Annotated in this window: 53 protein-coding genes and 1 other RNA gene (2 of these 54 cut by a window edge); 30 read left to right on the plus strand and 24 right to left on the minus strand. The window is 54.4% G+C overall.

All coding sequences use genetic code 11. From position 1 onward, the window contains the following. Both ispA and xseB read right to left on the minus strand, forming a co-directional pair. Positions 1-279 carry the 5' portion of a (2E,6E)-farnesyl diphosphate synthase gene (gene ispA, locus ACG0Z5_RS12035; protein ID WP_394447630.1) on the minus strand. The gene continues 621 nt to the left of window position 1, outside the view, so the window shows 279 of its 900 coding nt (coding positions 1-279); the start codon lies at positions 277-279; the stop codon falls past the left edge of the window. Between the two features lie 3 nt (positions 280-282). Further along, complete coding sequence (gene xseB / locus ACG0Z5_RS12040) at positions 283-525, minus strand: exodeoxyribonuclease VII small subunit (protein WP_319626690.1); 243 nt, start codon at positions 523-525, stop codon at positions 283-285. A 199-nt stretch (positions 526-724) separates the two neighbouring features. Here xseB and thiI point away from each other — a divergent pair, with 199 nt between their 5' ends. Both thiI and ACG0Z5_RS12050 read left to right on the plus strand, forming a co-directional pair. Further along, positions 725-2,176: a tRNA uracil 4-sulfurtransferase ThiI gene (gene thiI / locus ACG0Z5_RS12045; RefSeq protein ID WP_394447738.1), complete on the plus strand. Its 1,452-nt coding sequence runs from the start codon at positions 725-727 to the stop codon at positions 2,174-2,176. A 94-nt stretch (positions 2,177-2,270) separates the two neighbouring features. Continuing rightward, positions 2,271-3,005: a GntR family transcriptional regulator gene (locus tag ACG0Z5_RS12050; RefSeq protein WP_394447632.1), complete on the plus strand. Its 735-nt coding sequence runs from the start codon at positions 2,271-2,273 to the stop codon at positions 3,003-3,005. Positions 3,006-3,038: 33 nt separating this feature from the next. Here the strand turns inward: ACG0Z5_RS12050 and ACG0Z5_RS12055 are convergent, their stop codons facing one another. From ACG0Z5_RS12055 to panE, 5 genes are all read right to left on the minus strand, one after another. Then, positions 3,039-3,761 carry a glucosamine-6-phosphate deaminase gene (locus ACG0Z5_RS12055; RefSeq protein ID WP_394447634.1) on the minus strand — a complete coding sequence of 241 codons (723 nt, stop codon included), beginning with the start codon at positions 3,759-3,761 and terminating at the stop codon, positions 3,039-3,041. Next, positions 3,758-5,086, minus strand: coding sequence for a 6-phospho-beta-glucosidase (locus ACG0Z5_RS12060; protein ID WP_394447636.1), 1,329 nt, complete (start codon positions 5,084-5,086; stop codon positions 3,758-3,760). The genes ACG0Z5_RS12055 and ACG0Z5_RS12060 overlap by 4 nt, the downstream gene beginning before the upstream one ends. Before the next feature lie 12 nt (positions 5,087-5,098). Beyond that, positions 5,099-6,367, minus strand: coding sequence for a PTS sugar transporter subunit IIC (locus tag ACG0Z5_RS12065; RefSeq protein ID WP_394447638.1), 1,269 nt, complete (start codon positions 6,365-6,367; stop codon positions 5,099-5,101). Positions 6,368-6,574: 207 nt separating this feature from the next. Then, positions 6,575-7,165, minus strand: coding sequence for a protein deglycase YajL (yajL, locus tag ACG0Z5_RS12070; RefSeq protein ID WP_394447640.1), 591 nt, complete (start codon positions 7,163-7,165; stop codon positions 6,575-6,577). Next, positions 7,125-8,039, minus strand: a complete 915-nt coding sequence (gene panE, locus ACG0Z5_RS12075; protein ID WP_394447642.1) for a 2-dehydropantoate 2-reductase — start codon at positions 8,037-8,039, stop codon at positions 7,125-7,127. Before panE ends, yajL begins: the two co-directional genes overlap by 41 nt. 144 nt (positions 8,040-8,183) lie before the next feature. Here panE and ACG0Z5_RS12080 point away from each other — a divergent pair, with 144 nt between their 5' ends. Next, complete coding sequence (locus ACG0Z5_RS12080) at positions 8,184-8,675, plus strand: YajQ family cyclic di-GMP-binding protein (protein ID WP_319626697.1); 492 nt, start codon at positions 8,184-8,186, stop codon at positions 8,673-8,675. 65 nt (positions 8,676-8,740) lie between these two features. Here the strand turns inward: ACG0Z5_RS12080 and ACG0Z5_RS12085 are convergent, their stop codons facing one another. The 8 genes from ACG0Z5_RS12085 to ACG0Z5_RS12120 form a co-directional block, all read right to left on the minus strand. After that, positions 8,741-10,105, minus strand: coding sequence for an MFS transporter (locus ACG0Z5_RS12085; protein WP_394447644.1), 1,365 nt, complete (start codon positions 10,103-10,105; stop codon positions 8,741-8,743). Between the two features lie 147 nt (positions 10,106-10,252). After that, complete coding sequence (gene cyoE, locus ACG0Z5_RS12090; RefSeq protein ID WP_319626699.1) at positions 10,253-11,140, minus strand: heme o synthase; 888 nt, start codon at positions 11,138-11,140, stop codon at positions 10,253-10,255. Positions 11,141-11,151: 11 nt separating this feature from the next. Then, complete coding sequence (locus ACG0Z5_RS12095) at positions 11,152-11,478, minus strand: cytochrome o ubiquinol oxidase subunit IV (RefSeq protein ID WP_319785416.1); 327 nt, start codon at positions 11,476-11,478, stop codon at positions 11,152-11,154. Beyond that, a complete protein-coding gene (locus ACG0Z5_RS12100; protein ID WP_394447647.1) occupies positions 11,478-12,092 on the minus strand; it encodes a cytochrome o ubiquinol oxidase subunit III in 615 nt (204 codons plus the stop codon). The genes ACG0Z5_RS12095 and ACG0Z5_RS12100 overlap by 1 nt, the downstream gene beginning before the upstream one ends. Continuing rightward, complete coding sequence (gene cyoB / locus ACG0Z5_RS12105; RefSeq protein WP_394447649.1) at positions 12,082-14,073, minus strand: cytochrome o ubiquinol oxidase subunit I; 1,992 nt, start codon at positions 14,071-14,073, stop codon at positions 12,082-12,084. The genes ACG0Z5_RS12100 and cyoB overlap by 11 nt, the downstream gene beginning before the upstream one ends. A gap of 19 nt (positions 14,074-14,092) precedes the next feature. Further along, positions 14,093-15,037, minus strand: coding sequence for a cytochrome o ubiquinol oxidase subunit II (cyoA, locus tag ACG0Z5_RS12110; protein ID WP_319626703.1), 945 nt, complete (start codon positions 15,035-15,037; stop codon positions 14,093-14,095). Positions 15,038-15,507: 470 nt separating this feature from the next. Then, positions 15,508-16,983: a muropeptide MFS transporter AmpG gene (gene ampG / locus ACG0Z5_RS12115; RefSeq protein ID WP_394447651.1), complete on the minus strand. Its 1,476-nt coding sequence runs from the start codon at positions 16,981-16,983 to the stop codon at positions 15,508-15,510. A gap of 45 nt (positions 16,984-17,028) precedes the next feature. Next, positions 17,029-17,607, minus strand: a complete 579-nt coding sequence (locus tag ACG0Z5_RS12120) for a lipoprotein (RefSeq protein WP_319626705.1) — start codon at positions 17,605-17,607, stop codon at positions 17,029-17,031. A gap of 305 nt (positions 17,608-17,912) precedes the next feature. On the opposite strand from ACG0Z5_RS12120, the gene bolA reads away from it, so the two are divergent. The 9 genes from bolA to ACG0Z5_RS12165 all read left to right on the plus strand — a co-directional run bounded on the left by bolA (position 17,913) and on the right by ACG0Z5_RS12165 (position 28,268). Next, a complete protein-coding gene (gene bolA / locus ACG0Z5_RS12125) occupies positions 17,913-18,230 on the plus strand; it encodes a transcriptional regulator BolA (RefSeq protein WP_319626706.1) in 318 nt (105 codons plus the stop codon). A 348-nt stretch (positions 18,231-18,578) separates the two neighbouring features. Next, entirely contained in the window at positions 18,579-19,877 is a 1,299-nt protein-coding gene (gene tig, locus ACG0Z5_RS12130) for a trigger factor (protein WP_394447654.1), read from the plus strand. A gap of 258 nt (positions 19,878-20,135) precedes the next feature. After that, complete coding sequence (gene clpP, locus ACG0Z5_RS12135; RefSeq protein ID WP_110511663.1) at positions 20,136-20,759, plus strand: ATP-dependent Clp endopeptidase proteolytic subunit ClpP; 624 nt, start codon at positions 20,136-20,138, stop codon at positions 20,757-20,759. Between the two features lie 105 nt (positions 20,760-20,864). Continuing rightward, positions 20,865-22,139 (plus strand): ATP-dependent protease ATP-binding subunit ClpX, encoded by a 1,275-nt coding sequence (gene clpX / locus ACG0Z5_RS12140; RefSeq protein WP_319626708.1) that lies wholly within the window; start codon positions 20,865-20,867, stop codon positions 22,137-22,139. A 183-nt stretch (positions 22,140-22,322) separates the two neighbouring features. Next, a complete protein-coding gene (gene lon / locus ACG0Z5_RS12145; protein WP_319626709.1) occupies positions 22,323-24,677 on the plus strand; it encodes an endopeptidase La in 2,355 nt (784 codons plus the stop codon). Positions 24,678-24,887: 210 nt separating this feature from the next. Next, positions 24,888-25,160, plus strand: coding sequence for a nucleoid-associated protein HU-beta (gene hupB, locus ACG0Z5_RS12150; protein ID WP_002444653.1), 273 nt, complete (start codon positions 24,888-24,890; stop codon positions 25,158-25,160). A 212-nt stretch (positions 25,161-25,372) separates the two neighbouring features. Continuing rightward, positions 25,373-27,247: a peptidylprolyl isomerase gene (gene ppiD / locus ACG0Z5_RS12155; RefSeq protein WP_394447658.1), complete on the plus strand. Its 1,875-nt coding sequence runs from the start codon at positions 25,373-25,375 to the stop codon at positions 27,245-27,247. A gap of 148 nt (positions 27,248-27,395) precedes the next feature. Continuing rightward, positions 27,396-27,770: a helix-hairpin-helix domain-containing protein gene (locus ACG0Z5_RS12160; protein ID WP_394447660.1), complete on the plus strand. Its 375-nt coding sequence runs from the start codon at positions 27,396-27,398 to the stop codon at positions 27,768-27,770. 99 nt (positions 27,771-27,869) lie between these two features. Then, positions 27,870-28,268: a YbgC/FadM family acyl-CoA thioesterase gene (locus ACG0Z5_RS12165; RefSeq protein WP_394447662.1), complete on the plus strand. Its 399-nt coding sequence runs from the start codon at positions 27,870-27,872 to the stop codon at positions 28,266-28,268. Positions 28,269-28,314: 46 nt separating this feature from the next. Here ACG0Z5_RS12165 and queC read toward each other — a convergent pair whose 3' ends face one another. Further along, positions 28,315-29,010: a 7-cyano-7-deazaguanine synthase QueC gene (queC, locus tag ACG0Z5_RS12170; RefSeq protein WP_319626713.1), complete on the minus strand. Its 696-nt coding sequence runs from the start codon at positions 29,008-29,010 to the stop codon at positions 28,315-28,317. A gap of 75 nt (positions 29,011-29,085) precedes the next feature. After that, entirely contained in the window at positions 29,086-30,789 is a 1,704-nt protein-coding gene (locus tag ACG0Z5_RS12175) for an SgrR family transcriptional regulator (protein ID WP_394447665.1), read from the minus strand. Between the two features lie 114 nt (positions 30,790-30,903). Here ACG0Z5_RS12175 and cof point away from each other — a divergent pair, with 114 nt between their 5' ends. Next, the gene (gene cof / locus ACG0Z5_RS12180; RefSeq protein ID WP_394447667.1) at positions 30,904-31,722 is read left to right on the plus strand and encodes an HMP-PP phosphatase; all 819 of its coding nucleotides are present in this window, start codon (positions 30,904-30,906) and stop codon (positions 31,720-31,722) included. Between the two features lie 160 nt (positions 31,723-31,882). Beyond that, positions 31,883-33,100 carry a flagellin lysine-N-methylase gene (gene fliB / locus ACG0Z5_RS12185; protein WP_394447669.1) on the plus strand — a complete coding sequence of 406 codons (1,218 nt, stop codon included), beginning with the start codon at positions 31,883-31,885 and terminating at the stop codon, positions 33,098-33,100. A gap of 38 nt (positions 33,101-33,138) precedes the next feature. On the opposite strand, the gene ACG0Z5_RS12190 is transcribed toward fliB, so the two are convergent. Further along, on the minus strand, positions 33,139-34,191 hold the full coding sequence (locus ACG0Z5_RS12190; protein WP_394447671.1) for a PLP-dependent cysteine synthase family protein: 1,053 nt from the start codon (positions 34,189-34,191) through the stop codon (positions 33,139-33,141). A gap of 112 nt (positions 34,192-34,303) precedes the next feature. On the opposite strand from ACG0Z5_RS12190, the gene ACG0Z5_RS12195 reads away from it, so the two are divergent. The 5 genes from ACG0Z5_RS12195 to amtB all read left to right on the plus strand — a co-directional run bounded on the left by ACG0Z5_RS12195 (position 34,304) and on the right by amtB (position 40,238). Beyond that, complete coding sequence (locus ACG0Z5_RS12195; protein ID WP_394447673.1) at positions 34,304-34,762, plus strand: Lrp/AsnC family transcriptional regulator; 459 nt, start codon at positions 34,304-34,306, stop codon at positions 34,760-34,762. Positions 34,763-34,780: 18 nt separating this feature from the next. Next, positions 34,781-36,556, plus strand: a complete 1,776-nt coding sequence (locus ACG0Z5_RS12200) for a SmdA family multidrug ABC transporter permease/ATP-binding protein (protein WP_394447675.1) — start codon at positions 34,781-34,783, stop codon at positions 36,554-36,556. After that, the gene (locus ACG0Z5_RS12205; protein ID WP_394447677.1) at positions 36,549-38,327 is read left to right on the plus strand and encodes a SmdB family multidrug efflux ABC transporter permease/ATP-binding protein; all 1,779 of its coding nucleotides are present in this window, start codon (positions 36,549-36,551) and stop codon (positions 38,325-38,327) included. Before ACG0Z5_RS12200 ends, ACG0Z5_RS12205 begins: the two co-directional genes overlap by 8 nt. A gap of 254 nt (positions 38,328-38,581) precedes the next feature. Then, the gene (gene glnK / locus ACG0Z5_RS12210; protein WP_002891893.1) at positions 38,582-38,920 is read left to right on the plus strand and encodes a P-II family nitrogen regulator; all 339 of its coding nucleotides are present in this window, start codon (positions 38,582-38,584) and stop codon (positions 38,918-38,920) included. 31 nt (positions 38,921-38,951) lie between these two features. After that, on the plus strand, positions 38,952-40,238 hold the full coding sequence (amtB, locus tag ACG0Z5_RS12215) for an ammonium transporter AmtB (protein ID WP_394447683.1): 1,287 nt from the start codon (positions 38,952-38,954) through the stop codon (positions 40,236-40,238). Between the two features lie 96 nt (positions 40,239-40,334). Here amtB and tesB read toward each other — a convergent pair whose 3' ends face one another. After that, positions 40,335-41,195, minus strand: a complete 861-nt coding sequence (tesB, locus tag ACG0Z5_RS12220) for an acyl-CoA thioesterase II (RefSeq protein ID WP_394447685.1) — start codon at positions 41,193-41,195, stop codon at positions 40,335-40,337. Between the two features lie 219 nt (positions 41,196-41,414). On the opposite strand from tesB, the gene ACG0Z5_RS12225 reads away from it, so the two are divergent. Beyond that, complete coding sequence (locus tag ACG0Z5_RS12225; RefSeq protein ID WP_394447687.1) at positions 41,415-41,984, plus strand: YbaY family lipoprotein; 570 nt, start codon at positions 41,415-41,417, stop codon at positions 41,982-41,984. Between the two features lie 34 nt (positions 41,985-42,018). On the opposite strand, the gene ACG0Z5_RS12230 is transcribed toward ACG0Z5_RS12225, so the two are convergent. Together ACG0Z5_RS12230 and ACG0Z5_RS12235 are read right to left on the minus strand one after the other, a co-directional pair. Beyond that, positions 42,019-42,330 (minus strand): MGMT family protein, encoded by a 312-nt coding sequence (locus ACG0Z5_RS12230; protein ID WP_394447689.1) that lies wholly within the window; start codon positions 42,328-42,330, stop codon positions 42,019-42,021. A gap of 62 nt (positions 42,331-42,392) precedes the next feature. Further along, positions 42,393-42,800 carry a dTDP-glucose pyrophosphorylase gene (locus ACG0Z5_RS12235; protein WP_394447691.1) on the minus strand — a complete coding sequence of 136 codons (408 nt, stop codon included), beginning with the start codon at positions 42,798-42,800 and terminating at the stop codon, positions 42,393-42,395. Positions 42,801-43,035: 235 nt separating this feature from the next. Between ACG0Z5_RS12235 and ffs the strand changes: the two genes are divergently transcribed. The 4 genes from ffs to ACG0Z5_RS12255 all read left to right on the plus strand — a co-directional run bounded on the left by ffs (position 43,036) and on the right by ACG0Z5_RS12255 (position 44,794). Then, positions 43,036-43,132, plus strand: an RNA gene (gene ffs / locus ACG0Z5_RS12240) — signal recognition particle sRNA small type. A 316-nt stretch (positions 43,133-43,448) separates the two neighbouring features. Continuing rightward, a complete protein-coding gene (locus tag ACG0Z5_RS12245; RefSeq protein ID WP_394447693.1) occupies positions 43,449-44,072 on the plus strand; it encodes a helix-turn-helix domain-containing protein in 624 nt (207 codons plus the stop codon). 261 nt (positions 44,073-44,333) lie between these two features. After that, complete coding sequence (locus ACG0Z5_RS12250; RefSeq protein WP_394447695.1) at positions 44,334-44,582, plus strand: hypothetical protein; 249 nt, start codon at positions 44,334-44,336, stop codon at positions 44,580-44,582. After that, positions 44,579-44,794: a hypothetical protein gene (locus ACG0Z5_RS12255; protein ID WP_319626727.1), complete on the plus strand. Its 216-nt coding sequence runs from the start codon at positions 44,579-44,581 to the stop codon at positions 44,792-44,794. Before ACG0Z5_RS12250 ends, ACG0Z5_RS12255 begins: the two co-directional genes overlap by 4 nt. A gap of 97 nt (positions 44,795-44,891) precedes the next feature. Here ACG0Z5_RS12255 and ACG0Z5_RS12260 read toward each other — a convergent pair whose 3' ends face one another. Beyond that, complete coding sequence (locus tag ACG0Z5_RS12260; RefSeq protein ID WP_394447697.1) at positions 44,892-46,319, minus strand: PLP-dependent aminotransferase family protein; 1,428 nt, start codon at positions 46,317-46,319, stop codon at positions 44,892-44,894. An 87-nt stretch (positions 46,320-46,406) separates the two neighbouring features. Here ACG0Z5_RS12260 and ACG0Z5_RS12265 point away from each other — a divergent pair, with 87 nt between their 5' ends. The 3 genes from ACG0Z5_RS12265 to ACG0Z5_RS12275 all read left to right on the plus strand — a co-directional run bounded on the left by ACG0Z5_RS12265 (position 46,407) and on the right by ACG0Z5_RS12275 (position 50,643). Next, the gene (locus ACG0Z5_RS12265; protein ID WP_394447699.1) at positions 46,407-47,021 is read left to right on the plus strand and encodes a YczE/YyaS/YitT family protein; all 615 of its coding nucleotides are present in this window, start codon (positions 46,407-46,409) and stop codon (positions 47,019-47,021) included. A gap of 122 nt (positions 47,022-47,143) precedes the next feature. Continuing rightward, the gene (locus ACG0Z5_RS12270; RefSeq protein ID WP_394447701.1) at positions 47,144-50,227 is read left to right on the plus strand and encodes a beta-galactosidase; all 3,084 of its coding nucleotides are present in this window, start codon (positions 47,144-47,146) and stop codon (positions 50,225-50,227) included. Positions 50,228-50,289: 62 nt separating this feature from the next. After that, the gene (locus ACG0Z5_RS12275; protein WP_319626731.1) at positions 50,290-50,643 is read left to right on the plus strand and encodes a DUF1428 domain-containing protein; all 354 of its coding nucleotides are present in this window, start codon (positions 50,290-50,292) and stop codon (positions 50,641-50,643) included. A gap of 34 nt (positions 50,644-50,677) precedes the next feature. Here ACG0Z5_RS12275 and ACG0Z5_RS12280 read toward each other — a convergent pair whose 3' ends face one another. Continuing rightward, complete coding sequence (locus tag ACG0Z5_RS12280; protein ID WP_394447703.1) at positions 50,678-52,246, minus strand: EAL domain-containing protein; 1,569 nt, start codon at positions 52,244-52,246, stop codon at positions 50,678-50,680. Positions 52,247-52,349: 103 nt separating this feature from the next. Between ACG0Z5_RS12280 and ACG0Z5_RS12285 the strand changes: the two genes are divergently transcribed. Then, the gene (locus tag ACG0Z5_RS12285) at positions 52,350-53,066 is read left to right on the plus strand and encodes a GntR family transcriptional regulator (protein ID WP_394447705.1); all 717 of its coding nucleotides are present in this window, start codon (positions 52,350-52,352) and stop codon (positions 53,064-53,066) included. Here ACG0Z5_RS12285 and ACG0Z5_RS12290 read toward each other — a convergent pair whose 3' ends face one another. Beyond that, a complete protein-coding gene (locus tag ACG0Z5_RS12290; RefSeq protein ID WP_394447707.1) occupies positions 53,067-54,266 on the minus strand; it encodes an enolase C-terminal domain-like protein in 1,200 nt (399 codons plus the stop codon). Between the two features lie 278 nt (positions 54,267-54,544). Here ACG0Z5_RS12290 and ACG0Z5_RS12295 point away from each other — a divergent pair, with 278 nt between their 5' ends. Together ACG0Z5_RS12295 and ACG0Z5_RS12300 are read left to right on the plus strand one after the other, a co-directional pair. Continuing rightward, positions 54,545-55,912, plus strand: a complete 1,368-nt coding sequence (locus ACG0Z5_RS12295; RefSeq protein ID WP_319785398.1) for a PTS transporter subunit EIIC — start codon at positions 54,545-54,547, stop codon at positions 55,910-55,912. A gap of 398 nt (positions 55,913-56,310) precedes the next feature. Further along, positions 56,311-56,547, plus strand: the start of a protein-coding gene (locus tag ACG0Z5_RS12300) for a 6-phosphofructokinase (RefSeq protein WP_394447709.1). 744 nt of this gene lie beyond the right edge of the window; only the first 237 of its 981 coding nucleotides appear in the window; its start codon is at positions 56,311-56,313; its stop codon lies off the right edge, out of view.

Here is a 56,547-nt window from a genome sequence, read left to right on the forward strand (position 1 = left end):
ATCGTCATCATCCATTGCGGGCAGATCGTCGTGGATTAATGAGTAAGCGTGAATGCATTCTACTGCGGCGGCGGGCGCATCCAGCGTAGAAAGGCTGACGTTGAACATGCCCCCTGTGGCGTACACCAGGAACGGGCGCAGACGCTTACCGCCTAAGAGTGCACCATAATGCATGGCTTCAACCAGCGGAGTGTTCTGAAAGGGCTGCGGGGCGATGAACTGACGCAGCGCTTCATTGGCCCGCTCAACGCAGGCCTGTAACTGTTGCGAGAAATCCATTTTTTACTCGGCGTCCGGCGTGAAGGGAGTCAGCGGGGCATCTTCGTTATCGGCCAGCAGGATCTGTACCCGCTGTTCGGCCTGTTGCAGCTTCACCTGGCCCTGACGCGCCAGCTGCACGCCGCGCTCAAATTCATTCAGCGCGTCTTCCAGCGGCAAGTCACCGTTTTCGAGACGGGAAACAATCTGCTCAAGTTCAGTCAGTGCGCTTTCGAAACTGGCTGGCGCTTCATTTTTCTTTGGCATAGTGAATGTTTGACTCTTGTTATGTCGCGACTTGCCTATGGTAGCGAAGTCCTGCTCGGGTTTAAATAACGCATAATGGTAACGCGCAGGTTCACCGTGATGGTGGTATACTTCCGCGCCTGGATGCAGCCGGGAAGTCATGGCTGCTGTATTTTTTGTCTACAGACCCGAATGGGTTTGCCAACGAACCATTGCCGCCATGAAGTTTATCATTAAATTGTTCCCGGAAATCACCATCAAAAGCCAATCTGTGCGTTTGCGCTTTATAAAAATTCTGACCGGGAATATTCGTAACGTTCTAAAGCAGTACGACGAGACGCTTGCCGTCGTTCGTCATTGGGATCACATTGAAGTCCGTGCCAAAGACGAAAATCAGCGTCCGATTATTCGCGATGCGCTGACCCGTATTCCCGGTATCCACCATATTCTGGAAGTGGAAGACGTCCCGTTCACGTCTATGCACGACATTTTCGAGCAGACGTTGCCGCTGTGGCGCGAAACGCTGGAAGGTAAATCGTTCTGCGTGCGTGTGAAGCGTCGCGGTAAGCACGATTTTTCCTCCATTGAAGTTGAGCGCTACGTGGGCGGCGGGCTGAATCAGCACATCGAAACCGCGCGCGTGAAGCTGACCAAGCCAGACGTTACGGTGAATCTGGAAATCGATAACGACCGTCTGCTGCTGGTCAAAGGTCGCTATGAAGGGATTGGCGGTTTCCCAATCGGTACTCAGGAAGATGTGCTGTCGCTGATCTCCGGTGGTTTTGACTCCGGCGTCTCCAGCTACATGCTTATCCGTCGTGGCTGCCGCGTGCATTATTGCTTCTTCAACCTTGGCGGTGCCGCACATGAAATCGGTGTTCGTCAGGTGGCGCATTATCTGTGGAACCGCTTCGGCAGTTCGCACCGGGTACGTTTTGTGGCGATCAACTTCGAGCCTGTTGTCGGCGAAATCCTTGAGAAAGTCGACGACGGTCAGATGGGCGTGGTGCTCAAGCGCATGATGATGCGTGCGGCGTCTCAGGTAGCAGAACGCTACGGCGTGCAGGCGCTGGTGACCGGCGAGGCTCTGGGCCAGGTGTCCAGCCAGACCCTGACCAACCTGCGTCTGATCGACAACGTCTCCGATACGCTGATCCTGCGTCCGCTGATTTCTCACGATAAAGAGCACATCATCGACCTGGCGCGTGAAATCGGTACTGAAGATTTTGCTCGCACCATGCCGGAATACTGCGGCGTGATTTCGAAGAGCCCAACCGTCAAAGCGGTGAAGGCGAAAATCGAAGCCGAAGAGCAGAACTTTGATTTTGCGATCCTCGACAAAGTGGTGGCGGAAGCCAACAATGTCGATATCCGCGAAATTGCTCAGCAGACCCAGCAGGAAGTGGTTGAAGTCGAAACCGTCACTGAGTTTGCCGCCACTGACGTGGTGCTCGATATTCGTTCCATCGACGAGCAGGATGACAAACCGCTGAAGCTGGACGGTGTGGAAGTGGCATCGCTGCCGTTCTATAAACTCAGCACCCAGTTTGGCGATCTCGACCAGAGCAAAACCTATCTGCTGTGGTGTGAGCGTGGCGTGATGAGCCGCCTGCAGGCGCTGTATCTGCGCGAGCAGGGCTTCGCCAACGTGAAGGTCTACCGCCCGGAATAATCCCCTCAGCCTAACCCTCTCCCTAAAAAGGAGAGGGGATCAGACATGCTGGCCGGGTAAGCGTCGTGCCACCCGGCATTTGTCCGAGGTCATCATGCAAAAAATACACAAGTACATTGAGATAAAGGAACGCATCAAGAGCGATATCCTCAATCACGTCTACAAAAAAGGTGAAAGCATTCCCTCCGAACGCGAGCTGGCGAGCCTGTATGGTGTCACCCGGGTGACGGTGCAGAAAGCGATGGATAACCTGGTGCAGGAAGGGTTTATCGAGCGCATTCACGGCAAAGGGATGTTCGTGCTGAAAAACAGCGCCACCAACGTGTACCTTTTGAATAATGAAACCAGCGACAGCATTCTTGGTTTTTCCCGCGAATTTCAGGGGCGCGTCAACGTCAGCAGCCAGCTTTTGGCCTTCAACGTCATTCAGGCTGATGCCACCTTAGCGCAGCACCTGGAAATCGCTGCAGGGGAGGACATCTGGTTTATCCGCCGTATTCGTTTACTGGACGGTAATCCGGTGCTGGTGGAAGACAGCAATATTCCGCAGCGCGTTATTGCGACTATCCCGGAAACTATCCTCAAAGAAGGCTCGCTGTACGGCTATATCGAAGAGTATACCGGCACGAAAATCAAAGACGCCGACTCGATTATTGAAGCGGCGCTGTTTGATGATGAGCTTGCGCCGTTACTGAATATCACACCCGGTCAGCCGATGCTGAAAATTACTGAAGTGACCCGCCTGGCTGATAAAACGGCGTTTAACTACTCCATCAGCTACAACCGGGCCGATATTTTCCGGGTCAAAAACCTGCGTATCGAACGCTAGCAGGCGCAACACGCACCTGCCAGCCGACGCGCCCTACAGCGCGCTTGCCGCCGCGTTATCCACGTACAAACTCGCCTGTGCCACGGTTTTCACCAGTGTTGACGGAATATCGCGACTCGCTGGATGATTCACCGTCTGCGCGACAATCGCCGCCTTGCTCTCACCGCTCGCCATGACCACGATGTTCTTCGCCGCCAGAATAGTTTTCAGCCCCAGTGAAATACCCTGTTTCACCGCGCGTGGGGTATCGAAATACTTCACCGACACTGCCTGAGTGACCGCGTCGAGGTCAATCACATGGCAGGTGTTATCCAGCGACGCGCCAGGTTCGTTAAACCCGATATGACCGTTCATGCCGATACCCAGCACGATGCAGTCAATAGGCCCATGCTGCGCAATATAAGCATCGACGCGCTGGCATTCGGCGTGTGGGTCAGCGGTAAGCCCATCAAAGAAGCAGATTTGTTCCTCCCGCAGCGTCAGCTTATCGAAGAAATGATGCCAGACCATTTCACGACAGCTGCCTTTATCGGCTCGGCCGAGACCTAACCATTCATCCAGACCGAGGAATTGGGTGCGCGAGAAATCCACGTGGCCTTGTGTTTGCGCCTCGACCAGGGCGGCAAAGACGCCAAGCGGTGTATCACCGCCAGCGATGCAGATCAGCGCCTGCGGTTTGGCCTTCACACAGTCAATGACGTTTTGCGCCACTGCCTGACACAGCTGCGGGTAATCTGCGGAGATATGCGTTTTCATGCATGTTCCTTAGCATTAGGAGAATATTGCGGTAAATAGCGTTGATTCACTTCCAGATATTCATCCAGAATTTTTTCCACCAGCGTAGCGGATGGCACCAGTGGGTTAATGGTCAGCGCCATCAGGGCGGTGCTGTAATCGCCGGTTATTGCCGCTTCCACCGCCAGTTCTTCATAGGCCTTCACGCTCTGGATCAGACCGCGAATTTTGACCGGTAACCGCCCGTAGGCCAGCGGATGCGCGCCCTGACGGTCGATAACCGCGTTGGTTTCCAGTGTGACATGATCTGGCAGATCCGGCGTTGCCCCGTTGTTCGGGGTGTTGACCACATGGATCTCTTTCTTGTCGTTATAAATCGAGCTGATGATTGAGCAGGCGGTATCGGAGTACCAGGCTCCGCCGCGCTTTTCCAGTTCTTTCGGCTTATGGGCAAGATGTTCATCCTGATAAAGCTCAAACAGGCGGTGTTCAATCTCGCGGGTTTGTTCCCCACGGGTGCCTTTGGTGCGGGCATCGCTCTGGGCGGCCTCGACCATTTCGCGGGTCAGGAAGAAGTATTTCAGGTAGGAAATTGGGTACATATGCAGGGCTTTAGCAAAGCGCGAGGAGAAGCCGATATCCGGGATGTTTTTCAGTGAGTTGCTGGCGCTGCCCAACGCCAGTTTTTCCATGAAATCATCGGTGTAGTCTTCGCCTTTAATGAAAATCTGATCGGCAAAAATGAGGTGGTTCAGCCCCATGATGCGGGCGTAAACGTCTTTCTTCTCGACCTCGTAAGCTTTAGCGATATCCATCAACATGCTGTTAGCGCCGCTGCAAATGCCGATGCTTTTGATGTTCGAATGCCGGGTAATGGCTTCGGTGACAATTCCTGCTGGGTTAGTGAAGTTAATCAGCCAGGCATCCGGGCAATAGGTTTCCATATCGCGGCAGATATCCATCAGTACCGGAATGGTGCGCTGGGCTTTCATAAAGCCGCCGGGACCGGTGGTTTCCTGGCCGAGCACGCCATATTTCAGCGGGATTTTTTCATCGTTAATGCGTGCATCGAGGAAACCTACGCGCAGCTGAGTGGTCACAAAATCGGCGTCCTTTAAGGCTTCGGCGCGGTCGAGCGTCAGGTGAATGTTCATCGGGATCCCGGCTTCTTTCACCATTCGCTGCGCCAGCTTGCCGACAATTTCCAGCTTCTCTTTACCTTCCTCAATATCCAGCAGGTAGTAGTCGGTCACCGGCAGTTCATCGTAGCGCTTGATAAAACCGTCGATCAGTTCCGGGGTATAGCTTGAGCCACCGCCGATGGTGACAATTTTGAGCTTTTTCATCAGGTATCCTTTTTACAATGCGGAATCAGTATTCAGTACGGAATCAGGGGGGCTCTGTTCTTCGTGCTGCTCTTTTTGCAGTTGCTGACGTTCAAGCAGTTTGAAGAACGGGAAGTAGATAGCCACGGAAATGACGAGGGTACAAAGCGACCAAATCACCGCCGGAATATTGCCTCCGGTCACAAACCAGGCGGCGAGGATCGGCGGCATGGTCCACGGAATTTGCAGTACCGGGCGACCGATAATGTCGAAGTACATCAGGCTGTAGGTGGAAATACACAGCAGCATCGGCGTCAGGGTGAAGGGGATCATCAGCAGCGGGTTGAAGACAATCGGGCAGCCGAAAATGACCGGTTCGTTGATGCAAAATACCGCCGAGGGCAGGGACAGTTTCCCGACCGATTTATACAATTTGCTGCGAGAGCGCAGCATTGCCAGTACCAGACCCAGCGTGGCCCCGGTGCCGCCGATGCACATGAAGACAATGTAAAAGCCGTCGGCGGTAATATGGGGAATGGGCTGGTGGTTTAAATACGCCTGAGTGTTTTCGGCGATGTATTTGAGGAAAATCGGGCTGGTGATGCCGGAGAGGACGTTATCGCCGTGTATCCCGCAGCACCACAGCAGTGAGATCAGGAAGATAAGCACCAGCATCCCCGGGAGCGAGCCGAGGCCGCTGACCAGCGGGCTAAGGATCTGGGTAAAGAATTGGTTGATATCAAAGCCAAGCATCACTCTGACAAACCATACCAGCGTAATTGTCACCGCCGCCGGGATCAGGCTGGCAAAAGATTGCGCCACCGCGGGGGGAACGCCGTCCGGCAGCTTAATCACAATCTCATGTGTGATAAACCAGCGAATGATATACACCGTCAGCACCGCCAGAATGATGGCGGAGAACAGGCCTGCGGCCCCAAGGTTATCGACGTTCAACTGATATTTGTCGTTCAATTGCGCCAGCAGAAATACCACCAACGTGACCGCACTGCAGGTTATCGCATTCAGCTTGTACTCTTTTGCCAGGTTGTAGCTGATGCCCACGGCGGAAATTACGCCGATCGCGCCAAAGGTGACGGCCACCGGGGCGCTGATTTTGTCGGCCCACGGGCCTAACCATTCACTCCAGCCGGGGATCGGTAAGTTAGCGATGATCAGGAACAAGCTGCCGGTGATAGTAAACGGTAGCGTCAGGGCGATCCCGTTACGCACCGCGACCAAAATTTTGTTTTCGCCAATCCGGATCAGGATTGGGATGATCTTGCTCTCAATGAAGGTAACCACGGGTGACTCCTTTTATTAACTGGACTAGACCAGTTGCAAATGAGTTTTCCATGGAACATTTTGACTGTCAAGGTGAGGGATTTAAGGCGTGAAGATCTAATCCGCTGAAATAAAAGGGGTTACGGGCGAGAGGGGTTGGGGGGAGGACAATTTAATCGTAGAAGTGTGAGCGCCGCCACGGGAGTGGCGACGAAAAAAGACGAAGGGTTACTCGTAGTAGTTGTAAATTCCGGCGGCCATCACCAATTGGGAAGAGACTTCCCAGGCTTTTTCACGGCTCACCAGCAGGTCGATCAGCTTCAAACCGAAGTCGATGCTGGTGCCCGGTCCCTGGCTGGTTAACAGATTCACGCGTGGATCCCAGACCACACGCTTGTCCTGCCACTGATCGTCCGGAATGGTCTCTTTTAATCCCGGAAACCCGGTCATATTGCCGATAGGGAAGATCTCGTGAGGCACCAGCACGGTCCCGGCTGCGGCACAGATGCTGGCCACGATCCGGCCAGAGCGGTGGAACTGTTTGACCGTTTCGACCAGCAGCGGACTATCACGGAAACATTCGGCTCCTTTCAAACCACCGGGCAGAATAATCGCGTCATAATCCCCGTCGGCGACCTCTACCAGCGGCGCATCGGCCAGCAGTTTCACGCCGCGCGAACAGGTGATAACCAAATCCCCATCGCTGGCGACGCTGGCGGTAGTGACCTTGATCCCGCCGCGAACCAGCAGATCGATGGTGGTCACCGCTTCCATTTCTTCACTCCCAGGGGCGAGACAAACCAGCGCTGATGCGCTCATACGTATTCTCCTTACGTTTAATCTGTTCAAACAGACGGGCATTCTCCGGCACGGTAATGCCGTGGGCGCGGGCCCGTTTCAGCAGGTAGCCGCTGATGTAATCAATTTCCGTCTGGCGCTGGGCGCGAACGTCCTGCAACATCGATGAAATATTGTTGGCGGTGCTGTCGATGACCTGCCAGACGTACTTAATTAAATCTTCCGGGCTGGAGTGCAGCCCTTCACGCTGCATCACCGCCGCCACTTCCGTACTGATGCGCGTCACTTCTTCTGGATGCTCGCGCAGCTGGCCATTCGGGCAATCGTACAGTGCGGTCAACGGGTTGATGACGCAGTTCACCGCCAGCTTACGCCAGCTGGCGTTGTTGATATCGTTATGCCAGGCGACATCTGGCAGCGCAGCGTGCAGCGTATCCGCCAGGAAGCTGTACTCTTGCGCGAGGGTGTTTGCGGGGCCAATGTGAGTGGTGCCATTAGCGGTATGAATAATCAGGTTACCATCGCGGCGTGCGGCCTGAATGGTCATGCCGAGCAGCAGCGGCTGTTTCAGCGAGCGCAACTCTTCCAGGGTGCCCATCCCATTGTGAATGAGCAAAATCGGGCAGGTAGCGGGCAGACGCGCCGCAAGATTTTTCACCGCGGTTGAAACCTGCCAGGCTTTTAAAGTCACCAACAGTAAATCGCTGCTGGCGAGAAAATCAGGATCGTTGGCGGTCAGCAGTTCGTTGAAGACGCTACCGTCTGTCTCTTGCAGATTTACACTGCACCACGGGGCTGGCACGCGTAGCCAGCCCTGGACTTCATGGCCTTGCCGGTACAGCGCAGTCAGCCATAATTGTCCCAGGGCACCGCATCCGAGCACGGTTATCTTCATTGTTCCTCCTCACCTGCTGCGGGATCAGGCGTTATGATACTATTATAGCGCCGACGGCACGTCCGCAGTCACCGGGATAACAGGTTGTGTTCTTTGACGTTGCGGGTATTATGCATCGCAACAAAAAGAGAGGGAGAATAAAATATGCCATCTTTCGATATTGTCTCTGAAGTTGATCTTCAGGAAGCCAAGAACGCGGTCGATAATGCGGCCCGTGAAGTGGAGTCGCGTTTCGACTTCCGCGGCGTAGAGGCCAGCATTGAGCTGAACGAAAAAAACCAGACCATCAAAGTACTGAGCGAGTCTGATTTCCAGGTCAACCAGCTGCTGGATATCCTGCGCGCCAAGCTGCTCAAGCGCGGCATTGAAGGTAACTCCATCGAAGTACCGGAAGAGTTTGTCCACAGTGGCAAAACCTGGTTCGTCGAAGGAAAGCTGAAAACCGGCATTGAAAGTGCCGTTCAGAAGAAAATCGTTAAGCTGATTAAAGACAGCAAACTGAAGGTGCAGGCGCAGATCCAGGGCGAAGAAATTCGTGTCACCGGTAAAGCGCGCGATGACCTGCAGGCCGTTATGGCGCTGGTGCGCGGTGGCAACTTAGGCCAGCCGTTCCAGTTCAAAAACTTCCGCGATTAATAAAAAACCACCTCGCATGAAGGTGGTTTTTCGTGAGACACCAAGCGGGGATTGCCCCCGCTTTTTTATGCCCCGGCGATCGTCTGTTCCACCTCAAATCGGTTGGTCACTTTACTGTCAATTTTGACGTAGGCAGAGCGTTCGGTGGCGACAACCAGCACTTCTTTCACCCCGTCTTTTGCCAACAAGCGCGCTTTCAGGTTTTCATCGGCGTCGACATCATCCGGAATGCTCACCCGCAGGCTGCTGACGTAAGGTGGTTCTTGCATCGTCATGGCAATCAACAGCCAGAGGGTAGCGAGCAGTGCGCCCATCAGGAACACCGTCTGGGAATCAAAGAATCCGTCGAGCCAGCCGCCCAGTGAGCCACCGATGGCCACGCCGAGGAACTGGCTGGTGGAATAAATCCCCATCGCCGTGCCTTTATAACCCGCCGGAGATTCTTTACTGATAAGTGACGGCAGGAGGGCTTCCATCAGGTTAAAGGCGAGGAAGAACAGCTGCACACCCGCCACCAGTTCCCAGAAGTAAGCGCCGGATCCCCAGAGGACGATTTCGGCTATCAGGATAATGGCGACGCAGACCAGGAACACGCGTTTCATGCGGCGTTTTACTTCGGCGTAGATGATGAAAGGCACCACCGACACGAACGAAATAAGCATGGTCACCAGATAGAGTTTCCAGTGCTCTGCCGCCGGAAATCCAGCGGCTTCCAGCTGGCCGGGCAGAGCGACAAAGGTCGACATCAGCAGAATGTGCAGACACATAATGCCGAAGTTGAGCTTCAGCAAACGCGGCTCCATCAGCACTTTACTGAAGCAGCCTTTTACCATCCCGGATTCGCGGTTGAGAACATGGTTTTCGCTGTTAGGCACCACCCATATGGTGAGCAGAATACCGAGCGTCGCCAGGCCGGAGATCATCCAGAACAGAGCGTGCAGGCCAAGCTTATGCGTGATTATCGGGCCGAGTACCATTGCGATAGCAAAGGTGACCCCGAAACTGACGCCGATAAACGCCATCGCTTTGGTACGATTTTGTTCACGCGTCAGGTCAGAGAGCAGCGCCATAACGGCGGCGGCAATCGCCCCGGAGCCTTGTAACGCGCGGCCGAGAATAATTCCCCAGATAGAATCAGAGAGAGCAGCTATCATGCTGCCGAGCACAAAAATGAGTAATCCGCCGACAATCAGCGGCTTGCGACCAATACGGTCTGACAGCAGGCCGAATGGGATTTGGAAGACCGCCTGGGCTAGCCCGTAAATACCGATGGCGAGTCCAATCAACGCTTCGCTGGCACCCTGCAGCGCCATGCCGTAAGTAGTCAGAACGGGCAGAACCATAAACATGCCGAGCATGCGCAGAGAGAATACGGTCCCTAAACCCCAGGTCGCGCGCAATTCGCCTGGCGTCATCTTAAAATCGTTCATTTCCACCTCAGGATAAAATCAGCGCTTAGTGTAAGGCCGGGGAAGGGCAGGGTAAACAAGTGGTTGTTTAACAAATATTACATCGAGATGCATTGATTCTGGCAATAAAAAAGGGTGCCGAAGCACCCTTTTTGACCGCGTGATGACTTACCAGACGTAAGCCAGCAGAGGGTGTGAATCTGGCACCATAAAGTCGACGGACATCATCACCGACAGTGAGGTAATGGCCACGATAGAGAACACGAACAGCTTACGCGCCCAGACTCTGTCGTCAGCCACTTTGTACCCACGCAGCGCCATGCCGAGCCACCAAACGCTGACCGCAGCGGCCACCACCAGATATTTATATCCGGCGTAGCCACCCAGGGACAGCATCAGGGTCGCAACAGCAAACGCAATGATGTAGAGCGTGATGTGGTGTTTGGCAACGGAAATCCCCTTAACAACCGGCAGAACCGGGATGTTAGCCGCCTGATAATCCTTAAAGCGGAAAATCGCGATGGCGTAGGAGTGCGGCATCTGCCACAGGCTGAAAATAGCCAGCAGGATAGCCGCGCCGCTGTCAAAGTTGCCGGTTACCGCGCAGTAGCCAATCACCGGCGGCGCAGCGCCGGAGAGCGAGCCAATCAGCGTGCCGTAAACGGAATGGCGCTTCATGTAAAGGCTGTAAACGCCAACATAAACCACGAAGCCCATCACGCCCAGCCAGCACGCCAGCGGGTTTGCACCAAACCACAGGAGCATAAAGCCAGCAATACCCAACAAGGTGGCATACACCAGCGAAACGTTCGGAGAAATCAGGCCTTTAACCAGCACCCGATTTTTGGTCCGTTCCATCTTCCTGTCGATATCCCTGTCGATGTAGTTGTTAAACACACAACCGGACGCAACGACCAGCGACACGCCGACCAGGGTATAAACGAACAGCGGATAGTCGATGCTGCCTTTTGAGGCCAGCAGGAAACCGCCGATCACCGAGATCAGGTTACCGAAGATGATGCCAGGTTTTGTAACTTGCAGGTATTGCTTAAACATACTCGCCGCTCTTATCGAACCATCATGTTGTAGTTAAGGTTCCACATGATCCAGATTGAACCTATCACCACAATCGCAATGATTAGCACAGTAAAGATGAAGGCAGTCATATTCCAACCCTCATCTGACTTGGAGTTCATGTGCAGGAAGCACACCAGATGCACCACAATCTGAACTACCGCAGCCGCCAGGACACAGGCAATCATGGCCATGTGGGACGCAGATCCGTTCATCACCATCGCAAACGGGATAGCCGTCAGGATGATCGACAGGATAAATCCTGTCATGTAGGTTTTGACGCTACCGTGGGATGCGCCGTGATCGGTTGAATGACTCATTACATCGCCCCCATCAGGTAAACTACAGAGAACACACAGATCCACACCACGTCCAGGAAGTGCCAGAACAAGCTCAGGCACAGGATACGGGTACGGTTAGTACTGGTCAGGCCGCGACGGCCTATCTGGAACATCAGAACGGCCATCCAGATAAGGCCAGAGGTTACGTGCAGACCGTGAGTACCGACCAGCGCAAAGAACGCTGACAGGAAGCCACTACGATCCGGACCCATACCTTCGGCAATCAGGTGATGGAATTCATAGAGTTCCATCGCGATGAAGCCTGCACCAAACAGCCAGGTCAGCGCCAGCCAGGAGATAACCTGGCTTTTGTTGTTCTTATACATGGCGATAGCCGCCATGCCATAAGTAATGGAGCTGAACAGGAGCAGGGCGGTTTCGACCAGTACGAACGGCAGCTCAAAAATGTCCTTACCTGCCGGGCCACCCGCAGTGTTGTTAACCAACACCGCGTAGGTTGCGAACAGAATAGAGAACAGAACGCAGTCGCTCATCAGGTAGATCCAGAAGCCGAAGACTTTCATCGGCCCTGTATCGTGATGCCCATGTTCGTGCGCGTGGGCATGCGCGTTAGTCAAAGTATCAGTTGCCATTTTTCAGCCCTGCCTTGGAGATCTCATCGAAATGCTGGTTTTCCAGTTTCTCGATTTCTGCAACAGGTACGTAGTAATCCACGTCCTCGTCGAAGCTCTTCACAATCCAGCTGATAACGATGCCGAGGAAACCAACGATCGCCATCCACCAGATATGCCAGATCATGGCAAAACCGAATATCGTTGCGAAGGCAGCAATGACGATACCTGCACCGCTGTTTTTCGGCATATGGATTTCTTCATAGCCAGCCGGTTTTTGGTACGCTTCGCCTTTCTCTTTCATTTCCCAGAACGCGTCACGCTCATGAATGTGCGGTACGTGGGCAAAGTTGTAGAACGGCGGAGGAGAGGAGGTTGCCCACTCCAGCGTACGGCCACCCCATGGGTCACCGGTCAGGTCACGGTTCTGTTCGCGGTCGCGAATAGAGACGTAGTACTGAATCAGCTGACACAGGATACCGCAGGCAATCAGTGCTGCACCGCACGCAGCCACAACCAGCATTGGGTGGAACTGCGGGTCAATCTGCTGGCTCAGGCGACGGGTCATACCCATGAAGCCCAGCACGTACAGCGGCATAAATGCGACGAAGAAGCCGATGATCCAGAACCAGAATGCGCGTTTGCCCCAGGTTTCGTTCAGCGTGAAGCCGAACGCTTTTGGCCACCAGTAGGTGATCCCTGCGAAGCAACCGAACACCACACCACCGATGATTACGTTATGGAAGTGGGCAATCAGGAACAGACTGTTGTGGAGTACGAAGTCCGCACCCGGCACCGCCAGCAGAACGCCGGTCATACCGCCAACCGAGAAGGTCACGATAAAGCCGATGGTCCACAGCATCGCAGAATGGAACACGATACGCCCCTGGTACATGGTGAACAGCCAGTTGAAAATCTTAACCCCGGTAGGGATTGCGATGATCATGGTGGCAATACCGAAGAAGGCGTTTACGTTCGCGCCCGCACCCATGGTGAAGAAGTGGTGCAGCCAAACGATGAACGACAGAACGGTAATACACACGGTTGCCCACACCAGAGAGGTGTAACCAAACAGACGCTTACGCGAGAAGGTTGCTGCAACTTCAGAGAACACACCGAAGACTGGCAGAACCAGAATGTACACTTCCGGATGGCCCCAGGCCCAGATCAGGTTGATGTACATCATCATGTTGCCGCCCATTTCGTTGGTGAAGAAATGGGTACCGAGGTAACGGTCAAGTGTCAGCAGCGCGATGGTGACGGTCAGGATCGGGAATGAAGCGATAATCAGGATGTTTGCGCACAGAGAGGCCCAGGTAAATACCGGCATCTTGAACATGGTCATGCCAGGCGCACGCATCTTGATAATGGTCACGAAGAAGTTGATACCGGTCAGCGTAGTACCAATACCGGAGAGCTGAAGTGCCCAGATCCAGTAATCTACCCCGACGCCGGGACTGTACTCAATGCCTGACAGCGGCGGATAGGCCAGCCAGCCGGTCTGTGCGAACTCGCCCACACCGAGAGACAGGTTAACCAGAATCACACCGACAACGGTGAACCAGAAGCTGAGGTTGTTCAGGAACGGGAACGCAACGTCGCGTGCGCCGATCTGCAGAGGGACAACCACGTTCATCAGGCCGATAACCAATGGCATCGCTACGAAGAAGATCATGATAACGCCGTGGGCGGTAAAGATCTGATCGTAGTGGTGAGGTGGCAAGAAGCCGGCTTCACCCGCCGAGGCAAGAACCTGCTGGCTACGCATCATGATGGCATCTGCGAAGCCACGAATCAGCATCACGATACCGACGAGGCAGTACATCACGCCCAGTTTTTTGTGGTCAACCGAAGTTAGCCACTCTTTCCAAAGGTAGCTCCACTTACCGAAGTAAGTGATCAGGCCCAGCAGGGCCGCACCACCGATGATAATTGCAGCCACCGTAACCACGATAATGGGTTCATGGTAGGGCACTGCATCCAGTGTCAATTTTCCGAACATCGTTTTCTTCCTCGGCCCCTTAGTGAGCGGTTTCCGCGTGGCTCATGTCCATGCCTTCCATCCCTTCGTGTGAGGCGTGCTCACCGGCGGGTTGGCTCATGTCCATGTGACCGTGACCCATGTATTTGTTAATAACGTCTTTAAACAAATCGGGTTTCACGCTGGAGAAATATTCCACCTTGTTGTACTCGCTCGGCGCAGCCAGTTTCTCGTAAGCGTCCATATCGTTCATGGTGCTCTGAGACTGTTTCACCTTCGCGACCCACTGGTCGAACGTAGCGCGGTCAGGTGTTGCAGTTGCTTTGAACTTCATACCAGAGAAGCCCTTGCCACTGTAGCTGGCGGAGATACCGTCGTAGGTGCCCGCTTCGTTGGCAATCAGATGCAGGTTTGTCTGCATACCGGCCATCGCATAAATCTGGCTTCCCAGACGCGGGATAAAGAACGAGTTCATCACGGAATTGGAGGTGACTTTGAACTGAACCGGAACGTTCGCCGGGAAAGCGATTTCGTTAACGGTCGCAATGCCCTGCTCCGGATAAATGAAGAACCATTTCCAGTCCATGGAAACCACTTCGATAGTGATTGGCTTCTCGTCATGGGCCAGCGGTTTGCTAGGCTCAAGCGCGTGAGTGGTTTTCCAGGTCAACACGGCAAGGAACAGGATGATAAGGATAGGCACCGTCCAGACCACAGCTTCCACTTTATTGGAGTGTGACCAGTTAGGGCTATACTTCGCATCTTTGTTGCTCGCACGGTATTTCCAGGCGAAACCAACAGCCATCAAGACGGCGGGAATCACGACGATTAACATCAGGCCAAATGCCGTCAGTATCAGCGAACGTTGCTCCAGTCCAATCTGTCCTTTGGGGTCAAGTAGCGCAGAATCACAGCCACTGAGTAAAACAGTGCCTGCGATTAATGACAACCATCCCAAACTTTTATTGTATTTCCTGAGTCTCATGTAACGACCTCAATTCCACGGGATTTGGTGGCGTTTAAAGTGTGGGGGCATTTTACGGGAAGGTTACATTACTGTAAACATGATTGAGGAAGTGTCTTTGGGGTGTTACCGGGTTCTGCCGGGCCTGTCACAGATGTTGCTGATTGTGTCCAAAATCCAGGCGGATAGCGCATTACGCCGGGGTTATAACCAAACGGGAAGGAATGAGAGAGTTTCTCTGGGAATGAGTATAAACAATGCTAAAAAGGCACAATTGATTAACAATTAATTATCAAGTTAACGACATGACAAAAACAAAAAAATAATCCGTCATTAGCTGAATCGGTTAAGGAAATATGCCGAAACTCAAAAGGCGCCAGTAATTTCCGAATTTATATAACGCACAAAATAACAATCGGAAAAAAAAGAATAAAACAACGCCGTTATAATTACTGGAAGTAACTACAACGGCGTATTCGATTATTTCTTGTTCATGCCAGATGGGTTTTCCGTAATGCCAGCGCATCAAGAACGCCGCCCAAAACGATGCCGAAAATGGCTATCACGGCGCCGATTTCGAGCAGGCCAGTCAGGAAGGAGAAGGCGGTCAGGTCGAGCGCATTCAGAATCAGTAACATCAGCCAGACACCCAGAATCAAACAGCCAATGCCGAGGATCTTCAGCGCCACAGAATACCCGGCTTTAAATTCGGTGCGCGGCATAAAGCTTTCACTCTGCCAGGTGTATTCCAGCGTTTGCCGACACAGCAGCAGCAGTAACAGCCCTGGAATGGCGGCGAAAACCGAGAACAAATAGAACGTTGGCCAGCCGTGGGCTTCAACAAACCAACCGGCGATCGGCCCGACATACACCCGACCGACCGCAGAGAGTGCCGACAGCAACGCAAACTGCGTCGCCGAGAAGGACTTATTGCACAGCGTCATTAATAAGGCGACAAACGCCGATGTCCCCATCCCCCCGCACAGGTTTTCGAAAAAGACTGCGGTGCCCATGCTCAGCATGCTTTTGTCAGTAATCGACAGTAGCCAGTAACCGGCATTCGACGCGCCTTGCAATATGCCGAATATCAGCAATGCCCGGAACAGCGATAAACGTTGCATCAGCACGCCGCCGTACAATGCCCCGAGGATGGTGGCAAATAGCCCAAGCGTTTTATTCACAACGCCGACTTCACCTGCGTCAAAACCCACCCCTCTAATAAGGAAGGTGGTGGTCAGGCTCATCGCAAAGGCATCGCCGAGCTTATAAAGGACAATCAGCAGCAGAATCAGCCACGCATTATTACGGCCAAAGAAATCACGCAGCGGCTCGGCCACCGCCTGTTCCAGCGTTTTGGGGGCCGGAATGACGTCGCTCGGTTCAGGCGCGAAAAGGGTGGCGATGATGCACGGGATCATCAGGGCGGCCATCAGCCAGTACATGGCCTGCCAGCCCAGCCACTGATCCGCCAGCCACAGCGCCAGTCCACCGGACACCAGCATAGCCAGACGATAGCCGAGCACGCTGATGGCCGCGCCAGTACCGCGCTCTTCCGGCGGGAGCACGTCGGTTTTCCAGGCATCGAAGACGATGTCTTGCGAAGCAGAGCAGAAGGCAATGACGACCGCGAGTGCCGCCATCCAGCGTAGCTGCGAGGAGGGTTCAAGGAAGCCCATGGCCGCAATGGAGAGTAATAACAGAACCTGCGTGGTCAGCAACCAACCACGACGACGCCCTAAGAACGGCGGCGTATAGCGGTCCATCATTGGCGACCAGAGGAATTTAAAGACGTAGGCCTGGCCGACAAGAGAGAAAAAACCAATGGTTTTAAGATCGATATTCTCAACGGTCATCCACGCCTGAAGCGTACCGGAGGTGAGCGCCAGCGGTAAACCGGAGGCGAAACCGAGTATCAGCAGAATGGCTGATTTTGGTTGCTGGAAGAAACGAAAGTAGTGATTAGGCATGGCAATAGGTAACTGACCCGGCGACTTGGCCGGGTCAGTATTAACTTAACGCGCGTTCTGTTTGATGAAGTCGTGGACGCTGGTGTCCTGCGCCATATCGGAAATGGTATCCGTCAGCACGCTGTTAACCGCATTGGCAATGTTCTGATTGTTGGCGGTGAACGCCCCTTCAACCTGATAGCTTGCGCGGTAGTTTTTAGTCATCTTGTTACCGTTCTTGGCGGTAGCGATGATAGCGATGTCAGCTTTGGTCGCGATGTTGTAACGGACATTACCCTGCGTCACGTCGGCATACAGATTGTTGACGATGATTTGCAGATCAACGGCACCGTTAGGTCCCACCATGTAACCGCGCGCGGTCATCTGCTTCTCAAGCACTTCCTGCAGCAGGAAACGCAGATCACGGGAAGCGGTCAGGGTCACCAGCTGGTTATCGCGGGTCACTTTCGCCAGCGCCTGGTCCGGACGCTGATCCGCGCCGTTGATGCTGACGGTTACACCCATCAGGCTTGGATCCTGTGAAGGCAGGGTGATTTTTGGGGAAACATCAATCGTGGTCTGCGGCTTGGCACAACCGGCCAGCATAAACATCGCAACCAACGGGAAGAGGATTTTTTTTAACATGTTCAGACTCTCAGCGTCACTGTGGTTCAACGGGCGAAAAATTCTCGCCATCATAACATCGCCATCGGCGAGGGGAAGTGGGCAACGCATGTAAATTCATCGTGTTGAATGTTTTCTGAGCGCAAGTACGATTTCGACCTCTTTTTTGCGAAGGATCCCTCAGAGGAGTCCGTAAAGTTCATCCATTTGACTGAGAAAAAAAGACGAAAGCTAAATTTTTGTTGTCTTGATGTAATGGAAACGGTAAAAGCGGCTAACATTTAAAGGGAAGGGCGGCATCTCAGCGTTGTCGAAGGAGTAAATTCATGATGATACGTGAACAGATAGAACAAAAATTAAGGGCAGCCTTTGAACCCTTATTCCTCGAAGTGGTGGACGAAAGTTATCGCCACAATGTCCCGGCCGGCTCCGAAAGTCACTTTAAAGTGGTGCTGGTCAGCGATCGCTTTGCCGGAGAACGTTTTCTGAATCGTCACCGAATGATTTACGGCACCTTAACCGCTGAATTGTCCACTACCGTGCATGCGCTGGCGCTGCACACCTACACCGTGAAGGAGTGGGAAGGGTTGCAGGATACTGTTTTTGCCTCCCCGCCATGTCGCGGCGCAGGCAGTATCGCGTAAAATTCGCATTTGCAACTGCCGGAACTTTTCCAGTATGTTGCGTACAGATTAAATGAGAAACGGCCTGCGGGCCGTTTTGTTTTGTTCGGATTTTGAGCGAGCAACGCATTTTGTGGGGCAAAATTACCGCAAAACTGTGAAAAATGGCGCATCCCTGCGCCATTCCCGTTCTCGACTCACTACTGTGATGCCGCTATAATGCTGCGTCTTATTTTCGGAATGTCTTCGGGATGATTCTGGCAACAGGGATTGTACTTCTGCATTGAAGCGAACATCCCGGTTCTGCGAAGCCATCGATACGTGCTTCCAGAGTTGACCGAGCACTAGTGATTTTTTTGAGGTAACAAGATGCAAGTTTCAGTTGAAACCACTCAGGGCCTTGGCCGCCGTGTAACGATTACTATCGCTGCTGACAGCATCGAAAACGCTGTAAAAAGCGAGCTGGTCAACGTAGCGAAAAAAGTTCGCATCGACGGTTTCCGTAAAGGGAAAGTACCGATGAATGTTGTTGCTCAGCGTTATGGCGCCTCTGTTCGCCAGGACGTGCTGGGTGACCTGATGAGCCGCAACTTCGTTGATGCGATCATCAAAGAGAAAATCAATCCAGCAGGCTCCCCGACCTATGTTCCGGGCGAGTACAAACAGGATGAAGACTTCACTTACTCTGTTGAGTTCGAAGTGTACCCAGAAGTTGAGCTGCAGGGTCTGGACGCAATCGAAGTTGAAAAACCGGTTGTTGAAGTGACCGACGCTGACGTTGACGGCATGCTGGACACTCTGCGCAAGCAGCAGGCGACCTGGAAAGATAAAGACGGCGCTGTTGCTGATGAAGATCGCGTGACCGTTGACTTCTCCGGTTCCGTTGATGGTGAAGAGTTCGAAGGCGGCAAAGCGACCGATTTCGTACTGGCAATGGGCCAGGGTCGTATGATCCCAGGCTTTGAAGACGGTATCAAAGGCCACAAAGCAGGCGAAGAGTTCACCATCGACGTGACCTTCCCTGAAGAGTACCACGCTGAAAACCTGAAAGGTAAAGCGGCGAAATTCGCCATCAACCTGAAGAAAGTGGAAGAGCGTGAGCTGCCTGAACTGACTGAAGAATTCATCAAACGTTTCGGCGTTGAAGATGGTTCCGTTGCCGGTCTGCGCGCTGAAGTGCGTAAAAACATGGAGCGCGAGCTGAAAGGCGCTGTGAAAAACCGCATCAAGTCTCAGGCGATCGAAGGTCTGGTTAACGCCAACAACATCGACGTTCCTGCGGCCCTGATCGACGGCGAAATCGACGTACTGCGTCAGCAGGCTGCACAGCGTTTTGGTGGCAACGCCAAACAGGCTATGGAACTGCCACGCGAACTGTTCGAAGAGCAGGCTAAACGCCGTGTTGTCGTTGGTCTGCTGCTGGGCGAAGTGATTCGCACCAACGAGCTGAAAGCTGACGAAGAGCGCGTTAAAGGCCTGATCGAAGAGATGGCTTCTGCGTACGAAGATCCGAAAGAAGTTATCGAGTTCTACAGCAAAAACAAAGAGCTGATGGACAACATGCGCAACGTAGCTCTGGAAGAGCAGGCTGTTGAAGCCGTTCTGAACAAAGCGAAAGTGTCTGAAAAAGCGACTTCTTTCAACGAACTGATGAACCAGCAGGCGTAATTAACGCCCTCACGGTTTAAAGTTTGAGCAAAAAACCCGTTGCCCTTTGGTAACGGGTTTTTTTATTGCTGTAATAGAGGACGATACGTGCCAAAACGGCGTTTCGGTGTTAGCGTAACAGCAAAATATTGTTATGCTTGAAATAGGGTAGTTTGATCCCCATAACAAGGGATAGCATTACATTGACTGGCTGACGATCCGTCCGCAAGGTTACAATCAGTACAGCAGGTCTTTTCACTTTATATCCAGGAGACGGACATGTCATACAGTGGCGAACGAGATAACTTTGCACCCCATATGGCCCTGGTGCCAATGGTCATCGAACAGACCTCACGCGGTGAACGTTCTTTTGATATCTACTCCCGTCTGCTCAAGGAGCGCGTTATCTTTCTGACCGGCCAGGTGGAAGACCACATGGCGAACCTGATTGTGGCGCAGATGCTGTTTCTGGAAGCGGAAAACCCGGAAAAAGACATTTATCTGTACATCAACTCACCGGGCGGCGTCATCACTGCTGGGATGTCAATCTATGACACCATGCAATTCATCAAGCCAGATGTCAGCACCATTTGTATGGGGCAGGCATGTTCAATGGGTGCATTCCTGTTGACCGCAGGGGCGAAGGGCAAGCGTTTCTGCCTGCCGAACTCCCGCGTGATGATTCACCAGCCGCTAGGCGGCTACCAGGGCCAGGCGACGGATATCGAAATCCACGCCAGAGAAATCCTGAAAGTTAAAGCGCGCATGAATGAACTTATGGCGCAACACACGGGTCAATCTCTTGAGCAGATTGAGCGCGACACCGAGCGTGACCGCTTCCTTGCTGCTTCTGAAGCAGTTGAGTACGGTCTGGTCGACTCCATTTTGACCCATCGTAAATAATGCCACTGCGTCGAGTGCCGCTATACTGAAGGTGGCGGCATTCCGTTAAACTGGCATTTGCGTCGTCATGTGCGGCACAAAGAACTTAGAAAGAGGTTTGTACTCATGACAGATAAACGCAAAGATGGTTCAGGCAAACTGTTGTATTGCTCTTTTTGCGGCAAAAGCCAGCACGAAGTGCGTAAGCTGATCGCCGGGCCGTCCGTGTATATCTGCGACGAATGCGTTGACTTATGTAACGACATCATTCGCGAAGAAATTAAAGAAGTGGCCCCGCATCGTGAACGTAGTGCTCTGCCGACGCCGCATGAAATCCGCCATCACCTGGACGATTATGTTATCGGTCAGGAACGGGCGAAAAAAGTGCTGGCTGTTGCGGTTTATAACCACTACAAACGTCTGCGTAACGGCGATACCAGTAACGGCGTTGAGCTTGGCAAAAGTAACATTCTGCTGATTGGCCCGACCGGTTCCGGTAAAACGCTGCTGGCGGAAACGCTGGCGCGCCTGCTGGATGTCCCGTTCACGATGGCCGATGCCACCACGCTGACCGAAGCCGGTTATGTTGGTGAAGATGTAGAAAACATCATCCAGAAACTGCTGCAGAAGTGCGATTACGACGTGCAGAAAGCGCAGCGCGGGATTGTTTACATCGATGAAATCGACAAAATTTCCCGTAAATCGGATAACCCGTCGATTACCCGTGATGTGTCCGGCGAAGGCGTACAGCAGGCCTTGCTGAAGCTCATCGAAGGCACCGTTGCCGCCGTTCCACCGCAGGGTGGCCGTAAGCATCCGCAGCAGGAATTCCTGCAGGTTGATACCTCGAAGATCCTCTTTATCTGTGGCGGCGCGTTTGCCGGTCTCGATAAAGTGATCGCCAACCGCGTAGAAACCGGTTCTGGTATTGGTTTTGGTGCGACGGTGAAAGCGAAATCCGAAAAGGCGAACGAAGGCGAACTGCTGGAGCAGGTTGAACCGGGTGACCTGATCAAATTTGGTCTGATCCCTGAATTCATCGGTCGTCTGCCGGTCGTTGCTACCCTCAATGAACTGAGCGAAGACGCGCTGATTCAGATTCTGAAAGAGCCGAAAAATGCGCTGACCAAGCAGTACCAAGCGCTGTTCAGCCTTGAAGGCGTGGATTTAGAGTTCCGTGACGAAGCGCTGGATGCGATTGCGCGTAAGGCGATGGCCCGTAAAACCGGTGCCCGTGGTCTGCGTTCCATCGTCGAAGCGGCACTGCTCGATACCATGTACGACCTTCCATCGATGGAAGACGTTGAGAAAGTGGTTATCGACGAGTCCGTCATCGAAGGGCAAACCAAGCCGCTGCTGATTTACGGTGCGACCGAAACTCAGCAGGCTTCTGGTGAATAATTAACCAATTCACTCAGTCATTTAACTAAAAGGGGGATATTTTATCCCCCTTTTACTTTTCCTGTATTCCTGCCGTTGAATGTGTGGGAAACATCCCCATATACTGGATTACATGTTAACGATGGCGTGAAGCACAGTGTCGCCATTGACTACCTGGCGGACATTAAACTAAGAGAGAGCTCTATGAATCCTGAGCGTTCTGAACGCATTGAAATCCCCGTATTGCCATTGCGCGATGTGGTGGTTTATCCGCACATGGTCATTCCCTTATTTGTAGGGCGGGAAAAATCTATCCGTTGTCTGGAAGCGGCCATGGACCATGATAAAAAAATCATGCTGGTTGCTCAGAAAGACGCGTCAACGGATGAGCCGGGTGTAAACGATCTTTTCACCGTCGGGACCGTGGCCTCTATTTTGCAGATGCTGAAACTCCCTGACGGCACGGTTAAAGTGTTGGTTGAGGGCCTGCAGCGTGCGCGTATTTCCGCGCTGTCTGACGACGGTGAACATTTCTCGGCGAAAGCGGAATACCTCGAGTCTCCGGCTATCGACGAGCGTGAGCAGGAAGTATTGGTCCGCACGGCCATTAGCCAGTTTGAAGGCTATATCAAGCTCAACAAGAAAATCCCACCGGAAGTGCTGACGTCGCTCAATAGCATCGACGATCCTGCGCGTCTGGCGGACACCATCGCCGCACACATGCCGCTTAAGCTGTCTGATAAGCAGTCTGTGCTGGAAATGTCCGACATCAACGAACGTCTGGAATACCTGATGGCGATGATGGAATCGGAAATCGATCTGCTGCAGGTTGAGAAACGCATTCGCAACCGCGTTAAAAAGCAGATGGAGAAATCCCAGCGTGAGTACTATCTGAACGAGCAAATGAAGGCCATTCAGAAAGAACTCGGCGAGATGGACGATGCGCCGGACGAAAACGAAGCGCTGAAGCGTAAAATTGACGCCTCTAAAATGCCGAAAGAGGCAAAAGAGAAGGCTGAAGCTGAGCTGCAGAAGCTGAAAATGATGTCGCCGATGTCGGCTGAAGCCACCGTCGTGCGTGGCTACATTGACTGGATGGTGCAGGTTCCATGGACCGCACGCAGCAAAGTCAAAAAAGACCTGCGTCAGGCGCAAGAGATCCTCGATACCGACCACTACGGTCTGGAACGCGTGAAAGACCGCATCCTTGAGTATCTCGCAGTCCAGAGCCGCGTGAACAAGCTCAAAGGGCCGATTCTGTGCCTGGTTGGGCCTCCAGGGGTGGGTAAAACTTCTCTGGGTCAGTCGATTGCCAAAGCCACCGGACGTAAATATATCCGTATGGCGCTGGGCGGCGTGCGTGACGAAGCGGAAATTCGCGGTCACCGCCGGACCTACATCGGTTCTATGCCGGGCAAACTCATCCAGAAAATGGCGAAAGTAGGCGTTAAAAACCCGCTTTTCCTGCTGGATGAAATCGACAAAATGTCGTCCGACATGCGCGGCGACCCAGCGTCTGCTCTGCTGGAAGTGCTTGATCCAGAACAGAACGTGGCGTTTAACGATCACTATCTGGAAGTCGATTACGACCTCAGTGACGTGATGTTTGTCGCGACGTCTAACTCCATGAACATTCCGGCACCGCTGTTGGATCGTATGGAAGTCATTCGTCTGTCCGGTTACACCGAAGACGAGAAGCTGAACATTGCCAAACGTCATCTGTTGTCAAAACAGATTGAGCGTAACGCGCTGAAACCAAGCGAAATTACGGTCGACGATAGCGCCATTATCAGCATCATTCGCTACTACACGCGTGAAGCCGGGGTGCGTAGTCTGGAGCGTGAAATCTCCAAGCTGTGCCGCAAAGCGGTCAAACAGCTGTTGCTGGACAAAACGCTGAAACACATTGAGATCAATGGAGACAATCTCCATGACTATCTCGGTGTACAGCGCTTCGACTATGGTCGTGCAGACAGCGAAAACCGCGTGGGTCAGGTGACGGGTCTGGCGTGGACCGAAGTAGGTGGCGACCTGTTGACCATCGAAACCGCCTGCGTTCCGGGTAAAGGCAAACTGACCTACACCGGCTCGCTGGGTGAAGTGATGCAGGAATCCATCCAGGCGGCGCTGACCGTGGTACGTGCGCGTGCAGAGAAGCTCGGCATCAACGGCGACTTCTACGAAAAACGCGACATCCACGTTCACGTACCGGAAGGGGCAACGCCGAAAGACGGTCCAAGTGCGGGTATTGCGATGTGTACCGCGCTGGTATCTTGTCTGACCGGTAACCCGGTACGCGCTGATGTCGCCATGACCGGCGAAATTACGCTGCGTGGTCAGGTTCTGCCGATCGGCGGTCTGAAGGAAAAACTGCTGGCGGCTCACCGTGGTGGGATTAAGACAGTTCTGATTCCTGACGAAAATAAACGCGATTTGGAAGAGATTCCTGATAACGTGATTGCCGACCTGGATATCCATCCGGTTAAGCGAATTGAGGAAGTTCTGGCGCTTGCGCTGCAGAATGCGCCTTATGGCATGCAGGTTGTGACCGCAAAATAGTGACTTCGCGCAAAGAGCGTTAATAAAAACAGGGCTGGCAGGTGATTTCGCACTTGCCAGCCTTTTTTTGTATAGCTAATTTAGATTGCTGGTTGGGTATGTCATAGACAACGGGTGTTGTAAGGGCATGACACTCCTGATATAACTGCTGCGCCGTCGCATTGCGAAGGATTCCAGTGCGATATAAATTATAAAGAGAGGAAGAGAATAGTGAATAAATCTCAACTGATTGACAAAATTGCTGCAGGTGCGGATATCTCTAAAGCTGCTGCTGGACGTGCGTTAGACGCTTTAATCGCTTCCGTTACCGAGTCTCTGCAGGCTGGAGATGACGTTGCACTGGTTGGTTTTGGTACTTTTGCTGTTAAAGAGCGTGCTGCCCGTACTGGTCGCAACCCGCAGACAGGTAAAGAGATCACCATCGCCGCTGCCAAAGTGCCGGGTTTCCGTGCAGGTAAAGCACTGAAAGACGCGGTAAACTGATCGCTTTCCCTCCCCGGGAATGTGACAAAGTACAAGGGCGCATCAAAAGATGTGCCTTTTTTTATTCCTCCAGCCTGACTTTATGCGACTTTAGACGCGTAGTAGACTGACAAATAGACTGGTTTCCTGTCACAATACGCCCTCACGCGCGGCGGCTCTCATGCTATGCTGTGCGAGGTATATAGTCACTTACAGCGGAGCGTTGTTACACCATGATGGACTCCTTACGTACGGCTGCGAATAGCGTCGTACTCAAGATTATTTTCGGTATCATTATCGTGTCGTTCATTTTGACCGGCGTGAGCGGCTACCTGATTGGCGGTAACGCAGATTACGCCGCGAAAGTGAATGGCCAGGAAATTGGCCGTGCACAGTATGAAAATGCCGTTGCCAGCGAAAGAAACCGCATGCAGCAGCAGTTGGGCGATCAGTTCTCTGAGTTGGCTTCCAACGAAAACTACATGAAAACCATGCGCCAGCAGGTTCTCAACCGTCTTATCGACGAATCTCTGCTCGATCAGTACGCAAAACACCTCAATCTGGGCATCAGCGATGCGCAGGTGAAAGACGCAATCTTCAAAACTCAGGCATTCCAGGCTAACGGTAAATTCGATAACCAGCGTTTCAGCGGTATCGTTGGCCAAATGGGCATGACGACAGACCAGTACGCTCAGGCGCTGCGCAACCAGCTGGTCACTCAGCAGCTGATTAACGCCATCGTCGGGTCTGAATTCATGCTCCCTGGCGAGACTGACGAACTGGCCGCGCTGGTTTCTCAGCAGCGCATCGTGCGTGAAGCGACCCTGGATGTGAACGCGCTGGCTGCGAAGCAACAGGTTAGCGATCAGGAAATCACCAGCTACTACGAGCAGCATAAAAACCAGTTCGTGGCGCCAGAGCAGTTCCGCGTCAGCTACATTAAAATGGACGCCGCAAGCCTGCAGGAAACGGCTTCTGATAGCGAGATCCAGTCCTACTACGATCAGCATCAGGATCAATACACTCAGCCGCAGCGCGTACGTTACAGCGTGATTCAGACCAAAACCGAAGCTGAAGCGAAAGCGGCGCTGGATGAAATCAACAAAGGCGCGAACTTTGCTGACGTGGCAAAAGCGAAATCTACTGACATTATCTCTGCCAAAAACGGTGGCGATATGGGCTGGCTGGAAGCATCCACCACGCCGGATGAGCTGAAAAATGCGGGCCTGAAAGAGAAAGGGCAACTGTCAGGCGTTATCAAATCTTCTGTGGGTTTCCTGGTGGCGCGTCTTGATGACAGCGAAGCCGCTAAAGTGAAACCGCTGACTGAAGTTCACGATCAAATCGCCGCGAAAGTGAAACAGGAAAAAGCGCTGGACGCCTACTATGCGATGCAGCAGAAAGTGAGTGATGCCGCCAGCAACGATAACGAATCGTTGGCAGGTGCATCCCAGGTTTCCGGTATCAAAGTGGTTGAGACCGGCTGGTTCGGTCACGACAATCTGCCGGAAGAGCTGAACTTCAAACCGGTGTCTGATGCCATCTTTAACGGCGGTCTGGTCGGGCAAAACGGCACGCCGGGTAGCAACTCTGACATCATCACCGTTGACGGCGATCGTGCGTTTGTTCTGCGTGTCAGCGAACACAAAGCGGAATCCGTGAAACCGCTGGCTGAAGTCAAAGCGCAGGTGACTGACATCGTGAAGCACACCAAAGCGGTGCAGGAAGCGAACGTGACCGCAGAGAAGGTGCTGGCTTCCCTGAAAGCGGGTAAAGGTGATGAGGCGATGAAAGCCGCGAACCTGAGCTTCGGTGAAGCGAAAACCCTGAGCCGTACGGATCAGGATCCGCTGAGCCAGACCGCGTTCACGCTGCCACTGCCGCAGAAAGACAAACCGAGCTACGGCGTCGGAGCAGATATGCAGGGTAACGTGGTTCTGCTGTCTGTGGACGAAGTGAAAGATGGCACCATGCCGGAAGCACAGAAGAAAGCGATGGTGCAGGGTATCACCCAGAACAACGCTCAGGTCGCTTTCGAAGCGCTGATGGCGAACCTGCGTAAAGAAGCGAAAATCAAGCTGGGCAGTATTGCGGAACAACAGCAATAACGTCGAGCACGCTCGCAGATTTTAGTAACGCACTGCAATATTCAAAGGCCGCTTTCGCGGCCTTTTCCAATTTTGATCTTTGCCTTTTGTACTGTTCACTCCGGCTGGATAAGGTGGCTTCGCTGTCAACCAACAAGGAGATAACAGCATGAAATCAGGAATCAAAACATTACTACTCGTTCTTACCGTCGCCTTTACCGGGCTCGGCTCACACGCTTATGCGGCAACCTCTTCAGGCAAAGCGCAGGCGGAATCGAAAACCACGGCAACGCCACCGACTGCAACTGACAAAAGCAGCGCCTCACTCCCTCAGGACAAAAACTCTGGCGACAAGGTCAGCATCAACACCGCCAGCGCCGAGGAACTGGCTCAGGCAATGAATGGCGTCGGCCTCAAAAAAGCGCAGGCCATCGTCAGCTATCGCGAAGAGTATGGCCCGTTTAAAACCCTTGACGATCTCCGCCAGGTGCCCGGAATGGGTGGTGCATTGGTCGAAAGAAATCTTTCACATCTGATGCTCTGACCGCACGGGAAGTTTGCACAGTAGCAAAAAAATGCCAGACTAAAGAGGTCGTACCAGTGTGCGACCTCTGACTCTATAAATAACAAAGGCTATGGCGCTATGCAGACTCAAATTAAAGTTCGTGGATATCACCTGGATGTTTATCAACACGTTAATAACGCTCGCTATCTCGAGTTCCTCGAAGAAGCCCGTTGGGATGGGCTGGAAAGCAGTGAGGGTTTTCAGTGGATGAGCCGTCATCACATCGCGTTTGTGGTGGTGAATATCAACATCAACTATCGCCGCCCGGCGGTGCTGGGTGACCTGCTGACGGTGACCAGCAAAGTGCAGCAACTCAACGGGAAAAGCGGCGTACTGAGTCAGGTGGTGACGCTGGAGCCTGAAGGCCAGGTGGTGGCAGACGCGCTGATCACCTTTGTCTGTATTGATTTGAAAACGCAAAAAGCACTGGCGCTGGAAGGGGAACTGCGGGAACACCTGGAAGCGATGGTCGAGTAACCATCATGATAACCCCGGCAAGCCATTCACCGCCGGGGTAGCGCCTTTATTTCAGTCCGGTTTTCGCCTTCATGGCGGCCATCACCCCGGCTTTATCCGCCAGGTAATGGTTCAGGCCGTTGGCCCGCAGGGAACAGGCCGCGCAATGCCCACAGCCGTCGCCTTTAATACCGTTGTAGCAGGTGAGGGTTTCGCTGCGAACCCTATCAAGATGGCCCCAGTAATCGGCGAGCGCCCACGTTTGTGCTTTATCAAGCCACATCAGCGGCGTTTCAAAGCGGATATCTTTCGCCATGCCCAGGTTCACCGCATGATTGAGCGCTTTAACAAACTCATCGCGGCAGTCCGGGTAGCCGGAGAAGTCGGTCTCACACACGCCGGTGATCACCGCTTCCGCTTTAACCTGATAAGCGTAAATTGCGGTCAGAGTTAAGAACAGAATGTTACGGCCCGGCACAAAGGTATTTGGAATGCCGTTGGCCTCAGGTTCATAGTCAGGAACCGGAATGCTGTCGCGGGTCAGGCTGCTCACCGCCAGTTCATTCAACAGCGTCACGTCCAGCACCTTATGCGCACGTGCGCCGAGTTTCAGTGCCAGTTCCCGCGCCACATCAATCTCCGCGCGATGGCGCTGGCCATAATCAAACGTCACGCAGTGCACTTCGTCATACTGCTGTAAAGCCTGAACCAGACAAGTAGTGGAGTCCTGTCCTCCGCTAAAGACCACAACGGCGCGTTTCATAGTAAATCCTGTCGATATTGAAGAAAACACTATGGTAGCGCCTGTGGGCGACGTCGACCAGCTACAAGACATGCTTTATGCGTTGGTCGAAGCGGGCAGCCAGGCCTCCGTAAAATCAAACCAGCCACGGGCGTTAAGGCGAATACCGTTCACGCCCGGCGGGGCACTGATTTTGTACTGATAGTTAAACAACGGCGTCAGAACGGCATTTTCCATCAGATGATGAAAGACGTTTTGTAAGGCGGCATGGCGCGAAGCCGTGTTTTTCTGCGACTGAACCGCGTCGAGCGTGGCCTGAAGATGGGCGTACTGCGCGGCACTAAGGGTATGTGGCCACAGAGGATCGCAGCGCAACCATTGCTCGAGCGTATATTCAGGCGTATCGCCAATCAGCCTGTCTCCCATTATCACATCGGCCTTCGCCAGGTCAGGACAGTTGTCCCAGGTTTTGGCATCGTGGAAAATGACCGTCAGTTCGCAACCCTTTTCCGCCAGCGCCTGGCGGAGCTGTTCTGCCATGGTATGGAGTTCCACCGGCAGATGATAGATAAGCGTCAGGGCAGCAGGGAAGGTGACCGTGGACGTATCTTCCGCCAACGGAATGCGCCAGCCTGGCAGCAGTTCATGGCTGGGGGTAATCAGGCTTTCATCTAGCGGCAGGGTTTGCATCAGCGAACTGCGGTGAATCAGCGCAATCAGCTTTTGTGCTTGCGCAGTTGTCAGACGTGGGCTTTTACGCAGCGTCAGATAGCAAAAGCCGAGGCTGATACTGTTGCTGACCAGGCGTAGTTTGCGCAGGTCGTCCGCTTCGCCAATCGCCAGTTGAACCGGATGACGGCAGCTGGTGCCTAAATCCTGCTCAAATAGCTGCGGCGTTATCCAGTATTCGATGGTTTGTAACAGCGGGTGACTCAGATGATAGCGGCTGTGGCTTTCGAGGCGCACCAGCTCCGGTTCAAAGATTTTCAGTCGGAAAGGCCCGGTGCCGAGCGTCGGGTTATCCGGATGCGCCAGCACGCTGCAATAGCTGGCCAGACGGTGCGCCAGCCAGTAGTCCGGTTTAACCAGCGTAAAGGTCAGACACTGGGCGTGCGTGACGTCAATGCGCTGCACGCTGGCGAACAGCGTCCGCAGAGCGGGCAGGCTCAACAGCATGTCGAGACGTTGATGAAGCTGCGCGGTATCTACCGGATCGCCATTGTGCCAGTGCAGTGTAGAGCGAATGTAAAACTGCCAGCGCAAACCGTCGGCCGACACCTCCCAGTGATGGGCTAAATCGCCCACAGGCTCATCGTGGCCTTGAGAGAATCGGGTCAAGCCTGAGAATATCTGCCCGGCCAGATGCTGTTCGGCGCGCCCGGGTAAAAAACCAGGATGCAGGGGCTCGAGCGGGCGATAGTACGGGATACGTAACGTCGGGGTGTTGTTCTGCCATTGACCGCCGAGAAAGGGGTGCAGCAGCGCCCGCAGCTCGGGGGCCGCCAGCTGGGCCAGCTCCAGCGCATTTTGTTGCTGCCCGAGCGTCAGCGCCTGCTCCATCATCTCGTTTCGCAAGCTGTCGGGGGTGACGTAAAAGGTCAATGTGCCACGTTTTCCGCGCCCGGACTGCGCCTGCCAGTGTAGCCAGCCCGCATCCTGCGCCTGACGCAGCAGCGTGCGGACGTGTCGCTCGCTGCAAAAACAGCGCTCAGCCAGTTCGGCGACGGTTATCTGCTGCGGCACACCTGCGGAGGGCTGCCACAGGCGCTGGAACTGATTCAGTCGGTTGAGTTGGCGCATCGCCTGTCCTTAAATAAACCCGGAACAATAAATATCATTCATTCACTATTCCTTCCGTATATCTCAGGCGATACTTTCGCACAAGCGACACTCATCACACTTCCGGGGAAGAACATGGCAAGACTGGCTGCATTTGATATGGACGGGACATTATTAATGCCCGACCATCGCCTGGGTGAGCAAACGCTGAGTACCTTAAAGCGCCTGCATGAGCGGGACATTACCCTGACGTTTGCCACCGGTCGACATGTCCTCGAGATGCGTCATTTAATTGGCAACCTCTCGCTGGATGCATTCCTGATAACCGGAAACGGGACGCGCATTCACTCTCTGGAAGGGGATGTCCTGCACCGCAGCGATTTAGATCCTGAGGTGGCGGATCTTGTGCTCCATAGCCACTGGGACACCCAGGCCAGTATGCATGTCTTTAACGATCGCGGCTGGCTGACGGACAAGGATATCCCCGAAATACTGCATGCCCACGTCTACAGCGGTTTCCGCTATCAGCTGTGTGATTTCAAACGGCTGCCTGCACACGAGGTCACCAAGATCTGCTTCTGCGGCGATCACCAGGATCTGAGCCGCCTGCGCATTCAGCTCAATGATGCGTTAGGCGCTCGCGCCCATCTCACCTTCTCGGCGGTGGAGTGCCTGGAGGTGCTGCCGGTAGGCTGTAACAAAGGCGCGGCGCTGTCGACCCTGAGCCAACATCTGGGTATGACTTTGGCGGACTGCATGGCATTTGGTGATGCGATGAATGACAGCGAAATGCTGGGATCGGTTGGCAAAGGGCTGATCATGGGCAACGCCATGCCGCAGTTGAAAGCGGCGTTACCGCACCTACCGGTTATCGGACACTGCCAGAATCAGGCGGTTTCCCACTTTTTAACGCATTGGCTGGATACACCACATCTCCCTTATTCCCCCGAATGAATGAGACCCTTCCGGCGAGCCAGGCATCCTGTGATGTCTGGCTTTTTTCTTTTCTACCGCGGCTGACGTACTGAATTACTCCCGGAAACGCGCGCTGATGGCGTTATCAGCATCCTGAATACGCATGCTATTTTTCGCTTTTTGAATGTGAAGAAAGATTATGCAAATTCATAAAGTCATTAAACCTGCTTTCGTCGAAAGGTTTAAGTGTGTAGGCGCGGAATGCCTGATCTCCTGCTGTCAGGGCTGGAACATTTTTATTGAGAAGAAAACCCACCATCGCTACCTGAACGCCGACAATACCCAGATTTCATCCATCGCCAAAGCGCATCTCCGGCCAACCCGCAAGGGTAAGAATCACTATTCCGTGATTACGTTTGATACACAGGGTCAGTGCCCGTTTATTGATGAGAACAAGCTGTGTAGCGTCCAACGCGAACTCGGGGAGCAAGCGCTGTCGCCCACCTGCGCAATCTACCCGCGAATTACCCGCCGTTATGCCGATGAGACACGCCATTCGATGACCCTGTCCTGTCCGGAAGTGGCAAGGCTGGTGCTGTTTGACGCTGACAGCATGATGCAGCATGAGAGTGAACAGCTGTTGGCGAACGCCAAAACCAATCTGATTGGTCAACGTCAGCCGGTAAGTCAGGTCAGCCAGGTTATCCATCTGTTTGCGTGGAACCTGATTCAGGCCCAAACGCACAATATCGAAGAAAACCTGATGGCGCTGGCGCACTTTATACTCTACCTGCAGCGCATCGAGTTTAATCTGCATCAGCGCTTTGATGAGGCACAAGCGTATTACCATCTGCTATTGACTGACTTGCAGACCGGGGAGAGCCTGTTAACCGCCCAGCCGTCTGCTCAGTCACTGGCGCTGAAAGTGCGTGCTCTGGCGGTATTGGGCTCGTTGGTGGCCAATGATGCCTCCCGCGATGGCTATGTCACCCAGGGGCATCGGCAGGTAGCGGAATTCCTTAACGTGGCAGAACTGCAGGACGGGGCGGCGCTGGGCGAGAAATTCGCCACCATCGATGCGCAATGGCTGACGCTACGCCAGACTTCCTGCCTGGCGGCCCCGCACGTGCTGCGCAACTATCTGCTCTACAAGATTTATCACAGCCACTTCCCGGGAACCGATGTCACCACCGTCATGCGCCAGTTTTATCGTATGGTGCTGGACTATTTTTACATCAAGCATCTGCTCAGCGTGAAGTCGCTGACGGAGGAGGTGGATCAACCGTTGGTACTGAAGACTCTGGCAAGCCTGGCCGAGAAAACGTTGCACTCATCGACGCTCGACCAGCGAATGAACAAGGCGATCGACATGATCAACGCCGGGGACGATCTCTCCTGCCTGTTGCTGATCGGCTAGCCATCGCCCGGCGAGCTTATGCCGCCGGGCAAAAAACATTACTGCCCGAGGAGTTCAGCCAGCGCCGACTGCCACGGTGCCAGTTCACCGATATTGGCCGCGACCCACTGCGGGTTGTAGTAGGTTTCCAGATAGCGTTCGCCGCTGTCGCACAGCAGTGTCACAATCGAGCCGGTCTGGCCAGCGTTGCTCATCTGCGCGGCCAGTTGCAACGCTCCCCACATATTGGTGCCCGTTGAAGCCCCCACTTTACGGCCGAGCTGAGTTTCCAGCCAGTGTGCAGTGGCGACGCTCGCGGCATCCGGAACGCGCAGCATGTTGTCGACCACGTCAGGAATAAACGACGGCTCGACGCGCGGGCGACCGATCCCTTCAATTTTGCTACCCACCGGGCTGCGCAACGTGCTGTCGCGCTGCTGCCAGAAGTCCAGAAACACCGAGTTCTGCGGATCAACCACCGTTAACTGCGTGTCATACCCCTGACAGCGAATGTAGCGCCCGATGGTGGCAGAGGTGCCGCCAGTGCCCGCGCTCATCACGATATGCGCCGGAACCGGGTTTGGCTCGTGCTGCATCTGGCGGAAAATGCTGTCGGCGATATTGTTATTGCCGCGCCAGTCGGTGGCGCGTTCGGCGAAGGTGAACTGATCCATATAATGGCCGTTCAGTTCGCGGGCCAGCATTTCAGAGGCCTCATAAATTTCGCAGGCGCTTTCCACGAAGTGACAGCGACCGCCGTAAAATTCAATCTGCTCAATTTTGCGTTTCGCGGTGCAGGAAGGCATTACCGCGATAAACGGCAGGCCGAGCAGGCGGGCAAAATAGGCTTCTGATACAGCCGTCGATCCCGACGAGGATTCAATGATCGTGGTGCCTTCTTTGATCCAGCCGTTGCATAAGCCGTACAAAAACAGCGAGCGCGCCAGGCGGTGCTTGAGGCTTCCGGTCGGGTGTGTACTTTCATCTTTCAGATACAGCTGAATGCCGGGGAAGGCTGGCAGCATCAGACGAATCAGGTGCGTGTCGGCCGAACGCTGATAATCGGCATTAATTTCACTGATCGCGTGTTTTACCCATGCGCTATTCATCATTACTTTCCGTTTGTCATTTTGTGCCTAGCTTAGCGGAAAGCACGGAAAAAATTGTTGCTATTTGACCTTTGCAATACACTTACGGGAGAAAAAATTTCTCTGTGAGTGGCGAATGATAGATAAAATTGACCGTAAGCTGCTGGCGTTGCTGCAGGAGGATTGCACCCTCTCTTTGCAGACGCTGGCTGATGCCGTTAATCTGACCACCACACCCTGCTGGAAGCGCCTGAAACGCCTTGAAGACGACGGCATTTTACGCGCCAGGGTGGCGCTGCTGGATGCGGAAAAACTCGGCCTCGGGCTGACAGCATTTGTGCTGATCAAAACCCAGCATCACAGCAGCGAATGGTACAGCCGCTTTGTGTCTCAGGTGACGCAAATGCCTGAAGTGCTGGGCTTCTGGCGCATGGCAGGCGAGTACGACTATCTGCTGCGGGTTCAGGTAGCGGATATGAAACGCTACGACGACTTTTACAAACGACTGGTCAACAGCGTACCGGGCTTATCTGACGTGACGTCGAGTTTTGCGATGGAACAGATTAAGTACACCACCGCGCTGCCGGTCGAATAACTCTCTGGGTATTTCTGCGTGCGATTATTTGCTCAACTCAGCTGGTACTTCCGCCGGGAATGGCGTCGCTATTTCGGCGCGGTCCTGCTGCTTATCATTATTGCCATTCTGCAGCTGATCCCGCCGAAAGTGGTGGGCTACGTGGTGGACGGCGTGACGCAACAGCATTACACCACTACGCGAATTATGATGTGGGTAGCGACGCTGGTGCTGATTGCGGTGGTGGTCTATCTGCTGCGCTACGTCTGGCGCGTGCTGCTGTTCGGTGCGTCCTATCAACTCGCGGTTGAACTACGCGAAGATTATTATCGCCAGCTCAGCCGTCAGCATCCTGAATTCTATTTGCGTCACCGCACCGGGGATTTGATTGCCCGTGCTACCAACGACGTCGACCGGGTGGTGTTTGCCGCCGGGGAAGGCGTACTGACGCTGGTGGATTCGCTGGTGATGGGCTGTGCGGTGCTGATTGTGATGTCGACTCAGATTAGCTGGGAGCTGACGCTGCTGGCGTTGGTGCCGATGCCGATTATGGCGATTGCGATTAAACGTAACGGCGACACTCTGCATGAGCGCTTCAAGCTGGCGCAGGCGGCGTTCTCTGGCCTGAACGATCGCACCCAGGAAAGCCTGACCAGTATCCGGATGATCAAAGCCTTCGGCCTTGAGGACCGGCAGTCGGCGCAGTTCGCCGCCGAAGCGGCGGACACCGGTGCGAAAAACATGCGTGTGGCACGAGTGGATGCGCGTTTTGACCCTACCATTTATATCGCCATCGGCATGGCTAACCTGCTGGCGATTGGCGGCGGGAGCTGGATGGTGGTTCACGGCAGCTTGACCCTCGGTCAGCTCACCAGTTTCATGATGTATCTCGGGCTGATGATTTGGCCAATGCTGGCGCTGGCGTGGATGTTCAATATCGTCGAGCGTGGCAGCGCGGCCTACAGCCGTATCCGCGCCATGCTGTCTGAAGCGCCGGTGGTCAACGACGGTACGCAGATGCTGGCTCCTGAGCGCGGCAGTCTGGCGGTAAATATCCGTGAATTTAATTATCCGCAAACTGAAAAGCCGACGCTCTCCAACGTGCACTTCAGCCTCGCGCCGGGACAGATGCTGGGCATTTGTGGCCCAACCGGGGCCGGGAAAACCACAGTTTTGTCGCTCATTCAGCGTCATTTCGACGTCACGCAGGGCGATATTCGTTTTCAGGATATCCCGCTGACCGCGCTCCAGCTCGACGACTGGCGCAGCCGCCTGTCGGTGGTCAATCAAACGCCTTTCCTGTTCTCTGATACCGTGGCGAGCAACATTGCGCTCGGCAAACCGGGGGCGACGCAGGAAGAGATAGAACATGTCGCCAGGCTTGCCAGCGTACATGAAGACATTCTGCGCCTGCCGCAGGGCTATGACACGGAAGTGGGTGAGCGCGGGGTGATGCTCTCCGGCGGGCAGAAGCAGCGGCTTTCAATCGCCCGCGCACTGCTGCTGGATGCTGAAATCCTGATCCTCGACGATGCGTTGTCCGCGGTGGATGGACGCACCGAACACCAAATTCTGCATAACCTGCGCCAGTGGGGCGAAGGGCGTACGGTTATCATCAGTGCGCACCGCCTGTCGGCCCTGACCGAAGCCAGTGAGATTATCGTCATGCAGCACGGACACATCGCCCAGCGCGGGGAACATGAACAGCTGGCGACACAGCCGGGCTGGTATCGTGACATGTATCGCTATCAGCAGTTGGAGGCGGCGCTTGATGACGTGCCCGAATCGCCGCGTGAGGAGGGAGTCGATGCGTAATTTTGGACAGCTGTGGCCGACGCTCAAACGCCTGCTGGCCTACGGTTTGCCGTGGCGCAAGCCGCTGACGATCGGCATGTTGATCATGTGGGTGGCCGCGGCGGCGGAAGTTACCGGCCCACTGCTGATCAGCTATTTCATCGACAACATGGTGGCGAAAAGCTATCTCCCTTGGGGCATTGTTGTCGGTCTGGCGGCGGCCTATGTCGGACTACAGCTGCTGGCGGCGTCGCTGCATTATGTGCAGTCGCTGTTGTTCAACCGGGCGGCGGTCGGGGTGGTGCAACAGCTGCGCACCGATGTGATGGATGCCGCGCTGCGCCAGCCGCTCAGCGAGTTTGACGTTCAGCCGGTGGGGCAGTTAATTTCTCGCGTCACCAACGATACCGAGGTTATTCGTGACCTGTACGTGACCGTGGTTTCCACGGTGCTGCGCAGCGCGGCATTGATCAGCGCCATGCTGGTAGCGATGTTCAGTCTCGACTGGCGGATGGCGCTGGTGGCGATTGCCATCTTCCCTGCGGTGACCGTGGTGATGGTTATCTATCAGCGTTACAGCACGCCGATTGTACGCCGGGTGCGCGCTTATCTGGCAGACATCAACGACGGCTTCAACGAAGTGATCAACGGGATGAGCGTAATCCAGCAGTTCCGCCAGCAGGCCCGTTTCGGCGAAAGAATGGGGGAGGCAAGCCGCTCGCATTATATGGCGCGGATGCAGACCCTGCGCCTTGACGGTTTCCTGTTGCGCCCACTGCTGAGCCTGTTTTCCTCCCTGATCCTCTGCGGCCTGCTGATGCTGTTCGGCCTGAGCACCACCGGCACGATTGAAGTCGGGGTGCTGTATGCCTTTATCAGCTATCTCGGGCGTCTGAACGAACCGTTAATTGAACTCACCACCCAGCAGTCGATGCTGCAACAGGCGGTGGTGGCGGGCGAGCGCGTGTTCGAGTTAATGGACAAGCCGCGCCAGACTTACGGCGACGACCAACGACCACTGCAAAGCGGCGCCATTGACGTGGATAATGTTTCATTCGCTTACCGGGGCGATCGGCTGGTGCTGGAAGATATACAGCTCAGCGTACCGTCGCGTAACTTTGTCGCGCTGGTCGGGCATACCGGCAGTGGCAAAAGCACGCTCGCCAGCCTACTGATGGGCTACTACCCGCTGAGCCAGGGTGAAATTCGCCTTGATGGCCGACCGCTTTCCTCGCTCAGCCACAGTGTGCTGCGCCAGGGCGTGGCAATGGTCCAACAGGACCCGGTGGTGTTGGCCGAATCGTTCTTTGCCAACGTCACGCTGGGGCGCGATATCAGCGAAGAACAGGTCTGGCAGGCGCTGGAAACCGTACAGCTCGCAGACCTGGCGCGCGGCATGGCTGAAGGAATTTACACCCGGCTTGGTGAGCAGGGCAATAACCTTTCTGTTGGGCAGAAACAGCTCCTGGCGCTGGCGCGCGTGCTGGTCGATACCCCGCAAATTTTGATCCTCGATGAAGCTACCGCCAATATCGATTCCGGCACCGAGCAGGCGATTCAGCAGGCGCTGGCGCTGGTACGCCAGCGCACTACGCTGGTGGTCATTGCTCACCGCCTCTCGACCATTGTCGATGCAGATACCATCCTGGTGCTGCATCGGGGTCAGGCGGTGGAACGCGGCACTCATCAGCAACTACTTGAAGCGCAAGGCCGTTACTGGCAGATGTATCAGCTGCAGCTGGCCGGGGAAGAACTGGCGGCAAGCATCGAAGAAGAATCGCTTAGCGCCTGATGCACCATCAGTAAGCAATTTATTGACACCCGCGTCTGCTGGTGCAAAAACAAAACGCACCTTGCACTGCTTTGGTGCGTTTTTATTTTGCAACTCCTCTCTGATTTTCCTTCCTTCGCATGACGGGGCTCTGTGCCCCACAGAAAAAGCCAGAACGCTCTGAATGACGCCAGTTTTTAATATCTGGCACGCCGATTGCTTTATCTCCTGTGTGTTAGCTGCCGCCATTACCGAATTCTGACTGGAGGGGATCTATGAAGCTGGTTACCGTGGTGATTAAGCCATTCAAACTCGAAGACGTTCGCGAAGCGTTGTCTTCCATTGGTATTCAGGGGCTGACCGTTACCGAAGTGAAAGGCTTCGGGCGTCAGAAAGGCCATGCCGAGCTGTACCGCGGTGCAGAATATAGCGTTAACTTTTTACCGAAGGTGAAAATTGATGTGGCGATCGCCGACGATCAGTTGGATGAAGTGATCGACGTGATCAGTAAAGCGGCGTACACCGGCAAAATTGGCGACGGCAAAATCTTCGTCGCCGAGCTGCAACGCGTCATTCGTATTCGTACCGGCGAAGCCGACGAAGCGGCTCTGTAACTCCTGGCACACAGTGATAGGGATCGAAAAAATGAACAAAATACTGCTGAAAATTGCCCCTGGTGTTCTGGCCCTGCTGCCGGGACTGGCCCTGGCGGCGCCCGCGGTGGCCGATAAAGCCGACAACGCCTTTATGATGATCAGCACCGCGCTGGTGCTGTTTATGAGTATCCCCGGCATCGCGCTGTTTTACGGCGGCCTGATCCGGGGCAAAAACGTGCTGTCGATGCTGACGCAGGTTACCGTCACCTTCGCACTGGTGTGCGTGCTGTGGGTGGTTTACGGCTACACCCTGGCGTTCGGCACCGGCGGGAGTTTCTTCGGCAGCTTCGACTGGGTGCTGTTGAAAGGCATCGAACTGAAAGCGCTGATGGGCACCTTCTATCAGTACATTCACGTGGCCTTCCAGGGCTCGTTCGCCTGTATCACCGTGGGCCTGATTGTCGGCTCGCTGGCGGAACGTATTCGCTTCTCCGCCGTACTGATTTTCGTGGTGGTGTGGATGACCTTCTCCTACGTGCCGATCGCGCACATGGTATGGGGTGGCGGTTTACTGGCCTCGCATGGCGCGCTGGACTTCGCGGGCGGGACGGTGGTTCACATCAATGCCGCCGTCGCAGGCTTGGTGGGTGCATACCTGATTGGCAAACGCGTGGGCTTTGGCAAAGAAGCGTTCAAACCGCATAACCTGCCGATGGTCTTCACCGGCACCGCTATCCTGTACGTCGGCTGGTTCGGCTTCAACGCCGGTTCAGCAAGTTCTGCCAACGAAATCGCTGCGCTGGCGTTCGTTAATACCGTGGTGGCGACCGCTGCCGCCATCCTGGCCTGGGTCTTCGGCGAGTGGGCGGTACGGGGTAAACCTTCTCTGCTGGGTGCTTGTTCCGGTGCGATTGCGGGTCTGGTTGCGGTCACTCCGGCCTGTGGTTACATCGGCGTGGGCGGTTCCCTGATCGTCGGTATCGCTGCGGGTCTGGCGGGGCTGTGGGGCGTCACTGCCCTGAAACGCTGGCTGCGCGTGGATGATCCTTGCGATGTGTTCGGCGTACACGGCGTGTGCGGGATTGTCGGCTGCATCCTGACTGGGATCTTCGCCTCCACTTCACTGGGTGGGGTCGGTTATGCCGAAGGCGTGACCATGAGCCATCAGGTTCTGGTGCAGCTGGAAAGTATCGGTCTGACGATTGTCTGGTCCGGCGTGGTGGCCTTCATCGGCTACAAACTGGCTGACCTGACCGTAGGTCTGCGTGTTCCGGAAGAGCAGGAACGCGAAGGTCTGGACGTCAACAGCCACGGCGAGAACGCGTACAACGCGTGATAATAAGCAAACGGCAACCTCTGGTTGCCGTTTTAGTGTTTGCACCCTCTCCCGGTGGGAGAGGGCTTGGGGTGAGGGCATCAGGCCTTACCAATCTTAGTTGCGATTACGCATCACTCCTTCCTGCACCGTCGAAGCTACCAAAACGCCATCCTGACTGTAAAACTCACCGCGTACAAAGCCGCGAGCGCTAGACGCCGAGGTGCTCTCCACGCTGTACAGCAGCCACTCATTCATATTGAACGGGCGATGGAACCACATCGAATGATCGATGGTCGCTACCTGCATCCCTTTTTCAAGGAACCCAACGCCGTGCGGCTGAAGCGCCACCGGCAGGAAGTTAAAGTCCGAGGCGTAGCCCAGCAGATACTGATGCACGCGGAAATCATCGGCCACCGTGCCATTGGCGCGGATCCAGACCTGGCGCTTCGGTTCAGCCACATGGCCTTTCAGCGGGTTATGGAATTCCACCGGACGGATCTCCAGCGGCTTGTCACAGAGAAACTTCTCTTTTGCCTGCGGGGGCAGCAGATGCGCCAACTGGCGGGCGATCTCGGTTTCCGACGGCAGACCGTCCGGGGCAGGGGCGACCGGCATCGGCTTCTGATGTTCATAACCCGATTCGGGGGCCTGGAATGAGGCGGTCATATAAAAAATTGGCTTACCGTTCTGAATGGCCGCCACCCGACGGGCGCTGAAACTGTTGCCGTCGCGCAGCACTTCCACGTCGTAGACAATCGGTTTCTGGCTGTCGCCAGGGCGCAGGAAGTAGCTGTGGAAGGAGTGAACCAGTCTGTCGGCCGGGACGGTTTCTTTGGCGGCATACAGCGCCTGACCCACCACCTGACCGCCAAATACCTGGCGTAAGCCCAGATCCTCACTCTGGCCGCGGAATAATCCCTCTTCAATTTTTTCCAGATTTAACAGGGTTAGCAGATTAGAGAGAGCCTGACTCATAAATGTCCTCAAAAGTAAAAAAGACCGCAGCGTGGCGCGGGAATAGTCACAGTATAACGCAGAATGCGAAGTGGTCCGATGGGTGCAATTATCTGAATAACAGCCCGATTACAGGCAAATATCTGAGATCTGTGCCACACTTACCACGACACAAATGTTTCAACTACTCACTCTTGCGAGATAAAATCCCGTGAGTGCATGGATGATAAGGAGAACATAATGAAAGTCGTGCACATGTTAAGTGGTTTAGCGGTTGCGGTTGCACTGTCTGCCTGCGCTGATAGAAGTGCAGATATTAAGACACCGGCGCCAAGCCCGAACCCCTCTGAGGCTACACAGCCGGTAATTCAGCAACCTAACGTTTCCGGTACGGCGTGGATCCGCCAGAAAGTGGCTCTTCCACCAGATGCCGTTCTGACGGTCACGCTGTCTGATGCCTCACTGGCGGATGCTCCGTCTAAGGTCATCTCGCAGAAAGTGACGCGTACCGAAGGTAAACAGGCCCCGTTCAGCTTCGTCCTGCCGTATAACCCGGCGGATATCCAGCCTAATGCGCGGATCCTGCTGAGTGCGGCAGTAACCATCAACGATAAACTGGTGTTTATCACCGATACGGTTCAGCCCGTTATCAACAACGGCGGAACCAAAGCCGACCTGACGCTGGTTCCGGTGCAGCAAACTGCGATGCCGATGGCGACAGGGGGTGGTGCGGCAACGACGGTGCCATCAACGTCTCCGACTCAGGTGAGTCCGTCTTCTGCGGCCCCTGCGCCGACACAAATCCCATAACGTCGACGTTCCCTCCTCCGCTCGGGGGAGGGGATCAGTAATTCCAGCGATAGCGCTGCATATCGATTTTCCCACTCCCCGACACTTGCACACCCTCTGACAGCAAGGCCTGGCGCTGACGCTGAAGATCCGGTCCGGTGAGTGAGATATTCCCATGACGATTCACCACCCGATGCCAGGGCAACGTTGAGCCTTCTGGTAAACGTCTCAGTACGCCCCCAACCTGACGGGCTGCTCGGGGTGAACCGGCTAGCCTCGCGACGTCGCCATAGGTCGTCACTGTCCCTTCCGGGATGGCGGCCACAATTTGCCATACCCGGTGTGGGAATGAATCAACAGGTTCCATAATGCTTTCCAACGGGGAAAAACACAGGATAAGCGACGATTTACGCGATGTGAAGGCCGGCGTTAGTCCGGCTGCTGGAAGGTAAATTCCAGTGCCAGGCCAATCACCTGCGAGGTGCTTGGGGCAAATTCGTCGGGTTTTACCACCTGGTTTTCGAGGAATTTCAGTTTTCTTGAGGCTGTATTGATGATCAGCTTCCCGCGCAGTTCCGGCAGGATCATCGTACTGATGGGATAGGTCACGCGACCAGACGCCGCGACGGGGATCCTGCGTAGCGGAACGTGTCCGACCACGCCAAGGGAGGCGAACAGCACCGCCACGGGGGTCACAAACAGCAGTGCATTGGGATTGATGCTGACAAAATCGAGAATAACATTAGGACGCAGATAGTTCAGGCCCTGATGGGGCAGAGTCACTTCAGCAATAGCGGGCATTGGCAGAGTAAGTGTCAAAGGCAGTGATTTGATCATTGTCGACCCCTGAAGGTGAAGAAAACGGTTGTCCGTGGGTATCAAAACAGTCTGGACGCTGCGGCACAATTTGCTGCGAGCAAGTTCTCAATAATAGAAATCAGCTGCGACGATGGGCGGAGTAAAACCCCGGTCGAACAATAAACCAGCATCCGGACAGCCTTGGGTTGCAATTGGCGGGCAGCACAGGGATAATGCGCCTGCGCGTTAGAAATAACGCTCTCAATGGGGGCTCTGTTGGTTCTCCCGCAACGCTACTCTGTTCACCAGGTCAGATCCGGAAGGAAGCAGCCAGGGCAGACGACGTGTGTGCCGGGATGTAGCTGGCAGGGCCCCCACCCAATTCTGGGCTCCACTCCGATTCAATCTATCTTCTCTGCTGTCTCTTCCCAACTCAGTTTTTTGCACCCTGGGACCAAGCCCCTATTTCACTGCTATCGCGAATTCAGTCTATGAGTCATGCGCATTATTGCTCGGACGTTTCTTGTTTATTGCGCAGAAATAGAGCGTCTTTATTTAAAAATAAACTTATGCTTATTTCTTTAGTTACATTAATTAGCCAGAGATGTAATACCATTCTGTTCGATTTATAATTCACTGGTATTTTTTATTTTGGCAGTTCTATTTTAATGTTAAAGAGGATTTTGCATGGTGATTTATCCGCCAAAACGTCCCGATAAAGCTATTAACACCTTAATCAATGCCTTGCAGCCTTTAGGCGATCGAATACAGGTTATTGCGCGGAAAAGAATTGGCTGGGGAACGCGCGAGAAGCCTTATATCTATCTGGTGGTTGAGGGTGAAGTTTCAGTATTAAGACTCTCTGATGGATTGCTTCTCGGCTCAACGTGCGAGCCGCATGTACTTGGTTTTACGGAAATGTTTTGGCCTATCCGCAGTAACCAAATACGAGCAGAAACAGAATCTACGCTGATTCGAGTAGACGCTAAGCAGGCCGTTTCCGAGATTGAACGATTAAACTTATGGCGTGCAATGGCAGAGTTATCGATTTATCACACCACCTATATGGTGTATCGCGATTTACAGATTGTTAATCAACGCACCCCGCCGGTTGTCTATCAGTATCTGCAAGAGATGGATCAATTACCGGAAGAACAAAAGCATCGGGTCAATATTCTCAGCTATATTCAGGAACGTACCGGGTTGTCACGAAGTAGTATTCTTAATGTTGTTTCATGGTTAAAAAAGCATAAGTATATTGACTACCATCGGGGAGGGTATCAATTACGAATTAATAACCTGCCGGACTAACGTTTGTCATCTATTGCGCAACGCACAGGACTGTATTGCGCAATAATGTTCCCATGACCTGTTTCAGCTAATACGACTCTGCGCCAGAAAAATAAACGCTTGTCATATGACTGACATATTACTGTCACGTAATCGTCATATATTGGGCCGACAATCACTGCGGGTAATGTATTAATACAGGCAGAAGAAAAATATATCTGTGGATCGGCCTGTCATCTTCGTGTATTAATTATGTTAATTAAATGAACGGGAAGTGTGACGATGAGCACGGTAGTTCTGAATGTTAAAATTGACGAAACGCTAAAAGAACAATTACGGCATTATGCAGAAGTGCATAACGAGACACTAAGCGCAGCAACGCAACGGCTGCTGCAGCTGGCATTTGAAGTCGCATCCGAGGCGGGAGTATCCGAAGGCGAGGTAGACAGTCAGCATACCGAAGAAGAATCTTCTCCTCTTACTCCTAAAGAAATCAAATCATTACGCAAACTTCTGAAGAAGAGAAAATGAAACAGCAACTCTCAACGGCAACTAACTATGGCGAAGCCTGTGAAATGCTTCGCTCCGGCTACGTGAAGCATGTCCGTCTGAACTGGAATGTTGGCAGTGATGAGTTCTTTCGCATCGCGTCAGACTGGTGCGACACTGGCGCTAAAATTAAGAAAGACGGCGACAGCTTTATTATTTCGGTGAAAGGTTTCCCCATCCCACGTCAGCATTAATATATCGGTCTTACTTCAAACTGACACAATCATTTCAGACGGTCAGGGACGATGTATTAGATGAGCCGTTACACGCTATCGGTTCATCGCTATTTTATTAGATTATTTTTCTTGTACGTAAATTATTCTGCTGACCGTTCAGAGAATTCCAGATCGGTTGCAGGTTTTTGAACGCTATCCGCAGGGCTTCATCCTCCAGGGTAAACGGCAACCGCATCCAGCGATCGAACGCCCCGGCAAGGCCAAAACGCGTCCCTGTGCCCAAATGAATCCCCACGCTTTCTGCTCGTGCGGCAAACAGCGTCGCCAGCATGCCCGGCAATTCTACCCAAAACGACAGGCCGCCTTCCGGCTGAGCGTATCGCCATTGCGGGAAATACTCGTGCATCAGTGCGCTGCACATGTCCCTTCGTGCGGCCAGCATCTGACGCCGTTGTGGCAGAAAACTGTCCCCGTTTTCCAGTAACCAGACGGTGGCGAGCTGTTCCAGCCACGGTGAGCCGAGGTCCAGCGTGTCGCGGGCCTGCACCAGTGAGGCCAGCGTACGTGATGATGCGCGGATCCACCCCAGACGCAGACCGCCCCAAAAACTTTTTCCGGTCGAACCAAGCGTTATCACTGGCGCATCGGCATTGAATGCGGCTAACGGTGGGGGCGGCGGGGCGTTGTACCAGAGGTCGACCATCGTTTCGTCAATCACCAGCGTGGTGCGCGTGCGGGCCGACAGGTCGGCAATCTGCTGACGCGTCGCGGCATCCATACAGCGCCCGGTCGGGTTATGAAAATCAGGCATCAGATAGGCCAGACGCGGGGCGGTTTGTGCAAAGGTTGCCGCCAGGCCTGCCACATCCCAGCCTTCGGCGGGCAATGTCACGCCCACCGGACGGCAGGAGGCGCCCTGAATCGCGGCAATCGCCAGCGGATAAGTGGGACTTTCCACCACCACGCGGTCGCCGGGGCCAGCCAGCAGACGCAGGATAAGTGCCAGGCCGCTTACCGCCCCATTGACCACCATGATTTCGTCGGCGCGGGTCGGTAAACCGCGTGCACAATAGCGTTGGGCTATCGCTTCGCGCAGCACCGGGAGGCCTTGCTGATCGTAGCCTGAACTGGAGAAGTGCTGCGGCATCGCAGCCAGCGCATGGCTGTAGGCCTGATGGATTTCCGGCCCGGCGTTTAGCGCGGCAGTGGAAAGGTCCAGCGACTGCCCGGCAGTCATCCGCGTCGGCACCTGCTGATGCTGCGCCGGTAAAATCACCCACGAACCGCTGCCGTGGCGGCTCTGCACATAACCTTCATCCCGCAACTGGGCGAGGGCGCTGGCCACCGTGGTCCGGCTGATGTTCAGCGCGGTAGCCAGTTCGCGTTCGCCGGGCAGACGACTGTCGAGCGCCAGACGACCATCAAGGATTAACAGCCGCAGCGCTTCGGCGAGCTGACGCCAAAGTGGGGTGCGGGAGGGGCTTTCCTGCCAGTGACCGAGCAGGCTCACCAGCGATTGACTACCGGAACGACGCAGAGACATAGCAGTCCACTTTTGTAAAACTGGTCATTAATAATAAGTCCATTTTTAACGATGATGCGGTTTTCAGCAACCACTGATGAGGTTTTTATGCTGTGCCGTTTATTGCAACTGTACGTTGGGCTCTGCTTGTACGGGATTTCCACCGGGATGTTTATCCGCGCCAATCTTGGGGCCGATCCCTGGGACGTTTTTCATCTCGGCGTCGGGAACGTTTTCTCGCTTGATATCGGCACGGTAATGATCATCACCGGCGCGCTGGTGTTGCTGCTGTGGATCCCGATCCGTCAACGCCCGGGTCTGGGCACCATCAGTAACGTTATCGTGCTGGGACTGGCTGCTAACGCTACGATGGCGGTGCTCTCGACGCCGGATGCGCTTTGGCTGAAAGCCGGGCTGATGATGATGGCGGTAGTGCTGAATGCGCTGGCGACCGGGATGTACATCGGCGCGGGCTTTGGTCCCGGGCCACGTGATGGCCTGATGACCGGGATCCACGCCCGCACCGGCTGGTCATTACGGCTGATTCGCACCAGCATTGAACTGACGGTACTGATTATCGGCTATCTGCTCGGCGGCAGCGTGGGGATCGGCACCCTGGTCTACGCCCTGGCGATTGGCCCGCTGATCCAGCTCTGTCTGCCGTGGTTCCGGGTGCAACCCGCCTCACGCCCGGTGGTGCAAAAAGCAAAAGTATTAAGTTAGTTTTGCGAGCGTTCACGGAGAAAAGAGAGCCGCTTCGCTTCCTGACCGCGGAGTGCTTTACCGCGCAAAGTGAACCGTGCATTCTCTTGAAAAAAATGAACGCTTCGCAAAGAGGTTTCCCGATGGTATCTGCCCCTTCCACTCTGGCCTTGCAACTGGCTCGTCGCGACTGGGAAAACCCCGGCGTGACACAGTGGCATCGCTTGCCTGCCCATGCCCCGATGTCTAGCTGGCGTACTGAAAACGAGGCGCAGCGTGATGTGCCCTCGCCAGCCCGGCAACTGCTCAACGGCGAATGGCGGTTCAATTTCTTTAGCGCTCCCGAGGCGGTGCCTGAGGAATGGCTGACTGGCTTTCTGGTTGATTCTGTCGCCATGCCGGTGCCGTCTAACTGGCAGATGCAGGGCTTTGATACCCCGATTTATACCAACGTCACCTATCCCATTCCGGTCACGCCCCCGCAGGTGCCCGCTGAAAACCCAACCGGCTGCTATTCCCGCGAGCTTGAGGTGCCAGAGAGTTGGCTGGCGCAGGGACAGACACGCATCATCTTTGACGGCGTGAATTCGGCGTTTCATCTGTGGTGCAATGGGCAGTGGGTCGGCTATTCCCAGGACAGCCGTTTGCCCGCTGAATTCGATCTCAGCCCGATGCTGGTGCCCGGACGCAACCGGCTGGCGGTGCTGGTGCTGCGCTGGTGCGACGGCAGCTATCTGGAAGATCAGGATATGTGGCGCATGAGCGGGATCTTCCGCGATGTGTCGCTGCTGCATAAGCCCGCGACGCGAATCGCTGATTATTACCTGACGACCGATCTGAATGAAGATTTCAGTCGCGGCGTGCTGAACCTGAACGTTACCCTGGAAGGTGACGCCTTTGCCGACACCCAGGTGGAGGCCGCGCTGTGGCGCGATGGCGTGGAAATCGGCCGTCAGCGGCAAACGCCGGGCAGTGAGATTGTCGATGAGCGCGGGCATTGGGCCGAGCGCCTGAGCCTGAAAATCCCGGTTGATGACCCGTTGCTGTGGAGTGCCGAACTTCCGCACCTGTATCGTCTGACTGTCTCTCTGCTCGATGCCGACGGCGCGCTGCTCGAAACGGAAGCCTGCGATGTGGGCTTCCGCCGGGTGGCAATCGTTAATGGCCTGCTGACGCTCAATGGTCAGCCGTTGCTGGTTCGCGGCGTCAACCGCCATGAGCACCACCCGCAGACCGGACAAGCGGTGGACGAAGCCACGATGCGCGAAGACATTCTGCTGATGAAGCAGAATAACTTTAACGCCGTGCGCTGTTCGCATTACCCCAACCATCCGCTGTGGTACCGATTGTGCGACCGCTACGGCTTATATGTGGTGGACGAAGCCAATATCGAAACCCACGGCATGGTGCCGATGAGCCGTCTGGCCGACTGCCCTCGCTGGCTTCCGGCGATGAGCGAGCGCGTCACGAGGATGGTCGCCCGCGATCGCAATCATCCTTCAATCATTATTTGGTCGCTGGGCAATGAGTCCGGCCACGGGGCCAACCACGATGCGCTGTATCGCTGGCTGAAAACCACCGACCCGACACGGCCGGTGCAGTACGAAGGCGGCGGGGCCAACACCGCGGCCACCGACATTGTCTGTCCGATGTATGCCAGGGTTGACCAGGATCAGCCGTTCCCGGCGGTGCCGAAATGGTCGCTGAAAAAGTGGATAGGTCTGCCGCAGGAGTCTCGGCCGTTGATCCTGTGTGAATATGCCCATGCGATGGGCAACAGCTTCGGCGGATTTGCCAAATACTGGCAGGCGTTCCGTGAATTTCCGCGTTTGCAGGGCGGATTTGTCTGGGACTGGGTCGATCAGGCGTTGTCTAAAACCGACGCTGACGGCAACACCTTTTGGGCCTACGGCGGTGATTTTGGCGACACGCCGAATGACCGCCAGTTCTGCATGAATGGCCTGATGTTCCCGGACCGCACCCCGCATCCGGCGCTGTTCGAAGCCAAACGCGCACAGCAATTTTTCCAGTTCCGATTGGATTCGGTCCAACCGCTGCGGGTGGAAATCAGCAGTGAATACCTGTTCCGGCACAGTGATAACGAGCATCTGCGCTGGTGGCTGGCGCACGACGGTGAAACGCTGGCCGAAGGTGAAGTCACGCTGGATCTGGCCCCACAGGGGAAAACGGTGGTTGAACTCAGCAATTTCACACCGGGCCTGGATACCGGAGACATCTGGCTGAACGTGGAAGTGTGGCAGCCAGAGGCGACGGCCTGGTCGGCGGCGAATCACCTTTGCGCCTGGGATCAGTGGCCGCTGCCAGGGCCGCTGGCGGTGCCTGCGTTACCTGCCGAGGGCGTTGCCCCGCAGTTAGTCCAGAACCCGGAGGCATTTATCGTCAGCCACGGCTCGCAGCGCTGGCAGTTTAATCGTGACAGCGGACACTTGAGCCAGTGGTGGCATGACGAGCAGCCCACATTGCTGTCACCGGTTCTCGACAATTTCACCCGCGCCCCGCTGGATAACGATATCGGCGTCAGCGAAGCCACCCGTATCGATCCGAATGCCTGGGTCGAGCGCTGGAAGGCGGCCGGTCTGTATGCCATGACCGCGAGAATGCTGCACTGCGAGGCGCGGGAACAGGCCGATGAGGTGGTGATCATCACCCGTCACGTTTGGGAATATCAGCAGAAGGCGCTGTTTATTTCCGACAAACGCTGGCGTATCGACGGTCACGGTGAACTGCATGCTGACATCTATGTTACCGTCGCGAATGATATCCCTGAGCCTGCGCGCATCGGCCTGAGCTGTCAGTTGGCAGAATCAGCATCGCAGGTCAGCTGGCTGGGATTGGGGCCACATGAAAACTATCCGGACAGGCAACTTTCAGCCCGTCATGGGCGCTGGAGTTTGCCGCTCGAGGCGCTGCATACGCCGTATATATTCCCGAGTGAAAACGGCCTGCGCTGCGACACGCGTGAACTGCGCTATGGAGCGCATCGCTGGCAGGGCTCGTTCCACTTTGGCCTGAGCCGCTACAGCCAGCAGCAGTTACACGAGGTGAGCCATCAACATTTGCTGCGCGAGGAGCCAGGCTGCTGGCTGAATCTGGATGCATTCCATATGGGCGTCGGTGGAGATGACTCGTGGAGTCCGAGCGTGTCGCCGGAATTCCTGTTGCCAACCCGGCGTGTGCGTTATGCGTTCAGCTGGCGTCGCGACTAAACTTATCAACGCCGGATGCGGTCAGAACCGCTGGCCGCGCCGTTCACTTCGGAGGTTATCTCATGAAGTATGTTGATGGTTTTGTCGTTGCCGTGCCTGCGGACAAAAAGGAGGCGTATCTGGCGCTGGCGGCAAAGGCGGCACCGCTGTTTAAGGAGTTTGGTGCAACCCGCGTGGTCGAGTGTTGGACAGACGATGTGCCCGACGGCAAGCTGACCGACTTTCGCATGGCGGTCAAAGCTGAAGACAACGAAGAAGTGGTTTTCAGCTGGATTGAGTATCCGTCGAAAGAGGTCCGGGATGCGGCCAACGCGAAGATGATGGCCGATCCGCGGATGAAGGAGATGGGTGAAAGTATGCCGTTTGACGGTAAACGGATGATTTACGGCGGCTTCGCGCCGATCCTCGACGAGTAAACGTATACGGCTGTGCGGCGTGCCGCCAGCCGTTTTACGTGGCGTCAGGCTGGTGCAGGTTGTCTTCTGCCCACGCCATAAACTCCGCTTTCGGCAGGGCTTTGCTGAACAGCCAGCCCTGACCAAACTGCACACCGTGCTCGGACAGCCAGCGGCGCTGGACCTCGGTTTCAACGCCTTCGGCGACCATCGCCAGCTGCAAACTTTTCGCCATTTCGATGATGTGCGGCGTGACGTTCTTAAACTCCAGGGTATCGACAAACGATTTGTCGATTTTAATGATGTCGACGTCGAGATTTTGCAGATAGCTCAGACTGGAATAGCCGGTCCCGAAGTCATCGATATACAGCGCATAACCTGCCTGACGGAGTTGGCTCAGCGTGCTGGCGCTGTTTTTCAGATCGATAAAGCTACGTTCGGTCAGTTCCAGCGCCACCTGTGACGGCGGAATACCCCATTTGTTCAGCTGCTGCGACAGCTGTAACGGCAGTTTTGCCGAAATCAGATCCTGCGGATCGAGGTTAATCGAGACGTGTTTGTCGGGATGCTGCTTCAGCCAGGGGCCTAAATCCTCAAACACTTTTTCCACAATCAGCCCGGTGAGGCGGGTAATCAGCCCGCTTTGCTCGGCCAGGGGAACGAAAATATCCGGGGACAGAAAGGTGCCATTCGGCTGTCGCCAGCGGGCCAGCGCCTCGGCCCCGACTATTTTCCCACTGCGTAAGGAGACAATCGGCTGGTAGTAAACGTCGAGCGCGCGACTGTTGATGGCATCCAGCATCCGATGGTACGGCGACTGTAGATTGCGCACCATTTGCAGGATAAGCCCGGCACCAAGCAGGCTTATCAGCACCCCGATCGGCAACCAAATCAGCATCTGCTGATGCCATTTACTGGTCAGTGGACCGGTGGGAGCCCAGATGATTTGTGAAATGCCGATATCCGGGTAATCCCGCAGATTATAAAGCATGCCGTTGCGGGCAAACGTGTGGTCGCCGAGCGGGTGCTCTTGCTGCCAGATGCGCATATCGAACGGCGCACTGTTGGAAATGAGGCTGCCGGTGCGGCTGCCAATCAGCACGGTGTTGATGGTCCAGGGCGCGAACGGCACTACGTCGATGAAAGAGCCGGGGTCGATCATCACCATATGATGGGCGCTTGCCAGCGCTACCATGTAGTGATGAATCCCGAGATCGTTGATGTCGGTCAGCCACACGCGATAACCGTCATCGGTGCGGCGGTCAGTGGGCGGGAACTCTACGTTGCGGCTGTGGCTTTCCAGCGAGGAACATTCCGGTCTTAGACCATTGAGCCACAACACTTCCTGTACGTCACGATGGGTATAGGCCGCCCGACGCATGGTCTGTAGATGGAGCGGACCGCAAGGCGTGCCCTGAAAGGTATCAATTTCTTTTAAGGTGGATTTAGCCTGCGACACCACCTGCTGGGCGCGTAAAATCACGCGTTCGCCGTAGTTACTGAGATCGCGGGTAAACTCTTTTTTGGCCTGATAATGTGCAACCCATACGCTGAGCGTGACCGGCAATAAGACGGAGAGGGTGAGCACGGCGACGACCAGGGCGACCATTTTTTTACTTGTCATGGCCCTGTTTTCCTTCCTGCGCTGAAATCGTTATGTTACGCCAATTATATGCAATGATAAGCTTAACTGTCTTTTTTCTAAGGAATAATCAGGGAAAATCCCGATGAAGAAAAATGAGTTCGTCACTCAGGATCTGCTGAGTAAAATTTATCAGCAGGGTGACGGCGGCCCGCGTAAGCTGCCGCCGGAGAGACAACTGGCGCAAGAGTATGGCGTTTCGCGATTTACCGTGCGCCAGGCGCTGGAGAAACTGGCGAGCATTGGCGTTATCAGAATTGTTCAGGGATCGGGCTGTTGGATTAACGACGGGGCGCGGAATAATCCGCTGGTGTACAACTCGATTACCGAAAAGCGTTTCGATCAGATGCGTTATCGGATGATAAGCCTGCATAAAAAACGCCCGAATCGCGAGGAACAGCAGATATTCGGGCTAACGGATGATGACTTTATCTGGCAGTTTTGTCGTTTGCGCTATGTGGATGACAGTCCGGTGCAAATCGAGGTGTCGCGCATGCCGTCGGCGGCATTCGCAGACCTTAATCAGCAGGTTATCGAACGTTCGTTACAGCAATATGTCCTGCAAAAGGGCTATCAAATTTCCCACATGCTCACTACCTATCGGGCAGTGAACGTCAGCCGGGAACAGGCCGAATTACTGGGCTGCAAAAAAGGCAGCCCGGCGATGCACATCAACAACCGCGGCATTCTGGCGGGCGGTCAGGTATACGCCATTAGCGACATTATCGATATCAACTACACCTGCACCTACGTCATTCCACATAACCGCGACAACCTCGCGTTCCGCCAACAGCCAGGCTGATTACGGCGTATGCAGCGTGCCGTCCGGTAGGCGACTTTGCGTCCATTCATGCGGGCGGTACACCACCGGATGCGAAGCCGCCAGTGCTTCGTTGAAGCCGACGCCAATGCCCGGTTTTTGTGGTGGATAAATGTAGCCTTCTTTTGCCACCGGCGCGCCGGGGAAGACGGCATCGGTGGTCGCGGATCGTGGAATGAATTCCTGAATTGCGGCGTTGTGCAGATGAATATTGAGATGAGTATTCACCGCCACGCCAATCGGCGTCATGTCGCCCGGGCCGTGCCAGGCCAGACGCACGCCAAAGGCCTGACACAGCACCGCCAGCTTCAGCGCCGGGGTGATGCCGCCAATCTGTGACACATGACAGCGAATGAAATCAATCTGTCGATTGACTACCAGGTCATGCCATTCCGCCGGGTTATTAAACAGTTCGCCGAGCGCCAGTGGAACGCTGCTTTGCTGACGGATCTGCGCCAGCCACGGGGTTTGCTGCGGCGGCAGAATATCTTCAATAAAGTACGGCTGATACGGCTCGAGCTGTTTTGCCAGCTGCACCGCCTGCTGCGGGAACAGACGTTCATGTACATCATGCAGGATGTGGAAGCGATGCCCGTAGCGCTCTCGCAGGGCGCGGAACATTTCCACCGTGTTACGCATGTATTGATCCTGGCAGAACCAGGCACCTGGCGAAGGGTTATCCGGCGCATGGAGCTCGGTTGGCGTACCGCCGTAGAAGCCAAGCTGGCAGCGAATATGGCGATAGCCTTTTTCAAGTAGCGCATCGACGGTGGTGTACAGCTCGTCCAGCGTTTCACCGCTGGCGTGGGTGTAGGCGGCGATCGCGTCCCGGGATTGACCGCCAAACAGCTGATACAGCGGCATGTTCGCCAGCTGCGCTTTAATATCCCACAGCGCCATATCGACCCCGGCTATGGCGTTATTCATCGCCGGGCCGTTTCGCCAGTAGGCGTTGACGTTCATCATCTGCCACAGGTCTTCAATGTTATTGGCATCGCGACCGATCAACAGCGGACGCAGATAGTCATCGACCAGGGTTTTCACTGCCAGCGGGCGTTGCTGAAAGGTGGCGCAGCCGTGGCCGGTAATGCCTTTGTCGGTGGTCACGCGTACCGTCACCAAATTGTGGCGATCCGGGCGAGTGATGAAGCAATCAATAGCGGTAATAAGCGTCGGTTCCACGGAAAAAGGCTCCCTGTTGATGACGGAAAAAATAGACGATTGATGATTTATCTTCGCCTTATTTTACGCGTCAGGTAAACCCTTTTCTGGAATAAATATTTTGGTCTGAAATAGCGTGTTTATTGAATTAAAAACCAGACCAATTTTGCATATTTTAGCCTTTGCATGCCTTGTAAGGAAAGAAATGTGAGGGGGTTCAAATTTTATTGGTTTGTTTTGCGTTCACAGCTTCATTACCATCCAGATAACCAAAACAAGAACATGTCGCAGGAGTCACTATGGGGACGCGAGACGCCATCGCACGCATCATTCAACTGGTCGGTGGGCAAGACAATATCAATAAAGTCTGGCATTGCATGACCCGCTTACGCTTTGATTTAATTGATGATAGCAAAATCGAACAGGGCGAAATTAAAAAGCTGCCCGGCGTACTGGGCGCGCAGCTGCAAAGCGATCAGTTCCAAATCATTATCGGCCCTACGGTCAACGGCTGGTACGAGCAACTGCAGGCTGCCCTCGGTCAACGTGATGAGACAACGGTCACCAGCGGCAAGGGCCGTAAAAGCCTGGTGTCGCTGTTTATGGATACCGTTTCCGGCGTGTTTGGTCCGATTGTCCCGGCGATTGCCGGGGCAGGGATGATCAAAGGTTTGCTGGCCGGATTAATTGCGCTGAAAGTGGTGTCGCCGAAAAGCGATACGGTGATGATCATCGATCTGATCGCCAGCGGCGTGTTCTATTTTCTGCCGTTTTTCCTCGCGGTGTCGGCAGCAAAAATTTTCAAAACCAATGAATACCTCGCGGCGGCGGTGGCGGCCTGTCTGATGTATCCAACCTTAATTGACGCTGCCAAGGCGCTGGCGACCCATCAGCCTGATGCCGCCTCCGCGCTATGGTTAATGAACGCCGTGCCGGTGTCGGTATTTAACTACGCCTCCAGCGTCATTCCGGTGATTTTCTCGGTTCTGGCGCTGAAATACATCCATAAATGGGTCGACAGTATCATGCCGGAGGTGCTGAAAACCGTGTTTACGCCGACCCTGACGCTGTTTATCGGCGCGCTGGCGGCGTTAGTGGTGATTGGCCCGATTGGCATTTGGCTCGGAAAAGGGCTGGCGCTGTTTATCGAAGGGCTGTTCAGCGTATCGGCGAGCTTTGCCGGGCTGGTGGTGGGCGCGATACGTCCGGTGGCGATCCTCACCGGGATGCACCATGCGATGACCCCGATTGCGCTGCAAAACTTTAGCGATCGGGGCTATGACATGCTGATGCCAATGATGTTTATGGCCAACATGGCGATTGCCGGGGCGACGTTTGCTATCTGGCGCCTGAGCAAAGACCGACAGGATCGTACGGTGACGCTGTCAGCGGCGGTTTCTGCGCTACTCGGCATAACCGAACCGGCGTTGTTTGGCGTGCTCACCCGTCATAAGAAAGCGTTTATCGCCGCGACTATCGCCAGTTCGCTGGCCTCTGCCTTCATCGCGTTCTTCGGCGTGCGCCTGTATGGCTATATCTTATCGAGCATCTTCAGTTTGCCCGCTTATATCGGCCCGTACTTTGTCTATGCCCTGTCGGGCGTGGCAATCGCGCTGGTGCTGTCGTTCACCCTGACCACGCTGCTGGTGGGTCGGGAGCGAACGTAAGTAATGACATTTCAGCATTTAAGGGCGACGTAAGTCGCCTTTTTTATATGTTAAAACTGATCCCTCCACGATAAGTCCCTCTTTTGCTCGCGGTCATTCACACACAGAAAACTGCGCGATAAATCACATTTTTTAAACCTCACATCTATGTATGAACTTCATGCGTAAGGTTTACAGGAATCTAAAGCCTGAATGCGTGTTAATTGCTTGAAATAAAAGTGAATTAATAATATTAGCAACAGGTGATGGAATGTGATGGCATTCACAAAAAATGACCCTAACCAATTGATGTCAATAGCAAGAGCGGACATCTTAATAACAATTTTGTGATGCTCGTTGCAAATTCATGGCTTGTTTAAAGGAAAAATCACTTTCAAGAAATAAGCGAGGTCATGATTATGAGAATCGGCATGGTAATTAGCGGCGGTGATGTGACAGGGATAAATAACTTTGTCTTTCAGATATCAAGATTAGCACGGGCAGAGATCATTTTATTCAATGGGGGGATTCCAGGCCTCTTGCAAAACAAATACCAGGCTATTTCTCTGCGTGATTTAGTGGATTTTTCCATTGCCGCCATTCCCATTATGTCTTCGGGGCGTACCAACCGTAAATTGATGGCCTCGGAATATGAG

The organism is Scandinavium sp. M-37, assembly GCF_043558715.1.
Classification (GTDB): domain Bacteria; phylum Pseudomonadota; class Gammaproteobacteria; order Enterobacterales; family Enterobacteriaceae; genus Scandinavium; species Scandinavium vulneris_A.

What these genes read in the sequence shown, in the direction of transcription:
- ACG0Z5_RS12190 (WP_394447671.1), bottom strand. Translation starts at nt 34,191, where the DNA reads ATGATGAATAGCGCATGGGTAAAACACGCGATCAGTGAAATTAATGCC.
- cyoE (WP_319626699.1), bottom strand. Translation starts at nt 11,140, where the DNA reads ATGTTTAAGCAATACCTGCAAGTTACAAAACCTGGCATCATCTTCGGT.
- ACG0Z5_RS12255 (WP_319626727.1), top strand. Translation starts at nt 44,579, where the DNA reads ATGAAACAGCAACTCTCAACGGCAACTAACTATGGCGAAGCCTGTGAA.
- ACG0Z5_RS12085 (WP_394447644.1), bottom strand. Translation starts at nt 10,105, where the DNA reads ATGAACGATTTTAAGATGACGCCAGGCGAATTGCGCGCGACCTGGGGT.
- ACG0Z5_RS12230 (WP_394447689.1), bottom strand. Translation starts at nt 42,330, where the DNA reads ATGGAACCTGTTGATTCATTCCCACACCGGGTATGGCAAATTGTGGCC.
- lon (WP_319626709.1), top strand. Translation starts at nt 22,323, where the DNA reads ATGAATCCTGAGCGTTCTGAACGCATTGAAATCCCCGTATTGCCATTG.
- ACG0Z5_RS12060 (WP_394447636.1), bottom strand. Translation starts at nt 5,086, where the DNA reads ATGAAAAAGCTCAAAATTGTCACCATCGGCGGTGGCTCAAGCTATACC.
- ACG0Z5_RS12250 (WP_394447695.1), top strand. Translation starts at nt 44,334, where the DNA reads ATGAGCACGGTAGTTCTGAATGTTAAAATTGACGAAACGCTAAAAGAA.
- ACG0Z5_RS12275 (WP_319626731.1), top strand. Translation starts at nt 50,290, where the DNA reads ATGAAGTATGTTGATGGTTTTGTCGTTGCCGTGCCTGCGGACAAAAAG.
- ACG0Z5_RS12295 (WP_319785398.1), top strand. Translation starts at nt 54,545, where the DNA reads ATGGGGACGCGAGACGCCATCGCACGCATCATTCAACTGGTCGGTGGG.
- clpX (WP_319626708.1), top strand. Translation starts at nt 20,865, where the DNA reads ATGACAGATAAACGCAAAGATGGTTCAGGCAAACTGTTGTATTGCTCT.
- ACG0Z5_RS12195 (WP_394447673.1), top strand. Translation starts at nt 34,304, where the DNA reads ATGATAGATAAAATTGACCGTAAGCTGCTGGCGTTGCTGCAGGAGGAT.
- ACG0Z5_RS12245 (WP_394447693.1), top strand. Translation starts at nt 43,449, where the DNA reads ATGGTGATTTATCCGCCAAAACGTCCCGATAAAGCTATTAACACCTTA.
- ACG0Z5_RS12050 (WP_394447632.1), top strand. Translation starts at nt 2,271, where the DNA reads ATGCAAAAAATACACAAGTACATTGAGATAAAGGAACGCATCAAGAGC.
- xseB (WP_319626690.1), bottom strand. Translation starts at nt 525, where the DNA reads ATGCCAAAGAAAAATGAAGCGCCAGCCAGTTTCGAAAGCGCACTGACT.
- fliB (WP_394447669.1), top strand. Translation starts at nt 31,883, where the DNA reads ATGCAAATTCATAAAGTCATTAAACCTGCTTTCGTCGAAAGGTTTAAG.
- ACG0Z5_RS12100 (WP_394447647.1), bottom strand. Translation starts at nt 12,092, where the DNA reads ATGGCAACTGATACTTTGACTAACGCGCATGCCCACGCGCACGAACAT.
- ACG0Z5_RS12120 (WP_319626705.1), bottom strand. Translation starts at nt 17,607, where the DNA reads ATGTTAAAAAAAATCCTCTTCCCGTTGGTTGCGATGTTTATGCTGGCC.
- ACG0Z5_RS12055 (WP_394447634.1), bottom strand. Translation starts at nt 3,761, where the DNA reads ATGAAAACGCATATCTCCGCAGATTACCCGCAGCTGTGTCAGGCAGTG.
- bolA (WP_319626706.1), top strand. Translation starts at nt 17,913, where the DNA reads ATGATGATACGTGAACAGATAGAACAAAAATTAAGGGCAGCCTTTGAA.
- queC (WP_319626713.1), bottom strand. Translation starts at nt 29,010, where the DNA reads ATGAAACGCGCCGTTGTGGTCTTTAGCGGAGGACAGGACTCCACTACT.
- cof (WP_394447667.1), top strand. Translation starts at nt 30,904, where the DNA reads ATGGCAAGACTGGCTGCATTTGATATGGACGGGACATTATTAATGCCC.
- ACG0Z5_RS12265 (WP_394447699.1), top strand. Translation starts at nt 46,407, where the DNA reads ATGCTGTGCCGTTTATTGCAACTGTACGTTGGGCTCTGCTTGTACGGG.
- amtB (WP_394447683.1), top strand. Translation starts at nt 38,952, where the DNA reads ATGAACAAAATACTGCTGAAAATTGCCCCTGGTGTTCTGGCCCTGCTG.
- ACG0Z5_RS12080 (WP_319626697.1), top strand. Translation starts at nt 8,184, where the DNA reads ATGCCATCTTTCGATATTGTCTCTGAAGTTGATCTTCAGGAAGCCAAG.
- cyoB (WP_394447649.1), bottom strand. Translation starts at nt 14,073, where the DNA reads ATGTTCGGAAAATTGACACTGGATGCAGTGCCCTACCATGAACCCATT.
- clpP (WP_110511663.1), top strand. Translation starts at nt 20,136, where the DNA reads ATGTCATACAGTGGCGAACGAGATAACTTTGCACCCCATATGGCCCTG.
- ACG0Z5_RS12095 (WP_319785416.1), bottom strand. Translation starts at nt 11,478, where the DNA reads ATGAGTCATTCAACCGATCACGGCGCATCCCACGGTAGCGTCAAAACC.
- ACG0Z5_RS12165 (WP_394447662.1), top strand. Translation starts at nt 27,870, where the DNA reads ATGCAGACTCAAATTAAAGTTCGTGGATATCACCTGGATGTTTATCAA.
- tesB (WP_394447685.1), bottom strand. Translation starts at nt 41,195, where the DNA reads ATGAGTCAGGCTCTCTCTAATCTGCTAACCCTGTTAAATCTGGAAAAA.
- ACG0Z5_RS12270 (WP_394447701.1), top strand. Translation starts at nt 47,144, where the DNA reads ATGGTATCTGCCCCTTCCACTCTGGCCTTGCAACTGGCTCGTCGCGAC.
- ppiD (WP_394447658.1), top strand. Translation starts at nt 25,373, where the DNA reads ATGATGGACTCCTTACGTACGGCTGCGAATAGCGTCGTACTCAAGATT.
- tig (WP_394447654.1), top strand. Translation starts at nt 18,579, where the DNA reads ATGCAAGTTTCAGTTGAAACCACTCAGGGCCTTGGCCGCCGTGTAACG.
- ACG0Z5_RS12175 (WP_394447665.1), bottom strand. Translation starts at nt 30,789, where the DNA reads ATGCGCCAACTCAACCGACTGAATCAGTTCCAGCGCCTGTGGCAGCCC.
- thiI (WP_394447738.1), top strand. Translation starts at nt 725, where the DNA reads ATGAAGTTTATCATTAAATTGTTCCCGGAAATCACCATCAAAAGCCAA.
- ACG0Z5_RS12160 (WP_394447660.1), top strand. Translation starts at nt 27,396, where the DNA reads ATGAAATCAGGAATCAAAACATTACTACTCGTTCTTACCGTCGCCTTT.
- ACG0Z5_RS12225 (WP_394447687.1), top strand. Translation starts at nt 41,415, where the DNA reads ATGAAAGTCGTGCACATGTTAAGTGGTTTAGCGGTTGCGGTTGCACTG.
- yajL (WP_394447640.1), bottom strand. Translation starts at nt 7,165, where the DNA reads ATGAGCGCATCAGCGCTGGTTTGTCTCGCCCCTGGGAGTGAAGAAATG.
- glnK (WP_002891893.1), top strand. Translation starts at nt 38,582, where the DNA reads ATGAAGCTGGTTACCGTGGTGATTAAGCCATTCAAACTCGAAGACGTT.
- ampG (WP_394447651.1), bottom strand. Translation starts at nt 16,983, where the DNA reads ATGCCTAATCACTACTTTCGTTTCTTCCAGCAACCAAAATCAGCCATT.
- ACG0Z5_RS12205 (WP_394447677.1), top strand. Translation starts at nt 36,549, where the DNA reads ATGCGTAATTTTGGACAGCTGTGGCCGACGCTCAAACGCCTGCTGGCC.
- cyoA (WP_319626703.1), bottom strand. Translation starts at nt 15,037, where the DNA reads ATGAGACTCAGGAAATACAATAAAAGTTTGGGATGGTTGTCATTAATC.
- ACG0Z5_RS12260 (WP_394447697.1), bottom strand. Translation starts at nt 46,319, where the DNA reads ATGTCTCTGCGTCGTTCCGGTAGTCAATCGCTGGTGAGCCTGCTCGGT.
- ACG0Z5_RS12285 (WP_394447705.1), top strand. Translation starts at nt 52,350, where the DNA reads ATGAAGAAAAATGAGTTCGTCACTCAGGATCTGCTGAGTAAAATTTAT.
- panE (WP_394447642.1), bottom strand. Translation starts at nt 8,039, where the DNA reads ATGAAGATAACCGTGCTCGGATGCGGTGCCCTGGGACAATTATGGCTG.
- ACG0Z5_RS12235 (WP_394447691.1), bottom strand. Translation starts at nt 42,800, where the DNA reads ATGATCAAATCACTGCCTTTGACACTTACTCTGCCAATGCCCGCTATT.
- ACG0Z5_RS12280 (WP_394447703.1), bottom strand. Translation starts at nt 52,246, where the DNA reads ATGACAAGTAAAAAAATGGTCGCCCTGGTCGTCGCCGTGCTCACCCTC.